Source organism: Streptomyces sp. NPDC055749, from assembly GCF_053617235.1.
Genome location: NZ_JBSHFH010000028.1, coordinates 1 through 56,181, shown reverse-complemented (window position 1 = coordinate 56,181; position 56,181 = coordinate 1). Strand labels below are relative to the sequence as shown.

Sequence of the window (56,181 nt, the reverse complement as noted above, 5' to 3'; positions counted from 1 at the left end):
GCGCTGGTCCACCCCGGCGGGACTCGTCGCCGACCTGCTGGCGGACATGGCCGAACAGTCCGTGCCGCGTACCGACTCGGGATCGCTGGACAAGGACCTCGCGGCCAACGCCCGCCTGGTCGTCCGGACGCTCACCGACCCCCGTCAGGGCGCCCTCTTCAAGTCGGTGATCGCGGCGGCGACCTGCGATCCCCGCACGGCCGACGCACTGCACCGCTTCTACGACGTACGCGTCAAGGAGTGGGCCGGCTGCGTCGAAGCCGCGGTCGAACGCGGCGAACTGCCCGCGGGTACGGACGCCTGCGAGGTCATCCGGGCCGTCTCGGCGCCGCTCTACTACCGGCTGCTTGCCGGCGGGGGCGCCCTCGACGAAAGCGCCGCCGACCGGGCGGCCGAAGCCGCCGCGGCGGCGGCGAGGGCGGGTGTGTACGTGAGCTGAAAGGGGGAGAGGTCAGCCGATCCGTGTGCCCGTGCCCGTCACCCGGACGCGCGTGTCGTCGGGGCGCAGTTCCACGGTGAGGGTGCCGGGGCGGCCCATGTCGTGGCCCTGGTGCAGGGTGAGGACCGCGGCCTCCGGGACGAGCCCCAGTGCGCGCGCGTACGCGCCGAAGGCCGCAGCGGCCGCACCCGTCGCCGGGTCCTCGACGACCCCGCCGACCGGGAACGGGTCGCGCACGTGGAAGACGGCCGGGCTCTCGCGCCACACGAGCTGGACCGTCGTCAGGTCGAGCCGGTGCATGAGCGCTTCGAGGCGCGCGAAGTCGTACGCCAGGTCCGCGAGCCGCTCACGGGTCGCGGCGGCCAGCACCAGGTGGCGGGCGCCCGCGAAGGAGACACGGGGCGGGAAGGCCGGGTCCAGCTCGGCGGCCGGCCAGTCGAGCGCAGCCAGGGCTTCCGTCAGATCGTCCGGCGAGATCTCCTCGACCCGCGGCTCGACGCTGGTGAGCGTGGCCCGCAGCTCGTCGCCCACGCGGGACACGGTCACCGGGACCGTACCCGCCCGGGTCGAGAACACCAGGTCGCCGGGGCCGTCGCGTTCGGCGAGCGCGATGGCCGTCGCGACGGTCGCGTGACCGCAGAACGGCACCTCGGCCTTCGGGCTGAAGTAGCGGATCGTGTACTCCCGGCCGGCCTGCCCGGTGAGGAACGCCGACTCGCTGTAGCCGAGTTCGGCGGCCACGGCGAGCATCGCCGTGTCGTCCAGTCCGGACGCGTCCAGGACGACACCAGCGGGGTTGCCGCCTTCCGGGTCGGCCGAGAAGGCGGTGTAACGAAGAATGCCGGGGATCGAGGAGCCGGGAGTGCCGGAGAGCTGGGTCATGTCGCAGGTCAACCGCCCTGCGGCCACGCGCATTCCCGGGCTCGGGGATCGGTTGCGGGGTGCGGCCAGCGGGGGCGGACCGCACCCTGACGCCCGGGCGCCGCTCAGCCCCTGCCCACGTACGGCATGTTCGTCGCCAGGACCGTCGCGAACTGCACGTTCGCCTCCAGCGGCAGCTCCGCCATGTGCAGCACCGTCCGCGCCACGTCCGCCGCGGCCATCACCGGCTCCACCGCCAGCTCCCCGTTGGCCTGGAGGATCCCGGTCTGCATCCGCTCCGTCATCTCCGTGGCCGCGTTGCCGATGTCGATCTGCCCGCAGGCGATCCGGTACGGACGCCCGTCCAGGGACAGCGACTTCGTCAGACCCGTCATGGCGTGCTTCGTCGCCGTGTACGCGATCGAGTTCGGGCGCGGCGCGTGCGCGGAGATCGAACCGTTGTTGATGATCCGGCCGCCCTGCGGGTCCTGCTCCTTCATCTGCCGGTACGCCGCCTGCGCGCACAGGAACGCGCCCGTCAGGTTCACGTCCACCACGGCGCGCCAGTCCTCGTACGCGAGGTCCTCGACCGGGACCGAGCCGGGGCCGAACGTACCCGCGTTGTTGAAGAGCAGGTCCAGCCGGCCGAACCGCTCGCGCACGGCGGCGAAGAGCGCGTCCACATCGCCGGGATCGGTCACATCGGCGCGTACGCACAAGGTGTCGCCGGACCCCGACTCGCGGGCGGTCGCCTCCAGCGCCTCCAGCCGCCGCCCGGCCTGCACCACGGCCCAGCCCGCACCCGCGAGGGTCAGTGCCACGGCCTTTCCGATTCCCGACCCGGCACCCGTTACGACAGCGATTCTCTGCTCAGCGTTCATGGCCCGGCAGCGTACGTGAGGTGTGACGGCGTCCGGCACGCGGTGGTGGCATGCCTGGCGTATCGGTTCTGCGCCACACATTCGGGTGACGGGCAGCGGCAACCCTGGGGTGCGTATATGTGGCTGGCATATCTTCGACATGGCCGGTCGAGCCGGACCTTGAGGAGGTGGGCTGGATGATCCGTGCGTACAAGTTCATCATGCGGCCCACCGTGGGTCAGCAGGTCGCGCTGGGCGAGATGCTGCGCGATCACTGCTCGCTCTACAACGGAGCGTTGCAGGAACGGCGCGACGCCTACCGGCACACCTCGAAGACGAGTATCAGGTACGGGCAGCAGTCCGCTCAGCTCAAGGGCATCCGGGCGTTCGACCCGGCGTGTCAGGGCCGCTGGTCTTTCTCCTCGCAGCAGGCGACCTTGCGCCGGCTCGACAAGGCGTTCGCTGCGTTCTTCCGGCGAATCAAGTCCGGAGGCACACCGGGCTACCCGCGCTTCCGGGGCGTCAACTGGTTCGACACGGTGGACTTCCCCAAGGATGGCGACGGCTGCCTCTGGGACTCCACCCCGCACGACCCGGTCACCCGCGTCCGCTTCCAGAGTGTTGGGCACGTCAAGGTCAACCAGCACCGGCCAGTGGTCGGCAAGGTCAAGACCGTGTCCGTCAAGCGCGAGGGCAAGCGCTGGTACGTGATCCTGACCGCCGAGCAGACTGCGCCGGAACCGTTGCCCCCTACCGGCAGCGTGGCCGGCATCGACATGGGTCTAGCCAACTTCCTCGCCGACTCCAACGGTGCGTTCGTCGAGAACCCCCGCCACGGGCGGAAGTCTGCCGCGAAGCTCGAAGCCGCACAGCAGACGTTGTCCCGGTTCCCGCGTGCGCGCCGTGACAAGCGCACTGCCAACCACCGGCGGGCCGTTCAGAAGGTCGCCGACCTTCACCGCAAGGTCCGCCGTCAGCGGCTCGACCACGCGCACAAGACCGCTCTTGACCTCGTGCGGGAGCACGACTTCATCGCGCACGAAGACCTCAAGATCCGCAACATGGTCAAGACCCCCACGCCGAAGGCCGACCCCGACCGGCCGGGCAGCTTCCTGCCCAACGGGGCCGCCGCGAAGGCTGGACTCAACCACTCGATCTCGGATGCCGGATGGGGGGTGTTCCTGACGATCCTGCACGCCAAGGCTGAAAGCGCCGGACGCAATGTGATCGCCGTGGACCCCCGCAACACCTCCCGGACCTGCCCCGCATGCGGGCACGTCGCAGCGGAGAACCGGCCCACCCAGGAGAAGTTCCACTGCATCTCGTGCGACCACCAGGCGCACGCGGACACGGTGGGCGCCCTGAACGTTCTACGGGCCGGGCTGGTCCGTCGCGACGCCCAACCGGCATAGCGAGAAGCCCCCTCGATTACGAGGGGGAGGAGTCACGGACTCGTGGGACGGCTCCCCGGCCTCCCGCCAGCGGCTCCTGAACGGCGCGGAGGCCGCGGGGGTCGACAACCTGATGGTGCTGACCGGCGATGTGCACGTCGGCTACGGCCTCGACCTGAAGAAGGACTTCGACGATCCGTCCTCCCGGACCATCGGCACGGAGATCGTCGCCACGTCCATCGCCAGCGGCAAGGACGGCGCGGACCGGCCGGCGAACTGGACCAACCTGACGACGGCCAACCCGCACATGAAGTTCTACAACGGCCGCCGCGGCTACGCCCTCGTCACGCTCGGTACGAAGGAGGCGCGCGCCGACTTCCGTACGGTGTCGGCCGTCACCACCCCCGGCGCACCGGTGACGACGGCCGCGACGTTCGTGACCGAGGCGGGCAACCCGGGACTCAACCCCGCGTGACAGCGTCGGCCTGGTAGCGGACGCCGATGCGCTCACGTACCGCGTCGAGCGTCCGCATCACGGCCAGCGAGCCGTCCAGCGGTACGAGCGGGGACTCCGTCTCGCCCGCCCGTACCGCGCGCATCACCTCGGCGGCCTCGTACTGCAGTCCCGAAAGGCCCTGGGGGCCAGGACCCGAGTCGAACACCTCGGGTTCCCGGCCCGGCCGGTGCAGCACGAAGCGCTCCGGGTAGAAGAAGCCGTGCGGGAAGTCGATACGCCCGGCCGTCCCGATGACCGAAGCCGTCGTCGGATGGTCCCCGACGACCGAGCAGGCGAGCAGCGCGGTGGCGCCCGCACCGGACCAGCCCAGCAGCATCCCGGTGTTCAGGTCGACGCCCTCGGGGGAGAGCAGCGCGTCGGCCTGCACCCGGTCCGGCTCACCCAGCAGCAGATGCGCGAACGAGACCGGGTAGACCCCGAGGTCCAGCAGCGCGCCGCCGCCCAGCGCGGGATCGCGCAGCCGGTGCTCGGCGCCGAAGCCGCCCGCGAAGCCGAAGTCGGCCTGCACGGTGCGGATCTCGCCGACGGCACCGTCCCGCACGAGCTCCGTCATGCGCCGGATGACGGGATTGCAGTACGTCCACATCGCTTCCATCAGGAAGAGCCCGCGCTCCCGGGCCAGGGCGACGAGCTCCTCGGCCTGCGGGGTGTTGAGCGTGAACGCCTTCTCGCACAGCACGTGCTTTCCGGCTTCGAGAGCGAGCCCGGCCGCCTCCCGGTGCGCGGAGTGCGGAGTGGCCACGTACACCACGTCGACCTCGTCGTCGGCGACGAGCTCCGCCCAGCTCCCGTACGCCCGCCCGATCCCGAACCGTTCGGCGAACGCCTTCGCGGAGGCGTCCGTACGGGATGCCACCGCCACCACCTCGGCGTCCGGCATCCCGAGGAGGTCCTCGGTGAACCGCGCGGCTATACCGCCCGTCGCCAGCACGCCCCATCGCACAGTTCTGCTCATGTCCGCCCCCATAAGTAAACGGTTCCGATCATCGCGGTTGAGCTGAGAGCATAGATGCGGATTCAACGATGCGGAGATGAGAATGCCGGACAGCGGCGGAAGCCGGGCCCAGAAAGAGCACATACCCACGACAGGGGCCGGCGCCGGACCCGGCACCGCCCCGAACAGGTCCACCCCCGCCGCCCGGCGGACCGGACTGCTGGTCACCCTGGTCCTCGGCGGACTGACCGCACTGCCGCCCCTCTCCATGGACATGTACCTCCCGGCGCTGCCGGAGGTCACCGACGTCCTGCACGCCCCCGCATCAACCGTCCAGCTCACGCTGACCGCCTGTCTGGCGGGCATGGCGCTCGGACAGCTCGTCGTCGGACCGATGAGCGACCGGTGGGGCCGGCGCAGACCGCTGCTCCTCGGCATGATCGTCTACGTGATCGCCACCGCGATCTGCGCCTTCGCGCCCACCGCCGAACTCCTCATCGGCTTCCGCCTCCTCCAGGGGCTGGCGGGCGCGGCCGGCATCGTGATCTCGCGTGCCGTGGTGCGTGACCTCTACGACGGCGTGGAGATGGCCAGGTTCTTCTCCACCCTGATGCTGATCTCCGGAGTCGCGCCGATCATCGCCCCGGTGATCGGCGGCCAGGTGCTCCGGTTCACCGACTGGCGCGGCATCTTCGTCGTGCTCACCGGCGTCGGCATCGCGCTGACGCTGGTCGTGTGGAAGTGGCTGCACGAGACGCTGCCGCCGGAGGCGCGCCACACCGGCGGTGTCGGCGAGGCCCTGCGCACCATGCGCGGCCTGCTCGCCGACCGGGTGTTCACCGGCTACATGATCGCCGGCAGCCTCGCCTTCGCCGCGCTCTTCGCCTATGTGAGCGCGTCCCCGTTCGTGGTCCAGGAGATCTACGGTGCCTCGCCGCAGACCTTCAGCCTGCTCTTCGGCATCAACTCGATCGGCCTGATCGCCGTCGGCCAGATCAACGGCAAGGTGCTGGTTGGCCGGGTCAGCCTGGACAAGGCACTCGGGTTCGGACTCGGCGTCATCTCGCTGGCGGCGATCGCGCTCCTGCTGATGACGTCCGGGGTCTTCGGCGAGGTCGGCCTGGTGCCGGTGGCCGCCGGACTCTTCGTCCTGATGTCGGCGATGGGTCTCGCGATGCCCAACACCAACGCCCAGGCCCTGATGCGTACGAAGCACGCCGCCGGTTCGGCCTCGGCACTGCTCGGCACGTCGTCGTTCCTGATCGGGGCGATCGCCTCGCCGCTCGTCGGTATCGCGGGGGAGCGGACGGCCGTGCCCATGGCCGTGGTGCAGGTGGTGTGCGCGCTGGGGGCGGTGGTGTGCTTCCTGACGCTGTGCAGGCCGTGGCAGCAGCGGGCCCGCACGGCGGGCGGACTCTGACGCAGGCGGCCCGGAGCGTACGGGGCGGGGCGGCGCGAACGCCCCGCCCCGCCCTCCCTCTCAACCGTTGCGCGGGTAGCCGATCAGGTGGAGCCGGTCCCTGCGGTCCGTCCAGCGGAACAGGCCGACCCCCGCCGTCTCCATCCCGGGCAGCCGCACATTCGGTGACAGCGGCGAGGTCGCCCCCGTCGTGAATTCCATCTCGACCGGTGCGCCGCCCCCTTCCAGGGCGTCCGACGCGTCGCGCACGTTCATCGCGCCGTAGGCCACGCCCCGGTCCGTCACCGAGGCGAGCGTCACCGAGGTCGAGCCGTCCTCGTCCTCCAGGCAGAACCCCTTGGCCGCGCCCAGGTCGAAGGCGAGGTTCCCGGCGACCAGATAGCCGTCCGACGGCGAGACGACCGCCTGCGGATACCGCCCCGGCTCGATCGCCGGCTTGTGGCACTCCACCGAGACGACCGGCTTCCCCGTCGCCGCCTCGTGGACCGCCCACAGCTCGTGGCTCGCCGCCCGCTTCGCGCCCTTGGCCAGCTGCCACTGCGCCAGAATCCACCCCGGCGCCACCGAGGTCGGCACCCCGCTCCGCCGGTCGGCGCCCTTGGGCGCCACGTTCCGGCTGAACCAGCCGCCCCGCACCCAGAACTCCCGCGCCCCGCTCACCAGCAGCCCCTGCGGGGTCTGGCCGCGCACCTCCGTGAGCTGCTTGCAGGACGGGCAGCCCTTCGGATACTTCAGCGCGGTGGCGGCGATCCGGGACACCTGGCCGGTGGCCGGGTCGATCACCGCGCTGTTCGCACGCCCGTCACTGATCAGGATGTCCGGCCCGGTGGCCGTGACCTTGGGTGCACCGCTCCACGGCACCTCCACGCGGCGGCGGGTGCCGTCGGCCGCGTCGTACACGTCGAGGGAGACGAAGGTGTCGGTGGCGGAGAGCCCGTCGCCGACCTTCCCGTACGCCCAGGTCACGAAGTACTGCCGGTCCTCCGTGGCCACGGAGAGCAGCTTCGGGAAGGGCAGCGGGTCCGGCGGGCGCCAGGCCGTGCCGCTCCACGCCAGCTTTCCCGTTTCGGCGTCGATGGTCCGCAGCCGGTAGCGGTTCCCGGAGGCCGTCACCAGGAACGCCAGCCGGCCGGTCGGGCGCGAGACCGCGTACTCGGGTGCGGCCCCGATGATCTCCCAGCCCCGCGCCGTCGTGTACTCCGGCGGGACGGTGAGCTGCGTCGTGGGGCCCGCGCTCTTCTTCACCGGCTTCTTCGGCTTCTTGCCGCTCCTGTCGCCGCTCCCGTCACCCCCGCAGGTCGCCAGCAGGAGCAGCAGGCCCAGGACCAGCACCCCCCCGGCCAGAGCCAGGCGCACGATCCTCTGTCTCATGGTCCCCCCGATGAGCAATCCCCGATCCTCGCGGCGGTCAGCGTAGCAACAGGCCGCAGGGGAAAAGCAGTTCGGTTCGGTCGTTGTTCCGTAGCCGTTGCGTCCCGGTTCCGTCCCGGCGAACGGACTGCGGCCCACAGGTTGCCTGCGCCTACAATTCGGCGGTGAACCCCTCCACCTCCACAGCGGAAGCGCTGCGCGCGGCCCTGGCCGCGCTGCTCGACGGACTGCCGCCCAAGCAGGCCACGCAGGCCGTCGACCGGCTGATCGCCAGCTACCGCGGGACCACTCCGACGGACGCCCCGATTCTGCGCGACCGCTCCGACGTCGTCGCGTACGCCGCGTACCGGATGCCCGCGACCTTCGAGGCGGTACGGTCCGCGATCGCCGCGCTGCGCGAGGCCGCCCCTGACTGGGTCCCCGCCACGCACACCGACGTCGGGGGCGGTACGGGCGCGGCGAGCTGGGCGGTCGCCGGAGCCTGGCAGGGGCCGGCGACGACGGTCCTGGACTGGGCCGAGCCCGCGCTCGCCCTGGGCCGCGAACTGGCCGCCTCCTCGGGCCTCCCCGGCCTGCGCGACGCCACGTGGCAGCAGGCCAGGATCGGCGCCGCGCTCGAACTCGCGCCGGTGGACCTGGTGACCGTCTCGTACGTACTCAAGGAACTCACCCCGAAGGCCAGGGCCGAGCTCGTGGACGCCGCGGCGGGCGCCGCGCAGGCAGTCGTGATCGTCGAGGCAGGCACCCCCGACGGGTACGAGCGCGTCATCGAGGCCCGTACCCGGCTGATCGCCGCCGGGCTGAGCGTCGCCGCGCCCTGCCCGCACGACGACGCGTGCCCCATCGAGCCGGGCACCGACTGGTGCCACTTCTCCGCCCGGGTCAGCCGCTCCTCGCTGCACCGGCAGGTGAAGGGCGGCTCGCTCAGCCACGAGGACGAGAAGTTCAGCTACGTCGTGGCGACCCGCTTCCCCGTGGACCCGGCCGCCGCCCGCGTCATCCGCAGGCCGCAGATCCGCAAGGGCCAGGTGCTGCTGGAACTCTGCACCCGCGACGAGGCCCTCCAGCGCTCCACGGTCACCAAGCGCCACGGCGAGCTGTACCGGGCGGCCAGGGACACCGCGTGGGGTGACGCCTGGCCGCCCGACGCCTCACAGGCGTAGCTCCTGGGTGCAGCACTTCACGCTGCCGCCGCCCTTGAGCAGCTCGCCCAGGTCCATCGGCACCGGATCGAAACCGCGGTCCCGCAGCGGCTCGAAGAGCCCCGTGGCGGCCTGCGGCAGCAGCACGTGGAGCCCGTCGCTGACCGCGTTGAGGCCGAGCGCCGCCGCGTCCGGCTCCCGGGCGGTCAGCGCGTCGGGGAAGAGCCGGGCCAGCACGGACCTGCTGCCCGGCGAGAAGGCGCCGGGGTAGTACATGATCTCGTCGGCCGCCTCGTCGAGCACGCACAGGGCCGTGTCCAGGTGGTAGTAGCGCGGATCCACCAGATCGAGACCGATGACCGGCCGCCCGAAGAACTCCTGCGCCTCGTCGTGCGAGAGCGGACTGGAGCGGAATCCGCGGCCCGCCAGGATGTACGAGGAGGTGACCGCGAAGTCCCCCTCGCCCTCGTTGACGTGATCCGGCTCGCGGATCTCGGTGAAGCCCGCTCCCCGGAACCAGTCCCGGTGGGCCTCCGCCTCCTCGTACCGCTCCCGGTAGGCGAACAGGGCGCCCAGTACGCGCCCGTCGATCACGGTCGCCCCGTTGGCGGCGAAGACCATGTCCGGCAGATCCGGCCGGGGGGTGAGCAGCTCGACGGTGTGCCCGAGCGCGCGGTACCGGTCGCGCAGGTCCTCCCACTGGGTCCTGGCCAGCGCCAGGTCGACGGGTTTCGACGGGTCCATCCACGGGTTGATGGAGTACGTGACCTTGAAGTGGGTGGGGGCGCACATCAGATAGCGACGAGGGGTGGCGTCACGAGTCAATGCGGGCTCCTCTCGAACGGCAGCCTCGGCTGCGGAACGGTGGGACGCACGATCAGTGCGTGAGCTCATGGTGCGCCGTGCCGGGCCGATCCGCAGTGGACCGATCGGGTGGTTCGTATCGGACCTACAAGCAGGGCCTACAAGACGATACGTATCGGCTCGCAGGGAGGTAGATTGGCGTACATGTCACCCGCCAAGGTCCCCGACTCCAGCCGCCGCAGCGACCGCTCGCGCCGCGCCATCTACGACGCCGCTCTCGCCCTGGTGGTGGAGGTCGGCTACGCGAAGACGACGATCGAGGGGATCGCCGCCCGCGCCGGGGTCGGCAAACAGACGATCTACCGCTGGTGGCCGTCGAAGGCGGCCGTACTGCTCGAGGCGTTCACCGAGCTCGGGGAGCGGGCGGCGGAGGTCGCAGGAGAGGTGCACGGGCTTCCGGACACCGGAGATCTGGCGGCCGACCTCAAGCTCGTCCTGCGGGCCACCGTCGACGAGCTCAACGACCCGGCGATCGAGGCGCCGACCCGCGCGCTCACCGCCGAAGGGATCGTCGATCCGAAGCTCGGCGCCGAATTCACCGGGAAACTGCTCGACCCGCAGCTCCAGTTCTATGTCACACGGCTGCGTGCGGCCCAGGAGACCGGAGAGCTGCGGGCCGACATCGACCCCCGGATCGCCCTGGAGCTGCTGATCGCCCCTCTGACCCACCGCTGGCTGCTCCGGACCCTCCCGCTGACGCACGAGTACGCCGACTCGGTGGTCGACTACGCCCTCCGGGGCCTCTCCGCGGAGCGCTGAGCGATACCCGGAATGTCATGACATGAGGTGTGATGGTGCTCACCTCGGTGCATCTGCCCCCGTACCCGCTTGAGAACTCTGGCCACCCGAGGCGCAGGATGGTGGGACCATGGACAGGCAACGCTGAGGTGAGGGGATAGATGGGCGCCGATTCCGGCCGTTATCGCGGCACAGAGAACAGGATTTCCCAGTGGCTGCGGCGACGACCCAAACCGCAGCGGGCCGAGGCCGATGACACGGCCCGCCTGGAGCTGCTGCTGGCTGTCGCCGATGCGGGCATGCCGATCTCGCCCGCCGCGCATCCCAACGGATACCGATGTTCGTGCGAACGCATCGGATGCCCCACCCCCGCGCGCCACCCCGTCTCGTTCGCCTGGCAGACGCAGTCGACCACCGACCGCGCGCAGATCGAGCGCTGGGCCGCAGGCCAGCCGCTGGCCAACTTCATCACCGCGACCGGCATGATCCACGACGTCCTGGACGTCCCGCTGACCGCCGGCGCCGGAGCCCTGGAACGGCTCCTTGCCGCAGACATCGACGTCGGCCCCGTCGCCCAGTCCGGCGAGGACCGGATGCTCTTCTTCACCGCCACCCGCGGCACCCCCGAGGACGAGGACGAGTGGTGGCCCTGTGAGCTGGACTGCCACCCCGAGACCATGGACGAGCACCCGGGGCTGCGCTGGCACTGCCGCGGCAGCTACGTCCTCCTGCCACCCGCACGGCTCCCCGGTGAGCTGGACGTGCGCTGGCTCCGCGGCCCCGAGCACCCGCTGCCCGATCCGCTGACCCTGCTCGAAACGCTCACCGACGCCTGCGCGCAGTACGCGGACTCCGCCGAGCAGAGCGATCTCGACCACGATTCGGTGGCCTGGCCGCTGAGCCGCTAGGACACGCCCCAGGGCGTGTCCGGCGGGCTACGAACCCTGCGCGGCCGTCAGGCCGGGCAGGCGGTTCAGCACGATCACCTTGCCGGCCTGGTCCGCGGCGCCCTGCTTGGGGACGTACACCAGCTGGCTGGAGACCCGCTCCTTGGTGAGGGTGCTCTTCACCTCGCCCGTCAGCAGCGCCTGCACGTCCGAGTTGACCGTCGGCTTCAGGCCCTGCGCCGCCGTCTGCCGCTCGAAGTGCTTGCTGCTGAAGAAGACCAGCGCCCCGCCGTCCTCCGTCGTGAGGCCGAGCGGCGCGAACGTTCCGGTGTCCAGGGGCTGGTCGACGTACTGGTACGAGAATCCGGCCACGCGGGTGTTCTTGCGCGTGGTCCGCCAGGCCGAGGTGGCCGCACCCGGAGCGAACACATCCGGCTCGCCGTCCTTCAGATACCCGGTGTACGTGGCACTCAAGTCTTCGGGCTCGACGGCCAGTTCACCGCTCGCGGGCGCCACGGGCTCCGCGAAGCCGTCACCGTCCACCCGGAACTCCGGGACCTGGCCGGGGGGAACGACCGCCAGATAAGCGGCCTTCCACAGCGCGTCGGGACCCGTCCGTACGAACACGAGCAGCCAGCGGGTGTCGAGCTTCCCCGCGTCCTGGTCACGGTTGGAATCGGTGTCCGCGACGAACCAGCGTGGCCAGCCGGCCTTCTTCGGGATGGTGTACGAGGCATCGGTCAGCTCCAGCGGCTGATGGGCCGCGTTGCCGTCCGGGCTGTTCTTCTGCCGCGCCTTCAGACCCGCCTGGTTGATCGCACCGAGCGAACCGGTCACCCGGTCCGCGTCGAGCGCCGGATCGTACGCCTTGTCCGCCTTGTTGTAAGCGGTCGTGAAGTCCTCCAGGGCCTGCGCGGCCTCAGACTTCTTCGCTCCCGGCACGACTTCCAGCTCGCCGTGCACCGTCACGCAGCCGCTCGCCGTCACGCTCAGCACTGTCGCCGTCGCGAGCCCCGCCGCCAGTCGCCCCAGCCTTGTCATCCGTTGCCTTCTGCGCCTTCTGATCCGTCGCCCGCACTGACCGTCCGAACCCTACCGGGGCGAGGAACAGCGCGAGCGTGGGGATCAGATACAGCGCCCACACCGTGACCTGGAGGACGGTCGGGTCGGGCTGGAAGTTGAACACGCCCTTCAGCAGGGTGCCGTACCAGCTGTCGGGCGGGATCGTGGCGCTGACGTCGAACGCCTTGTTCCGCAGACCGCCCAGGAACTCCGCCTCCTGGAGGTCGTGCACGCCGTACGCCAGCACGCCGGCCGCCACCACGACCAGCATCCCGCCGGTCCAGGTGAAGAACTTCGCCAGGTTGATCCTCAGCGCCCCGCGGTAGAACAGCCAGCCCAGCACGACGGCGGTGGCGATACCCAGCAGCACACCGATCAGCGGCTCCGATGAACCCTCGCCGCTCGCCCGCACCGACGCCCACACGAACAGCGCGGTCTCCAGGCCCTCACGCCCCACGGCCAGGAACGCCGTGGCCACGAGCGCGCCGGTGCCCATCGCGAGCGCCGCGTCGAGCTTGCCGTGCAGTTCCGCCTTGAGGTGCCGCGCGGTGCGCCGCATCCAGAAGACCATCCACGTCACCAGGCCGACCGCGATGATCGACAGCGAACCGCCCAGCGCCTCCTGGGCCTTGAACGTCATCTCCTGCGAGCCGAACTCCAGCGCGGCGCCGAAGGCCAGCGAGATCGCACAGGCGATCCCGATGCCCGTCCATACCGGGCGCAGCGCGTCACGGCGTTCCGTCCTGACCAGATACGCGACCAGGATGCAGACGACGAGACTGGCCTCCAGGCCCTCGCGCAGGCCGATCAGATAGTTGCCGAACATGCCGGTCCTTCCACGGTGTCGGTCATGAGAACAGTGCCCGGCCCCACCAGTCGTCCTTGTCACGGACGCCCGGCGGGACGGCGAAGACGGCCGAACCCACGTGCTGGATGTACTCGTTCAGCGCGTCGTGCGCCGCCAGGCTGCGCTGCACCGGAATGAAGCCCTTGCGGACATCGCGCTGGTACGCCAGGAAGAACAGGCCCGCGTCGAGCCGGCCGAGCCCGTCCGTACCGTCGGTGAAGGAGTAGCCGCGGCGCAGGATCGTCGCCCCGTCATTGGTGTCCGGGTGCGCGAGGCGCACATGGGCCGTCGGCAGCATCGCCTTCAGGAACGGCTCGTCGCGCTCCTTCGACTTGCCGACAGGGGCGCCCTCGCCCTTGTCCCGGCCGAAGATGTCCTCCTGCTCCTGGAGTCCGGTCCTGTCCCAGGTCTCGATGTGCATCCGGATGCGCCGGGCGACGAGGTACGAACCCCCGGTCATCCAGCCGGAGTCGTCCTTCCCGCCCACCCACACGTGCTTCTTCAGGGCCGCGCTGTCGGTGCCCGCGATGTTCCGGGTGCCGTCCTTGAAACCCATCATGTTGCGGGGGGTCTGCGCGTCGGGCGTCGTCGACGACGTCTTGCCGAAGCCGAGCTGCGACCAGCGGATCGCCGTACGCCCCATGCCGATCCTGGCGAGGTTACGGATGGCGTGCACCGCGACCTGCGGGTCGTCCGCGCACGCCTGGACGCACAGGTCGCCGCCGCTGCGGGAGGCGTCGAGGTTGTCGAAGGGGAACTTCGGCAGCTCGACGAGCGCCTCGGGGCGCCGGTCATCGAGCCCGAACCGGCCCTTCGCGAAGAGCGAGGGCCCGAAGCCGATCGTGAGGGTCAGCCGGGACGGCTTGAGGCCCAGCGCCTCGCCGGTGTCGTCCGGCGGAGCCTCCGCGAGCCCTCCGTACGCACCGTCGCCCACCGGGCGCCCGGCCGTCATCCGCTCCGCCGCCCGGGTCCACTCCTGGAGCAGGGCGGCCAGCTCGGCCCGGTCCTTCGTCGTCACGTCGAACGCGGCGAAGTGCAGCCGGTCCTGTACGGCGGTGGCGATCCCGGCCTGGTGCGCACCGTGGAACGGCACGGCCGCACCGCTCTCCGCGGCGGGCACCGTGCCCTCGTCGGAGCGCACCGCGGCGACCGCTCCGCCCGCCGCCACGGCACCGAGCGCGAGCCCGGCCCCGCCCCAGCCGAGCAGGGCCCGGCGCGAAGGGGGCGCGGCGCCGTCGGTCTCCGTGAGTGCGGCGGCGGTGTTCTGTGCGTCCTCGGACATGACCGGAGCCTCCTCGCCCTGAGTTACTTCGTCCTGGGTTACTTCGTCACCGCGGCGGCGAGCCTGGACAGCGGCTCGGCGAGCGCGTTGACCGCGTCCGAGAGCTCCTTGCGCTCCGCCTTGCCGACCTTGTCGTACGAGGTGAACTCGTAGGAGTTCTTGTCCTCGCGGTACTTGTCCAGCAGCGTGTCGAGCGCCGCGAACTCCTTGTCCAGGGAGGCGGTCAGCGCCGCGTCGTTCTTCGCCGCGATCGGCTTCAGCAGCTCGTACGACTTCTCCGCACCCTCGACGTTCGCCTTGAAGTCGACGAGGTCGGTGTGGCTGTAGCGCTCCTCCTCACCGGTGACCTTGCCGGTGGCGACCTCGTCGAGGAGTTCCTTGGCGCCGTTGGCCATCGAGGTCGGGGTGATCTCCGCCTTGCCGACGCGGTTCTGCCAGTCGATGAGGTCCTTGTAGAGGACGGGGGCGAGGGCCTTCTCCTCGGCGCCCAGCTTCTTGTCCTGCCAGAGGGCCTTCTCCAGGCGGTGCCAGCCGGTCCACTCCTGGCCCTCCTCCAGGCCGTCGGCGCGGACGTCGACCTTCGGGTCGATGTCGCCGAAGGACTCGGCGACCGGCTCGGTGCGCTCCCAGCCGATACGGGAGTCGGCGTACGCCTTCTTCGCGGCCTCGATGTCACCCGCGGCGACGGCGTCGGTGAAGACCTTGACCTTGGGCAGCGTCTCGTCGGCCTGCGCCTGCACGTAGGTGCGGTACTCGGCGACGGCCTTGTCCATCTCCGGGCTGCGCTTCACCGCCGAACCGCCGGTGACCTCGACCTTCTGGCGGATGCCGTCGCCCTTCATACCGGGCTTGCAGGCGATCTCGTACGAACCGGCCTTCACCTCGGCGGTGATCTTCGCCTTGGTGCCGGGGCCGATGTTCTCGCGCTCGGTGACGATGCGGTCGTCCGGGAAGAGGATGTAGACCTCGGTGACCTTCGATCCCTTGTTCTCGACGGCCAGTTCGACATGGCCGGCGGGGATCTTCGTCTTCGAGACCTCGCAGGAGTCGTCCTTCGCGACGACCTGGACCGCGCCGTCGCCCTTGCCGTCGCTCTTCTCGGCGCAGCCGGTGACGGCGGTCAGTGCGGCCACGGTCGCGGCAGCGGTGACGACGGAGAAACGAACGGCTCGCATGCGGGCTCCACGGAAGAGGTAAAGGGGACGGAGAACACTCGGGCAAAGCCGGGTGAGGCGGACCTAACTTAACCGAGCCTTACCTCACCCGTACCCCCTCGTACGGTGATTCACCTCTCACCCCCGGCGCAGGAAAACGGCCTGGTCACAGTCGACCCACCAGCGACCCAGAGGCCGGTCAAGACAGGGTCAAGACACCCTTGTCGGTACGACGAGAGGCACCCCCGTCCGCGGGTGCGGGAAGACATCCACCGGCTGCCGGTAGACCTCGCCGAGCAGCTCGCAAGGTCGAGACGAGCGCGGGCGCCACCGCCTCCGGCAACGGCTACCGCTTCCCGGACGCCACCGGCGACTTCGACGCCGCGAACCGGACGCTCGACGCCGAGTTCGCAGGCAAGGTCCGCTTCCTCGGCCACAAGGAGGGCGACGACTACACCCTCGACCTCTCGCTGACCGGCCTGGAGATCCAGGTGAGGGGACCAAGGGCACGCTGATCGCCGACGTGTCCAGCAAGGACCGGGAGACCAAGAAGGTCTCCACCTACACCGGTCTTGCCGTCGCCGACCTGAAGCTGCCCACAGGTGAACTGGCCGCCAAGGACGGCGTGGTGACCCTCTCCGGCGTCCCCGCGACCCTGTCCGCCGACGGCACCAAGGCGTTCGGCGGCATGTACGAGAAGGGCGAGAAGCTCGACAGCCTGACCGTCGCCGTGGCACTCGACAAGGACGCGCAGCTGCCCGGCGGCTCGTCCGCGGGCGGCTCCACGACCGGCGGTTCGGCCGACGCCGGCTCCACCACCGGCGGTTCGGTCACCGGCGGCACCGGCGCCACGGTCGGCGGCGCGGGCTCCCTCGCCTCCACCGGCTCCGACGTCCCGGCCGGTGCGCTGTTCGCCGGCGCGGGCGTCGTCGTGGCCGCCGGTGCGGGCGTGATGATCGCGGCGCGCCGCCGCCGTACCGTCTGATCCGTCTGATCCGTCAAGGACCCGTCAGAGCTCCGTCAGGGCCGCACCGGCAGTACACCGCCGGTGCGGCCCTGCGGCGTCCGGCGATTGCGTACGGTGCTTGAATGCGGCCGTGAACGAATTCGGCGTACCCGACGGCATCGACGTACTGCGTGTGTTCTGCGGCCCGGACGGCCGGCACGGCAACGCGCTCGGAGTCGTACGGGAAGGGGCGGCGTACCCCGATGAGGCGTCCCGGCAGGCACTGGCGCGCACGCTCGGCTTCAGCGAGACCGTGTTCGTCGACGACCCGGAGCGAGGGCGCGTCGACATCTACACCCCCGGGCTGCGGCTCCCGTTCGCCGGTCACCCGCTCGTCGGCACGGCCTGGCTGCTCGATCTGGAGATCCTGGAACTGCCGGTGGGAGACGTGTTCGCCCGCCAGGACGGCGAGTTCACCTGGATCACCGCCCGCCCCGAGTGGGCGCCGCCGAGGGCACTGGAGCGCTACGCGTCGGCCACCGAGGTCGAGGCGCTGACGGGGCCGCCGCCCGGCGAGGGCTGGCTCTACGTATGGGCCTGGGAGGACGAGGCCGCGGGGCGGGTCAGAGCCCGCGCCTTCCCGCGAAGGGACGACGGGATCGTGGAGGACGAGGCGACCGGGGCGGCGGCACTGCTGCTCAGCGCCGCGCTCGGCCGCGCCCTCAACATCAGACAAGGACGCGGCTCCCAGATCCTCACGGCACCCGCGCCGGACGGCACGGTGGAGGTAGGGGGCCGCGTCCTGCTGGCCAGGGCGTGAAAACCGCGCCCACGTGTCACGCGCTGAGCGGGAAGACCTCGCCCAGCTCGCGGAAGACGGCGGTGTTCAGCGCGAACGCGCGCTTGCACTCGTCGATGATGCGCTGCTTCTCCAGATCGTCCGCGTTCACCGCGTCCAGCAGCTCCCGGTAACCCCGCTTGAACGCGGCGGGGTTGGCGATCTCCTCGAACACGTAGAACCGCACCCCGTCGCCCTTGCGCGCGAAGCCCCAGGTCTTCTCCGCCTTGTCGCGGATGATCTGGCCGCCCGAGAGGTCCCCGAGGTAGCGCGTGTAGTGGTGCGCGATGTATCCGGCAGTCCAGGTGCGGGCGCACTCGGCGACCCGCTCCGCGTACGCGGCGGTGGCCGGCAGCGGCTCCAGGCCCTCGCGCCAGCCGGGGCCGCGCAGATGTGCCAGGTCGCGCTCCAGCTCGGTGCTGCGCATCAGCTCGGTCTGTATGAAGGGCCCGGCGACCGGGTCGTTCCGCAGGGTCTCCGCGCCGTCCTCCAGCGCCCGGTACACGAACCACAGCTGCTCGGTGTAGCGCGTGTACGCGTCCACCCCCAGGCGTCCGCCGAGCAGATCGCCCATGAACGTCGACGTCTCCGCCTCGGTGTGCTGCTCGTGCGAGGCCGTGCGGATGAGCGTGGAGAAGGGGGTGGCTGTGCCGGGTGCGTCCAAGGCGGGCCTCCGAAGACCAGGGGGGTGCGATACGCCGATCTTCCTACTTAGGCTTACCTAAGTCAACTGGTTCCCGACTGGCTGTCGGTAAAAACGATACGCCCGGACGCACCGGCGCGGAGGGTTACGGAAGAGTAAGGATCTCCGCCCCGGTCTCCGTGACCACCAGCGTGTGCTCGAACTGCGCGGTGCGCCTGCCGTCCTTCGTCACCACGGTCCAGCCGTCGTCCCACATGTCGTGCTCATGAGTGCCGAGCGTCAGCATCGGCTCGATCGTGAAGGTCATTCCGGGCTGCATCACCGTGGTGGCATGCGGGCTGTCGTAATGGGGAACGATCAGACCGGAGTGGAACGAGGAATTGATCCCGTGCCCGGTGAAGTCCCGCACCACCCCGTAACCGAAACGCTTCGCGTACGACTCGATGACCCGGCCGATCACATTGATCTGGCGCCCCGGACGGACCGCCTTGATGGCCCGGTTCAGCGATTCCCGGGTGCGCTCGACCAGCAGACGCGACTCCTCGTCGACGTCACCGCAGAGGTACGTGGCGTTGTTGTCGCCGTGCACGCCGTTGATGTACGCCGTGACGTCGAGGTTAACGATGTCGCCGTCCCGCAGCACGGTGGAGTCCGGGATGCCGTGACAGATGACCTCGTTGAGCGAGGAACAGAGCGACTTCGGGAAACCGCGGTAACCGAGCGTCGAGGGGTACGCGCCGTGGTCGACCATGAACTCGTGGGCGACCCGGTCGAGCTCGTCGGTGGTGACACCCGGAGCGATGTGCTTCGCGGCCTCCTCCATCGCCTGGGCGGCGATGCGGCCCGCGATCCGCATCCGTTCGACGGTCTCGGCGTCCTGGATCTCCGGGCCGGTGTACGGCGCGGGAGCCGGTTTCCCCACATACTCGGGGCGCCGGATGTTTCCGGGGACGGAACGAATGGGAGTGATCTCCCCTGGTACGAGCAGCGACTGGCCAGACATGCCAGCGAGTCTAACCAGCGGGCTCGGGGCAGCATGATCGTAAGGAAAGGAAGCGACGATGGCCCTGTTCAAGAAGCGCACCGTCGGCAAGCCGGGCGAGTGGTACTACTGCCTGGAGCACAAGAAGGTCGAGGAAGGCCCCGAGTGCCCGGCGAAGGACCGCTTCGGCCCCTACGCGACGCCGGAGGAGGCCCACCACGCCATGGAAACCGCCCAGGAGCGGAACCTGGAGTGGGAGACCGACCCGAAGTGGCACGACAAGTCGGCACCTGAAGGCCCTTCCGGACCCGAAAGCCCCTCCGGCAACTGACGGGCCACGCTCCACGCCGCCCTCCGGCACACCGCTCCTCAGACGCCGGAGGGGGTCGCGCGCTGCGCCCGCCTCCGTACCGCGTCCTCGTCCGTTTCGGAGTCGTACGACAGCAGCTTCGGCAACGTCGCCGCCAGCAGTGCGACCGATGCCACACACGCCACCCCGCCGCTCCAGATCGCCGGCCGCGTCCCCGTCCAGCCCGCCATCGCACCGGCCCGGACCTGGCCCAGCTGCGGACCGACGCTGTACGACAGCACCTCGATGCCCGCGAGCCTGCCCCGCAGCTCCTCCGGGATGGTCTGGTTCCAGATCGTCGCCCGGCCCAGACCGCTCAGCATGTCGCCCGCGCCCGCCACCGCCAGGCACACCAGCACCAGCCACACCTCGCCGAACCAGCCCGCCGCGGCGATCGCCAGACCCCAGACGGCCGCGCCGAACACCACGAAGAGCCCGTGCCGCCGCACCCGTGAGGTCCAGCCGCTGGTCAGCCCCAGTACCAGGGAACCGACCGACCCCGCCGCGTACATCAGGCCGAGCGACCACTCCGCGTCCAGCTCGTCCGCCAGGAACGGGAAGATCGTGTTCGGGAAGGCGAAGAACATCGCCGCCAGGTCGATGGCGTACGTCCCCAGCAGCACCGGCCTGCTCCACGCGTACCGCGCACCCTCCGCGATCCCGCGCAGCGACGGCTTCTGCGCGTCATGGGCGGGAGGAGCGGGGGCGAGCCGCAGGCAGAGCAGGACGGAGACGGCGAAGGTGACGACCGTGACCGCGTACGCCGTGGCGTGCCCGGCATAGGCCACCACCAGGCCCGCGAGCGCCGGACCCGCGATCGCGCCGATCTGCCAGCGCAACGAGTTCAGCGCCGCGGCGGCGGTCTGCTGGTCGTGGGGCACGATCCGGGCGATCAGTGAATCCAGCGCGGGCCGCTGGAGCCCCGCCAGGGCGGCGACCCCCGCGGCCACCACATACAGCGGCCAGAGCGCCGGATCGGGCATCAGCGCGTTCACCAGCAGGATCACGGCGAGCAGCCCGAGCCCCGCCTCCGTACCCAGGATGACCTTGCGGCGGTCAGCCGAGTCGGCCAGCGCCCCGCCGTACAGCCCGAACACGATCAGCGGCACCAGCTCGACGGCGCCCATCGCGCCGACGGCCAGCGGGGATCCGGTGAGGTGCTTGATCTGCAACGGCAGCGCGATCAGGGCCATGAAGCTGCCGAAGTACGTGATCAGCCCCTGGCTCCACAACAGCCTGAAGTCGGCCGAGGAACGCCAGGGCGAAAGATCGGGAAGCAGCGCGGCGAGCCTGGCGGGCCAGGAGGGCGGGGAGGGCTGAGAGGGCTGGGAAGGCGGGGAGGGCTGAGAGGGCTGGGAGGGCGGCGACGTCACGAGGGGTCATGGTCCGTCCGCCCTTGTGCCCCATGCAACCGGATTTACCAGCGGGCCGGTGGCGGTGCGGTCAGCTGGTCGGCCAGCCGGGAGAGCCGGTCGCGGAACGAGCGGCGGCCGCGCGGCGCGGGCCGGCTGTTCTCCCCGGCCGCCGCGCTCACCAGGTGCTGCACGGTATCGAGGTCCACGTCGTCCGCACCGGTGACCGAGAGCGCCTCATGGGCCAGCCCCAGCACCTCCGGATCGCCGCCGTCCAGCGCCAGTACGGTCGCCCCGGCCCGCCGCGCGTCGTGCACACGCTCCAGCAGCCCGCCGTCCGGCCGCTCCGGGGCCACCACGAGCAGCGTCTCGCCCCGCCGTGCGGCCTCGATCCGGCCCAGACCGACGGCCAGATGCACCGGATCGCCCGCCTCCACCCGGTGCCGTACCAGCGTCGGACGCAGCTCGGGCAGCCCGGACCACGTGGACTCGTCGACCAGATGGGCGGCCAGATGCCACGGCTCGTACACCTCGGTCCCCACGAGCAGCAGCCCGCCGCCGTGCGGAACCACGGACGACCTGAGTGTCCCGGCGAAGCGCCGCGTCGCCGCGGGCCACTCGGTCCCGGCGAGCACTTCGCGGAGCAGCGCGACACGTACGGCATCCATGGTCCGGCATGATGCCCGAAGGCCCGCCGTGCCGCCCGGCGTTGACGGTGAACCCACCCGAAAGGGAGCCCACGTGGGCCTCGTCACCACGGCCGGAACCGCCGTGGTCCCCGCTCTGCCTGGCAGTAGTGTCGGGGCCATGACTACCCACGACAGCGGCAGCGCGCCCAAGCCCCCCGCCAAGGACCCCTGGGACCTTCCCGACGTCTCCGGACTGACCGTAGGCGTGCTCGGCGGAACAGGCCCGCAGGGCCGCGGCCTCGCCTACCGTCTGGCCCGCGCCGGCCAGAAGGTGATCATCGGTTCCCGGGACGCCGGACGCGCCGGTACGGCCGCCGCCGAACTCGGCCTCGGCGTCGAGGGCGCCGACAACGCGGACTGCGCACGGCGCAGCGACATCGTGATCGTCGCCGTGCCGTGGGACGGTCACGCCAAGACCCTGGAGTCCCTGCGCGAGGAGCTCGCCGGGAAGCTCGTCGTCGACTGCGTCAACCCGCTCGGCTTCGACAAGAAGGGTGCCTACGCCCTCAAGCCCGAGGAGGGCAGCGCCGCCGAGCAGGCAGCCGCCCTGCTGCCGGACTCCCGGGTCACCGCGGCCTTCCACCACCTCTCGGCGGTGCTGCTCCAGGACACGGCGATCGACGAGATCGACACCGATGTGATGGTGCTGGGCGAGGCCCGCTCCGACACCGACATCGTGCAGGCACTCGCGGGCCGCATCCCCGGCATGCGGGGCGTGTTCGCGGGCCGGCTGCGCAACGCGCACCAGGTCGAATCGCTGGTCGCCAACCTGATCTCGGTCAACCGCCGCTACAAGGCCCACGCCGGACTGCGTACCACCGACGTGTGACCAGGGCCTGTCCGTGCGGCGCGGCACGGCCCGGACCGGACGCCGAGCGGAATGGGGCATGAGGGACACTGGACGGGATCGCGCACCATCCCCGGACAGGAGCCCCCATGCCCCGCCTCGCCCTCTACGCCCTCGTCGTCTGCGTGCTCGCCGTCGGCGCAGCCGTGGTCTCCTTCGTCCAGGGCACCTGGCTCGGGATCATCTGGGTGCTGCTGGCCGGCCTCTCCTCCAACATGGCGTGGTTCTACCTGCGCAAGGACCGAGCGGCGACCGCGGACGCCCGCTAGCCGTTCACTGCGCACACCGGATTCTGCTCGCCCCAGAACTCCTGCCAGAAGCGGTACTGGTCCTGCCCGCAGTACGACTCGAGCTCACTCACGCCGAGCCCCTCCAGGAGCGCGTCGATCGCTTCGAAGAAGGCGATGTTCACCTCGGGGATCCACAGGATGCCGAAGACCGCGATCAGCCCGAACGGGGCGAACGGCTCCACCTGCCGGCGGATCCTGTGCGACAGCCAGGGCTCGATCACCCCGTAGCCGTCGAGACCCGGGATCGGCAGGAAGTTCAGGATCGCGGCCGTGACCTGGAGCAGCGCCAGGAACGCCAGTGCGTAGCGGAAGGCGAGCGGCACCCCGTCCAGGGCGTGCAGCCAGAACGGCGCCGTGCAGACGACCGCGAACAGTACGTTGGTCAGCGGCCCGGCCGCGGAGATCAGGCTGTGCCGCCAGCGGCCCTTGATCCGGCCCCGCTCGATGAAGACCGCACCGCCGGGCAGCCCGATCCCACCCATGATCACGAAGAGCACGGGCAGCACGATGCTCAGCAGAGCATGGGTGTACTTCAGCGGGTTGAGGGTGAGATAGCCCTTCGCCCCGATGGAGATGTCCCCGCTGTGCAGCGCTGTACGGGCATGGGCGTACTCGTGCAGACAGAGCGAGACGATCCAGGCCGCGGTGACGAACAGGAAGATCGCGAAGCCGGTCTGCCCCGCGAAGTCCGTCCACACCGCCCAGCCCGAGACCGCCGTGACGGCGACGATCGCCAGGAAGATCGGGCTGATCCTCCGGTCGCTGCGAGTGGCTGCGGTGGTCATCGGCGGAACTCCTGGTGGCTGGAAGGCAGGTGGCGAGCCCCGACAGTACGGGCGATATGGCGAGAACGTCCCGCTCCGGGACGTTGGTTCCTCAGCGGCTCGCGGCGCGCGGACGCGCCCGTCACGGGTGCTGTGGGGTGAACGGTCACCGTCACGGACAATGGGCGGGTGCGCTACACCATTCTCGGCACCACCCGGGCCTTCCGCGACGACGGTACGGCCGTCGCCATCGGCGGGGCGCGGCTGCGTGCCCTGCTGACCGTTCTGGCCATGCGTCCGGGCCGTACGGTCGGGGCCGCGGCGCTCGTCGACGAGGTGTGGGACGGCGATCCGCCCGCCGAAGCGGTGGGCGCCCTCCAGGCACTCGTGGGCCGGCTCAGGCGCGTGCTCGGACGGGCGGCGATCGAGTCCGTCGAGGGCGGCTACCGGCTTGCCGCCCAGGTGGACGACGTGGACCTGCACCGCTTCGAGCGGCTGACGGGGGAGGGGACACGGGCGCTGGGAGAGGGGAACGCCGGACAGGCGGTCGAGGCGCTCGACGCCGCCCTTGCCCTGTGGCGCGAGCCCGTACTCGCCGACCTGCCGGACCGTGCGGTCGCCGTGGCCGGACTGGAGGCGCGGCGGCTGGACGCCCGCCGCACCCGGCTCGCCGCGGTTCTTGCCCTCGGCCGCCCCGAAGAGGCCCTGCCGGAACTGGCCGTGCTCGCCGCGGCCCACCCGATCGACGAACCCCTCCAGGCCCTGCGTATCCGGGCCCTGCGCGACGCGGGCCGTACGGCTCAGGCGCTGGCGGCGTACGAGGAGGTCCGCACGGTTCTTGTGGACCGGTTGGGCACGGGCCCCGGCCCCGAACTGCGCGCCCTGCACACCGAACTGCTCCACGAGGACGTCCCGGCGGCGGTGCAGGCCCAGGCCGCAGACCGGGCCGCGCCCGCGACCGTGACGCAGGCTCAGGCCCCGGCCCCGGCCCCGGCCCCGTACGGAAATCTGCGCGCCAGGCTCACCAGTTTCGTCGGGCGCGAAGGGGATATCGCCGCCCTGCGCGAGGACCTCTCGCAGGCGCGGCTCGTCACCCTCCTCGGGCCCGGTGGTGCGGGCAAGACGCGGCTTTCCCAGGAGGTTGCCGAGACGTTCGCGGCTGCGTGGCCGGACGGTGTCTGGCTGGCGGAACTCGCCCCCGTCGACGATCCGGACGCGGTGGCCGAGGCCGTCCTGAGCGCGCTCGGGGCCCGCGAGACCGTGCTGCGGGGCGCGGGCGCCGAGGAGCTCCGGGCCGCCGAACGGAGCGCGGGCGACCCGCTCGTACGCCTCACCGAGCACTGCTCGCGGCGCCGGATGCTCCTGCTCCTCGACAACTGCGAGCATGTGATCGACGCGGCGGCCTCGCTCGCCGACCACCTGCTCGCCCGCTGCCCGGGCCTCACCGTCCTGGCGACCAGCCGTGAACCCCTCGGCGTACCCGGCGAGTTCGTCCGCCCCGTCGACCCGCTGCCCGACCCCATGGCGCTGCGGCTGCTCGCCGACCGGGGCGGCGCCGCCAGGCCCGGATTCCGGATCGACGCGGACCCGGAGACCGCGGTGGCGTGCGCCGAGATCTGCCAGCGGCTCGACGGACTGCCGCTCGCCATCGAACTCGCCGCTGCCCGGCTGCGGATGCTCGGCCCGCGTCAGATCGCCGACCGGCTCGACGACCGGTTCCGGCTGCTCACCAACGGCAGCCGTACCGTCCTGCCGCGTCAGCAGACCCTGCGTGCCGTCGTCGACTGGTCGTGGGAGCTGCTGGACACGGCCGAGCGCGCGGTGCTGCGCCGGCTGTCGGTGTTCGCGGGCGGCTGCGCGCTCGACGCGGCGGAAGAGGTGTGTTCCACAGACGCCGGAGCGGCGGTGGGAGTGGGAGCCGACCCGGTCGACGCCCGCGACGTCGCCGCCCTGCTGGGTCTCCTTGTCGACAAGTCCCTCGTCGTCGCGGCTCCCGGCGGCGACGGCGAGATGCGCTACCGGCTCCTGGAGACCGTCGGCGAGTACGCCTCGGAGCGGCTGGACGAGGCGGGGGAGCGGACCGCCGTCGAGCGGCGGCACCTCGGGTACTTCCGGGAGCTGGCCCGTACCACCGGACCGGAACTCCGCGGTGCCGGTCAGCGGGCCGCGATCGACCGGTTCCAGCGCGAGTACGAGAATCTGCGCACCGCACTGCGTCACGCCGTCGCCGCCCGCGACGAGCAGGAAGCGCTCTGCCTCGTCCTCTCCCTGTCCTGGTACTGGACGATGCGCGATCTGCGCACCGACGCCCGACACTGGGCCGAGGCGGCCGGCGCCCTGGGCCCCGACCCCTTCGCCCCGCCCGGCACCCCCGCGCCCTCGCTCATGGAGCGGTGCACCGACCGGCCGCCGCCCTGGGTGCCCGAGCAGCTGGAGGAGGCGCGGCGCGGGGTGCGGCTGGTCCAGCTGGTCAACATGGACCACCACACGGACTCATGGATGACCGAGGACAGCCAGGAGCGGCTGCGGGTGATCGCGAGCACGTACCGGATGGGCCAGCCGCAGACCTGCCGCACACCGGGCGCCTTCTGGATGTACGCGATCCTGCTCACCGGCGAGGTCGACCAGCTGCGTGAGCTGATGGACGAAACAGTCCGGGCCTGCCGGGAGTTCGGCTACGAGTGGGAGCTGGGAGGCGCCCTCCAGATGCGGGCCAACATCCTGGCCAACCGCCCCGACTGGGCGGGCGAGGCCCGGGTGGACGCCGACGAGAGCCTGGCGATCTTCGTCCGGCTCGGCGACGCCTGGGGCGCCGCGGAATCGCTCGCCTCCCGCGGCGAGGCCAATGAACGGGTCGGAGCGTACGCCCTCGCCGCCGATGACTACCTCGCAGCCATCGGCTACGCCGAACAGCTCGGCGCCCAGTCACAGGTCGCGCTGCTGCGGTCCCGGTACGCGGGGGTCCTCACCGAGACCGGCCGTGAGGCGGAGGCGGAAGCCATCCTGCGCGACATCCTCGACGGCGGACCGCAGCCCGGGCACGAGGCGATGCCGGCGGCCCGGCTGCATCTGGGCCTGTTGCTGGGGCGCGGCGGCCGTATCGCCGAGGCCCGGGACGAATTCACCGCGCTGCGCGAGGAGTTCACATCGGAGACGGTCGCGATCTTCGACGGGTTCGTACTCGGGTCGCTCGCCTGGCTGGACAACCTCGAGGGCGAGCACACCACGGCGCTGGAGCGGGCCCTGCGGGCACTGGAGAGCGCTCAGGACCGGCTGTCGCTGATGGTGGCGCCACAGATGATCTCCGTCCACCTGGTCACGCTCGCCTGGGCGCTCGGCGGTCTCGGCGGCGAACAGCACGGCAGGGACGCGGCGCGGCTGCTGGGTGTCCAGGCGACGCTCCTGCCGAAGGGCTACTTCCTGACGGCGATGGAACGGCAGAGCCTGGCCCGGGCGGAGGCGGTCGTCCGCGCGGCGGCCGGCGAAACGGCCTACGCGGCCGCGTACGCCGAAGGCGGCGGCCTCACCCTGGAGGAGGCCACCGCCCTGGCACAGGCGCACCGGTAGGCGCGGCGGTGCTCAGGTCTTCTTGCGGAACTTGCTGACCGCGAGCGGCGCCGTCACGAGGGTGATGCCCACGGACCAGGCGAGCGTCATCCACACCGAGTGGGCGACCGGCCCGCCCGACATCAGCCCGCGAGCCGCGTCCGCGAGGTTGGACAGCGGGTTGTAGTCGGTGAACGCCTGGAGCCAGCCGGGCATCGTCGCCGTCGGCGCGAAGATCGAGGAACCGAACTGGAGGGGTATCAGCACGAGCATTCCCATCCCCTGAACCGCCTGGGCCGTCTTCATGCTCAGCCCCAGCAGGATGAAGATCCACATGATGGCGGCGCCGAACGCCGCCGACAGCGCGACCGCTTCGATCAGGCCGAGCACCGAGGTCTGCAGCTCCATGCCGAGCGCGAAACCCATCGCCAGCAGGATGGACGTGGCCACCATCATCCGGCCGAGCTCGACCACTATCTTCGCGATGAGCACCGAGGAGCGGGCGATCGGCATCGTCCGGAACCGGTCCATGACGCCCTTGCGGAAGTCGTCGTTGACACCGGTGCCGACCGCCATGGCGATGTTCATGCCCATCATCGCCATGAGCCCGGGTACCACGTAGTTCAGGTACGTCTGCCGGTCGCCGCCCAGGCTCGCGCCGACGGAGCCGCCGAAGACGTACACGAACAGCAGCGTGAAGATGATCGGCATCAGGAGGACGTCGAACATCGACTCGGGGTCCTTCTTGATCTGGAGCAGATTGCGCCGGACCAGTGCCCCGATGTGGCGGAGGTTGCCCCGCAGACCGATCCGGCCCTCGCCGGCTTGCGCCCGCACCGGTACGGAATCGGTCGGGGTGGGCGTCAGAGTCGCCGTGCTCATACCGCGACCTCCTCGGGGATCGTGTCGGTCACGTGCGAGCTCTTCTCGCCGGTGATGGCCAGGAACACCTCGTCCAGGCTGGGCAGCGCGGTGGCGACGTGCGCGAGGGAGAAGCCCCGGGAGCCGAGGAGGCCGATGACGGCGGTCAGCTGCTCGTCGCTGAGGATCGGTACGTACAGCAGTCCTTCGTCCGGGACGGCCTGCGCGCCCGCGATCCCGTCGAGGCCCGCCTCCCTGAGCGCCCGTGCCATGGCGGGCAGCTCCGCGGGGTCGGACGGCCGGATGTGCAGGGTGCGACCGCCGACCTTCGCCTTGAGCTCGTCGACACCGCCGCTGGCGATGATCTTTCCCTTGTCGATGACCGTGAGCTCGTTCGCGAGCTGCTCGGCCTCTTCCATGTACTGGGTGGTGAGCAGCACGGTCGCCCCCTCCGCGACCATCCGCTGCACCTCGTCCCAGACCTCGTTGCGCGTACGGGGGTCGAGTCCCGTCGTCGGCTCGTCCAGGTAGAGGACGGACGGGCTGCCTATCATCGAAGCGGCGAGGTCGAGCCTGCGCCGCATTCCGCCGGAGTAGTCCATCGACGGGCGCTTGGCCGCTTCGGTGAGCGAGAACCGCTCGAGGAGCTCGTCGGCGCGTGCGCGCGCCGCCTTGCGGGGCAGGTCGAGGAGCCTGCCGATCATGTAGAGGTTCTCCCAGCCGGAGAGCTTCTCGTCGACCGATGCGTACTGCCCGGTGAGGCCGATGCGGCGGCGCAGCTGCCGGGGCTGGGAGACCACGTCGTAGCCCGCGACCGTGGCCTGCCCGGCGTCCGGGAGGATCAGGGTGGAAAGGATGCGTACGAGGGTGGTCTTGCCCGCGCCGTTGGGGCCGAGCACACCGAGGACGGTGCCCTCGCGCACGTCGAGGTCGACTCCGTCGAGTGCTTTGGTCTCCCCGTAGTGCTTGACCAGGCCCCGCACTTCGACGGCGTTCCCGCCGCGCCTGGGGTTCTTGTCGTTTCGCGTCATGGGCACCATGGGACCACCCGCCACTGACAACGCACCGATATTTCTCCGACAGCGGGCCGACAGCGGGCCCACGACGGCCGACAGCCCGCCGGAGGGGGAAGCCGGCGGGCTGTCGGTGGTGCGGGATGTGGTCCGTGATGCGGGCCGGGCGGATCAGTGGAAGGTGTGCTCCGGCTGCGGGAACGTCCCGCCGACGACCTCGTCCGCGAACTCCTTCGCGGCGTCGCCGAGCACCTTGCGCATGTTGGCGTACTGCTTGGTGAAGCGGGGCACCTTGCCGCCGGTCAGACCGACCATGTCGGTGTAGACGAGCACCTGGGCGTCCGTGTCGGGTCCGGCGCCGATGCCGACGGTCGGGATGTGCAGGGTGCGGGTGACCTCGGCGGCCAGTTCGGCCGGTACGAGTTCCAGGACGACGGCGAACGCTCCGGCGTCCTGCACGGCCTTGGCGTCGCGCAGCAGCTGCTGCGCGGACTCCTCGCCGCGGCCCTGCACCCGGTAGCCCATCGCGTTGACGGACTGCGGGGTCAGGCCGATGTGGCCCATGACCGGGATGCCGGACTCGACCAGGAGGCGGATCTGCTCGTGGGAGCGTTCGCCGCCTTCCAGCTTGACCGCGCCGACGCCGGCCTCCTTGATCAGCCGGGTGGCGTTGCGCAGGGCCTGGACGGGCCCTTCCTGGTACGAGCCGAAGGGCAGGTCGCCGACGACGAGGGCGCGCTTGGTGCCCCGTACGACGGCGGCGGAGAGGATGGCGATCTCGTCCATCGTGACGGGCACGGTGGTCTCGTAGCCGAGGTGACAGTTGCCCATGGAGTCGCCGACGAGCATGACCGGGATGCCGGCCTCGTCGAAGACGGACGCGGTCATCGCGTCGTAAGCGGTGAGCATGGGCCACTTCTCGCCGCGCTCGGTGGCGGCGGCGATGTCGTGGACGGTGATGCGGCGGGTGGACTTGCCTCCGTACAGCGCCTTGCTGCTGTCGGCGGGTCCCGCGGGGGGAGTGGCGGACTGGTCGTGCGCAGCCTGAAGCGACATTGCCAACGGCTCCTTCGTCATCTCGAGGCGCCCTGACGGCGTCCCCGGATCGCTTCCATGGTGGCATCCCGGCGCGGTCCGCGTGAAGTGGCCCCGCGCGGGACCTTCCAGGACGGCACGGCGAACAAGGCAAAGCTTTTCCAATACGAGACGGTCTCGTATCGAAATGGGGTTAGGCTCCTGGGCATGTCCATACCCTCCGGCGTTCCCGCCGTCGTGCCCCGCGTCCCGGAGGCGATCCACCGCCGCCGCTGGGCGATCCTCGCCGTCCTCATGTTCAGCCTGCTCATCGTCGTGCTGGACAACTCGATCCTGAACGTCGCGGTCAAGACGATCGCCGGCCCGGCGCCCACCGGTATCGGCGCCACCCAGAGCGAGCTCGAATGGGCCATCAACTCCTACACGCTCGTCTTCGCCGGACTCCTCTTCACAGCGGGCCTCCTCGGTGACCGGGCCGGACGCAAGAAGGTGCTCCTCTTCGGCATCGTCGTCTTCGGCATCGGCTCGGCCCTCGCCGCGTTCTCCTCCTCGCCCGGCGAACTCATCACCTGGCGCGCGCTGATGGGCTTCGGCGCGGCCTTCGTGATGCCCGCCACGCTCGCCGTCCTGATGAACGTCTTCGAGCGCGACGAACAGCCCAAGGCCATCGGTATCTGGGCGGGCAGCGTCGGCCTGGGCATCGCCATCGGCCCGATCACCGGCGGCCTGCTCCTCGAACACTTCTGGTGGGGCTCGATCTTCCTGGTCAACGTCCCCGTGGTGGTCGTCGCACTGGTCGCGATGGCGCTCCTCGTCCCGGAGTCGCGGGACCCGAAGCCCGGCAAGGTCGACCCGGTCGGCGTCCTGCTCTCGATCGTCGGCCTCGTCCTGCTCGTGTTCGGGATCATCCGCGGCGGCGAACTGGCCGACTTCACCGATGTGACGGTGCTCGCGCCCCTGCTCGGCGGTCTGCTCGTCCTCGCCGGTTTCGTCCGGCACGAGAAGCGCAGCAGCCACCCGGCCATCGACATCTCGTACTTCAGGAAGCCGGCCTTCTCCGCCGCCGTCGCCGCGATCGCCCTGGTCTTCTTCGCGCTGATGGGGGTGACCTTCTTCTCGGCCTTCTACCTGCAGAGCGTCCGGGGCTACAGCGCCCTCCAGTCGGGGCTGCTGATCCTGCCGCTCGCCGTCGCCCAGATGGTCTTCGCGCCGCGGGCGCGGCTGGTCGTCGACCGCTTCGGCGCCAAGGCCGTCTGCACGGTCGGCATGCTCCTGGTGGCGGCCGGACTCGCGGCGTTCGGGCTGTTCGGCGCGGGTACGCCGGTCTGGGTGCTGTGCCTGGTCTTCTTCGTCCAGGGCGCCGGGATGGCGCACATCATGCCGCCGGTCACGGTCGCCGTGATGCAGGCGCTGCCCGTCGAACGGGCCGGTTCCGGTTCGGCGATCAACAACACCTTCCGCCAGGTGGGCGGGGCGCTCGGCATCGCCGTACTCGGATCGGTGCTCTCCACGGTCTACCGGGGGGACATCGAAGGCCACCTCGGCAGCGTCCCCGCCGGGGCCAGGGACGTCGCGGGGGAGTCCATCGAGGCGACCCTCGGCGTCGCCGAGAAGCTCGGCCCGGCCGGAAAGCCGCTGGTGGCGGCGGCGAACGACGCCTTCATCGGGGCGATGCACGTGACCGCCCTCGGTTCGGCGGCCGTCGCCCTGATCGGCGCCGTGGTGGTGGCCCTGTTCCTGCCGGGCAGGCAGCCGGTACGGGTGGAGTCCGGCAAGGACGCCCCGGTCTCCGCCGGGGCGGGCAGCTAGCCGCTTCCCCGACCGGCTACGTTCACCAGGGTGCGCGGCCTCCGTCGCGCGGAACGGCAGCTGAACGACGGCCGTACGGTGCGGTGAAAGGCGGATTCACGTGCAGGCAGAGGACCAGGGCCGGGACCACGGCAACGATCCGGAACCCCGCCGAGGCCGCCCCCGTTCCGCCGCGGCGGAGCGGGCGATCCTGGACGCCGTGGTGGAGCTCCTGGAGGCCGGCGAACCTCTCGCCGGCCTCTCCATCGAGCGCATCGCCCGCACCGCCGGAGTGGGCAAGGCCACCATCTACCGGCGCTGGAGCGGCAAGGAAGAGCTCTTCGTCGACGTCCTGCGCGATATCGAACCCCCCGAACCCGCCGTCTCCGGCACCGCCGGACTCGACGACCTCCGGCTGCTGCTGGAATCGATGCGTACGCGCGGCCTCGCCCAGCGGTCCTCCGTCCTCCTCCACAACGTCTTCGCGCAGATGAAGAGCCACCCGAAGCTGTGGGCCGAGTACCAGGCCACGGTGATCGCGCCGCGCCGCGTCGCGATGCTCGCGGCCGTGCGCCGCGCCGTCGATGCCGGTGAACTGCGCGCGGACCTCGACGTGGAGCTGATGGACGACCTGTTCGTCGGCCCCATGCTCGTACGCACCGTCCACCGGCAGGACGCACCGCTGCCCGAGGACCTCGCCGACCGCATCATCAGGACCCTCCTCCAGGGGCTCGCCCCCGTAACCGCAGGTCACAGCTGACGCGCCGAAGCTCCGCGCGAGTGTGAGCGTTCTGTCACAAGGCCCCTCAGCCGTGTCCTGAACGGAACCCGCCGTGCCGCGACGGTCGTCCTGTGGTGCGTACGGCCGTCGTCGACGGCAGGAAAGCGCCGCCCATCGCCTAGGGTCGTGGGGCGCGGCGATGTGTAGGGCAAGGCAGTGAGGACAGCGCGATGGTGCAGGCGTACGGAGCGGACACCGGCAACGGCAGCGTGGAGCCGCCACGCACCGGAACCCGCCTCCAGGGCCTGCGCGAGAGATGGACGTCGGACCGCGGAATCTGGCGGCGCGGAATCCTTCTCGCCGTCTGCTCGGTCCTCATCACCCTCGTGATGATCTTCCACGCGCAGATTCCCAACACCATCGGCAACCTGGGCAGCCTCACCGAGACGTTCCTGCCTTGGATCGCGGTCTTCATTCCGCTGCTGCTGGTCCTGGGCCTCGTACGGCGCTCCGCGACCGCGCTGGTGGCCCTGCTGCTTCCTGTCGTGGTCTGGCTCAACGTCTTCGGCGGCCTGCTCACCGACAAGTCGGGCGCGGGCGGCGATCTCACCGTAGCCACCCACAACGTCAACGCCGACAACCCCGACCCCGAGGGCACCGCCCAGCAGGTGGCGGGCTCCGGCGCGGACGTGGTGGCCCTCCAGGAACTGCCGGGCAGCCAGGTGGCGACGTACGAGAAGTCGCTCGCCGCCCGCTATCCGCACCACTCGGTGCAGGGCACCGTCGGGCTGTGGAGCAAGTACCCGATCAGCGACACCCGGCCCGTGGACATCAAGATGGGCTGGACCCGGGCGATGCGCACCACGGTCGCGGCCCCGGAGGGCCGGATCGCGGTGTACGTGGCCCACCTGCCGTCCGTGCGGGTGAAGGTGAACGCCGGGTTCACGGCCAACCAGCGGGACAACAGCGCCGACGCCCTCGGCGAGGCCATCGCGGACGAACCGCTCGACCGGGTCGTCCTGCTCGGCGACCTCAACGGCACGATGAACGACCGCTCGCTGAACGCGGTCACCTCTCAGCTGCGCTCCACACAGGGCGCCGCGGGCGACGGCTTCGGCTTCAGCTGGCCCGCCTCGTTCCCGATGGCGCGCATCGACCAGATCATGGTGAAGGGCGTCGAACCCCTGTCGTCGTGGTCGCTCCCGGCCACGGACAGCGACCATCTCCCGATCGCCGCCCGCGTCGAACTCTGACGCAACGGCCCGTTCACCTTGCGGCATCGTCGATCTGCGACAATTTGTTTCGGTTGATTACTTAAAGATCGCTCAACCGATCCCGGCAACGAGGCCGGCACCCCCGCCCTTGCTGTCGCCGAAAGGTTCCTTCCCCATGCCTCTGGCCCTGCTGGCCTTGGCCGTCTCCGCGTTCGGCATAGGAACGACCGAGTTCGTGATGATGGGCCTCCTGCCCAATGTCGCGGACGACCTGGGAACGTCCGTGCCCACCGCCGGCTACCTCGTATCGGCGTACGCGATCGGCGTCGTCCTCGGCGCCCCGCTGCTCACCGGCCTCGGCTCCCGCGTCCCGCGCAAGCGGATGCTCCTGCTGCTGATGGCCCTCTTCACCGTCGGCAACCTCGCCTCGGCGCTCGCCCCCGACTTCGGCTGGCTGCTCGCGGGCCGGCTGCTGGCCGGGCTCCCGCACGGCGCGTTCTTCGGCGTCGGCGCGGTCGTCGCCGCCACGCTGGTGCCGGAGGGCCGCCGGGCGCGGGCCGTCGCGACGATGTTCCTGGGCCTCACCGTGGCCAACATCATCGGCGTACCCGCGGCCACGCTGCTCGGCCAGCACCTGGGGTGGCGCGCGACCTTCCTGGTCGTCGCGGTGATCGGACTCTGCGCGATGGCCGCGCTCACCCGCCTCGTCCCGCAGATCCCGCTCGACGCGCAGCAGAACGTCCGCCGCGAACTGAAGGCGCTGGGCAACCGTCAGGTGCTCCTCGGACTGCTCACCGCCGTCTTCGGCTTCGCCGGGGTCTTCGCCGTCTACTCCTACCTCTCGGCCATGACGACCGAGGCGATGGGCTTCGGCGAATCCTCGGTGACGCTGGTGCTGGCACTGTTCGGCATCGGGATGACCCTGGGCGCGCTCGCCGCGGGACCGCTCACGGACCGTGCCCTGCGTCCGACGCTGTACGGGTCGCTGGCGGCGCTCGCCGTCGTCCTGGTCGTCTTCCCGTTCACCGTCCATGTGCAGTGGGCGGCGCTGGTGATGGTGGTGCTGCTGGGAGGGGTCGGGTTCATGACGACCACACCGCTGCAGATGCTGGTCATGAACAAGGCGAAGGACGCGCCCACGCTCGCGTCCGCCTCCAACCACTCGGCCTTCAACCTCGCCAACGCGGGCGGCGCGTGGCTGGGCGGCGTGGCGATCGCGGCCGGCTGGGGCTGGACGTCACCGGCCCTCGTGGGCGCGGTGCTGGCGGTGCTGGGCCTGGGGATCGCGGTGACGGCGGGCGTCCTGGACCGTACGCCGGGTGCGGCGTCCCGGGTCGTGGCGGGTGGGACCGGCGTCACGCACGAGGCGGAGCCGGGCGCCCGCTCCAAAGCCCACTGACCGCCCGCCCGGCCCCACTCCGTCGCCTCGTCAACCCGTCAACCCGTCAGCCCTTCACTCCGTCACCCCGACTCGCGCCACCGGTTCGTGATCGGCAGCCGCCGGTCCTTCCCGAACCCCTTCGGCGAGATCTTCGTACCCGGCGGGTACTGCCGCCGCTTGTACTCCGCGGTGTCCACCATCCGCAGCGTCTTCGCCACCAGCGCCTCGTCGAACCCGGCCGCGACGATCGCGTCACGCCCCTGGTCCCGGTCCACGTACAGCTCCAGGAGCCGGTCCAGTACGTCGTAGTCGGGCAGCGAATCCGTGTCCACCTGGCCCGGCCGCAGCTCCGCGCTCGGCGGCTTGGTGATCGACGCCTCCGGGATCGGCGGGGTCTGCCCCCGCTCCTCCGCCGCCCGGTTGCGCCACTTCGCGAGCCGGAAGACCGATGACTTGTAGACGTCCTTGATCGGGCCGTACGCACCGACGGAGTCCCCGTACAGCGTCGAGTACCCCACCGCCAGCTCGGACTTGTTGCCCGGCGCGAGGACGATCTGCCCCTCCTGGTTGGAGACGGCCATCAGCATCGTGCCGCGCAGCCGCGACTGGAGGTTCTCCTCGGCGAGCCCGGTCAGCTCAAGTGACCCCATGTACGCGTCGAACATCGGCTCGATCGGCACCGTACGGAAGTTCAGCCCGGTACGGCGGGCCAGTTCGGCTGCGTCGCCCTTGGAGTGGTCCGACGAGTACTTCGACGGCATCGAGATCCCGTACACGTATCGAGCGCCGAGCGCGTCGCACGCGATGGCCGCGACGAGCGCCGAGTCGATGCCGCCCGAGAGCCCGACCAGCACACTGCTGAAACCGTTCTTCGCGGCGTACGCACGCAGACCGACGACCAGCGCCGAGTACAGCTCCTCGTCGTCGTCGAGCCGCTCCGCGTAACCGCCCAACAGCTCTGGCTCGTACGCCGGGAGGGGCTTCTCGGAGAGCACCACATGATCGATGCGCAGCCCGTCGTCCACCGTCCCCGACGGCGCCTCGGCCGCGGCGGCCGGCAGCTCCAGGTCGAGGATCACGCTGCCCTCCGCGAACTGCGGGGCGCGGGCGATCACCTCGCCCCTCTTGTCCACGACGATCGAGTCACCGTCGAAGACCAGCTCGTCCTGTCCGCCGATCATCGCGAGGTACGCCGTGGTGCAGCCGGCCTCCTGGGCCCGCTTGCGGACCAGTTCGAGCCGGGTGTCGTCCTTGTCCCGCTCGTACGGCGAGGCGTTGATGGACAGGAGCAGCCCGGCCCCCGCGGACCGCGCGGCCGGCACTCGGCCGCCGTCCTGCCAGAGGTCCTCGCAGATCGCGAGCGCCACATCGATGCCGTGGATCCGCACGACGGGCATCGAGTCGCCCGGTACGAAGTACCGGAACTCGTCGAAGACGCCGTAGTTGGGCAGATGGTGCTTGGCGAAGCTCAGCGCGATCCGCCCGCGGTGCAGCACCGCGGCGGCGTTCTGCGGGGACCCGGCGGGCTGGCCGTACCGGGCCTGGGCCTTCCCGGAGCGGTCCAGATAGCCGACGACGACCGGCAGCTCGCCGAAACCCTCCGCGTCGAGGCGGGCGGCGAGCGCGCCCAGCGCGTCGCGCGAGGCCTCGACGAAGGACGACCGCAGGGCCAGGTCCTCGACGGGGTAGCCGGTCAACGCCATCTCGGGGAACGCCACGAGATGGGCGCCCTGCTCGGCGGCGTGCCGGGTCCAGTGGACGATCGACTCGGCGTTGCCGGCGAGATCGCCGACCGTCGAGTCGATCTGATTCAGTGCGAGGCGTAGTTGAGGCACGCCGCCCAGTCTAATCGTCTTTCTGACGCGATGTCCTGGCGAGCCGGATGGAACCCGTGCGAGATCAGGGCCGGCCCGCCAGGACGGGGGTTGGGACGGCGGATCAGCGCCGGTAGCCGAGGACCGTCATCATGCCCGCCTCCGCGTGGTAGACGTTGTGGCAGTGCAGCATCCACAGCCCCGGGTTGTCGGCGTCGAAGTCCACCGTCAGCGGACGCTTGGGCAGGATCACCGCGGTGTCCTTCCGCGCCCCGGCCGCACCGCCGGCCAGCGCGAAGGTGTGGCCGTGCAGATGCAGCGGATGCCACATCGACGTGGTGTTGTGGAACTCCAGCCTGACCCGCTCCCCGGCCTCCACCGGATGCCGCTGACCGGAGCTGTACGGCTTCCCGTCGAAGGCCCAGTCGTACGCCGCCATGGAACCCGTGAGCCGGATCCGGACCGTACGGTCCGGCATGCGCGTGGGCAGGGCGACGGACGGGTCCGGCACCAGCCGGTCGGCCGTCACCAGCTTCCCGTCCAGCTCCTTGGGCCGTACGGAGGCGGCGGGCGCCGCGCCACCACCCGTACGCAGCAGGGCGAGCGCCGACGCCTTCTTGCCCTCGGCGAGCGCGGTCAGCGGGAACACGCCGTCCCCGGCGGTGACCAGCACGTCGTACCGCTCGCCCATGCCGAGCAGCAGGGCGTCCGTCGTCGTGTGCCGGACCGGGAAGCCGTCCGTGTGCGTGACGGTCATGCGGTGGCCGCCGAGCGCGACCCGGAAAGCGGTGTCCCCGCCCGCGTTGACGATGCGCAGCCGGATGCGGTCGCCCGGCCGGGCGGTGAAGGACGAAGGGGACTGCGGCGTACGGCCGTTGACCAGGTAGTACGGATAGGCGACGTCGCCCGCGTCGCCACCGAGCAGTTCGCTGGTGGCGCCCATCATCACGCGCGAGGGCCCCTCGCCTTCACCCTCGCCCTCGGTCTGCATGGACATTTGCGACATGTCGTGCCCGCCGTGATCCATCCCGCCTTCACCTTCCCCGCCCATGCCCTTGCTGAGCTCGGCGAGGACCGCGTCCGGTGTCGAGCCGTCCACCCCGTCGACCCAGTCGTCGAGGACGACGACCCACTCGCTGTCGTACGAGAGCGGCTCCTTCGGGTCCTCGACGATCAGCGGCGCGTACAGCCCGCGATCCTGCTGGACCCCCGAGTGCGGATGGAACCAGTACGTCCCCGGGTGCGGAACCGCGAACCTGTACGTGAAGTCCGCCCCCGGCGCGATGTCCCGCTGCGTCAGTCCCGGCACGCCGTCCATGTCGTTGCGCAGGGCGAGGCCGTGCCAGTGCAGCGAGGTCGGCCGCGGCAGATGGTTGGCGAGCGTGAGCGCCAGCGTGTCGCCGGCGGTGACCCGGACCTCGGTGCCCGGCAGCCGGTCTCCGTAGGCCCAGGAGCGGACCGTGCGTCCGCCGCCCAGATCCAGTCGGGCCGGGGTCGCGGTGAGCGAGACCTTCCGTACGGGGCCGGAGCCCCGCTCGGCCTCGGCCGCCGCGACCTCCTTGCCGTCGGGCGATACGAACCGGTCGCCGGTCTTCGCGCCGGAGGCCGTACCGGCTGACGTACCGCCGGAACAGGCGGCGAGAACTCCCGTACCTGCCAGGGCGATTCCGGTGCCGAGCACGGCTCGGCGGGTGTGCTGTGCGGACATGACTGAGTGCACCTCAATGAAGTCGGTGTGCTGGAGGAGGGCGGAGGTGAACGCCCGCTCCTAGATGCGCAGCACCGACAGACTGGCGAGAACGGTCTTGCGGGGAGGTGGATCGGGCCGGGGGAGCAGGGGGAGCCGTACTCCGGCCGCGCGGCTGGACAACGGGCCGGCCCGCTTCGGCCTGAGCAGGCGGAGAGCGAGCAGGGCCACGGCCCAGGTGCTCAGCACGGCGAGGCATACGGCCATCGGGTCCATGCCGCTCATCGGCGCGGCGTCGGCATCAGCGCCGAGATCAGCGCCGACGCCCGCGCCGACGCCCGCGCCTGCATCAGCGCCGACATGCGCGTCGGCGTCCGAAGCGGCCGGGTGACCCGCGTGCGCCACCGTCGCCGAGGTCCCGGGTGGTGGGTGCTCGGAGGGATGCCCCACGGTGTGCATGGTGGCGATCCCGAACAGCAGCGCGACGAGCAGCAGCCACTGCCCGAACGTCGCGCTCCTCTTCCGCTCCACACAGCCACCCTACCCCCACCGGGTATACGGGCCGTGGGGGGGCCCCCCCCCCCCCCCGCGGGGGGGGGGGGCGCCCTTCGCCAGGGGTGCCGGGCCACGGCTGTCAGGGTGGCGCGTCAGTTGCGCGAGTAGACCTTCTCCGCCCAGCCGGCGATCTGCTCCTCGGTGAGGTGCTGCGCCAGATCGGCTTCGCTGATCATGCCGATCAGCATCTTGTTCTCGATCACGGGGAGGCGGCGGATCTGATGCTGCTGCATCTCCTCCAGCACCGCTTCGACGCCCGCGTCGGCGTCGATCCAGCGGGGCGTGCCCTGGGCGAGGTCGCCCGCGGTCACCTTCGACGGGTCGCGGCCCATCGCCACACAGCCGACCACGATGTCGCGGTCGGTGAGGATGCCGACCATACGGTCCTGTTCACCGTTGGCGGAGATGGGCAGCGCGCCCACCTTGTGGTCGCGCATCATCTGCGCGGCACGGTCGAGAGTCTCGTGAGCCGGAATCCACTGGGCCCCGGTGTGCATGATGTCTTTGGCGGTCGTCATGAAGGGTTTCCTCCTGCGTGCCGGTGGGAACCGGCGTACGGCCCCGAGCGCACCCCATCGTCGTGGGGCGGCCCGGGGTCCCGCGACCGCTGTCGCCCGTTCGGGTGGGTGCGGCCGGTGACCGTGCGCCGTCAGGGGCGGGGCTTCGCGCCCCGGTCCTTCAGCATGCCGTCCATCAGGTCCAGCTCGGACCGCTGGGCGTCGACCATGCCCTGGGCGAGCCGCTTCTCGACCTTGACGGTGCACAGCTCGGCGCAGCCGCGGGCCATGTCGACACCGCCCTTGTGGTGGTCGGTCATCAGCTGGAGGTACAGGATCTCGGCCTGCTTGCCGTCGGCCGCCCGGAGCCGGTCGAGCTCGGTCCGGGTGGCCATGCCGGGCATGAACGCCCCGTCGCGGGCGGTGAACCCCGAGCCGTCCGCCCCCGCCGTACCGCCCATGTCGTGCCCGCCGTGCCCGCTGTGACCTTCGGCCATCCAGTGCATGGGCGGCTGCCCGTCGGGGGAGGTCTTCGGCAGCTCCCACAGCTCCAGCCAGCCGAGCAGCATGCCCCGCTGATTGGCCTGCGTGTTGGCGATGTCGTACGCGAGACGCCGTACGTCCTCGTCCCGCGTCCGGTCACGGACGATGAAGGACATCTCCACGGCCTGCTGGTGGTGGACGGCCATATCGCGCGCGAAGCCCGCGTCGGCCGACCGCGCGGAGGGGGCGGAGTGCGCCGGGGCCGCGTCCGCCGAGCCACCCGCCGCGTCGTCCCGTGCGGAGGCGACCGTCGCGACCCCCGCGAACAGCAGGGCGAGAGCGACGGCGGAGCCCGCGACCCACTGCGTGCGCCGCACGCTCGCGTCCGCCGACTCCGCGGACTCCGCCGGCTCCGTGCCGGTGTCAGGACCCTGCGTCACCCGGCGGCCCCGATCCCGCCCGTGCAGGGCGCGCCCGGCTCGGGCGTCTGCGGGCCCTGGACGTACTTCGCGAAGAACTGGGCCACCCGCCGGTCGTCGGCGCTGTCCACCGTGACCTGCTTGCCCCAGGCGCTCAGCATGATCGCCCCGGCCTGGTCCTCGTACGGGCTCATCAGCGAGAACGGGGTCTTCTCGACGCGACTCGCGAGCTTGCGCACATCGGCGGCGTCGGCCTTGCCGCTGTACGTCACCCATACCGAACCGTGTTCGAGGGAGTGCACCGCGTTGACGTCCTGGACGGCCTTCTCGTATACGACACCGTCGCAGTTCAGCCATGCCTGGTTGTGGTCACCGCCGACCGGCGGCTTCATGGCGTACTTCACTTCGCCCGCGACGTGGTTGCGAGTCAGCTTCGCCGCGTCCCAGGACTTCTCGTCCTTGATGGGCTCGGCGGCCAGGGCCCCCTTGTCCTCCGAGGGCTGCTTGGCGTCCTCCGCCACCGCATCCGAGGTCTGCTCCTTCGCCTCGGACTTGTCCAGCACGAGGTACGAGCCGAAACCGACCAGACCGGCGACCACCAGGGCGCTCAGCGCTATGGCGGTGACCCGGTTGCGGCGGTCGCGCGCGCTGTCGGCACTGTGCGTCTGCTCCGGGCGGGTCCTGCGGTCGAAACTCATGTCGGCCAGTCCTTCTGCGAAGGGGTGAGGGGAGGAAATCCGGTCCTGGGACCGGCGTGCGGAGGGCAGTTGCGAAGCCGCGGGCCCCCTTGCACGCCTTGGGCGCCGATCGTAGTGGGTGGCCGAGTGCTCTCTCTCACACCGAGTGCGTAATCTGGGTGAAATCCCGGGTCGTGATACTGGAGTTCCTCCCCTACCCCGGGCGGTGGTGCACAGACCGTCTGAACTGCAAGGATGTGGCTATGGACAAGCAGCAGGAATTCGTCCTCAGGACCCTTGAGGAGCGCGACATCCGCTTCGTGCGGCTGTGGTTCACCGACGTCCTCGGGTTCCTCAAGTCCGTCGCCGTGGCACCCGCGGAGCTGGAGCAGGCGTTCGACGAGGGCATCGGCTTCGACGGCTCAGCCATCGAGGGATTCGCCCGGGTGTACGAATCGGACATGATCGCCAAGCCCGACCCCGGCACGTTCCAGATCCTCCCCTGGCGCGCGGAGGCGCCCGGCACGGCCCGGATGTTCTGCGACATCCTCATGCCCGACGGTTCGCCGTCCTTCGCCGATCCGCGCTATGTGCTCAAGCGCATCCTCGCCAAGACCTCCGACCTGGGCTTCACCTTCTACACCCACCCGGAGATCGAGTTCTTCCTCCTGAAGAACAAGCCGCTCGACGGCACCAGGCCGACGCCCGCCGACAACTCCGGCTACTTCGACCACACCCCGCAGAACGTCGGCATGGACTTCCGCCGCCAGGCGATCACCATGCTCGAATCGATGGGTATCTCGGTGGAGTTCAGCCACCACGAGGGCGCACCGGGCCAGCAGGAGATCGACCTGCGTTACGCGGACGCGCTCTCCACCGCCGACAACATCATGACCTTCCGCCTGGTCATGAAGCAGGTCGCGCTGGAGCAGGGCGTGCAGGCGACCTTCATGCCGAAGCCGTTCTCGGACTACCCGGGATCGGGCATGCACACCCACCTCTCCCTCTTCGAGGGCGACCGCAACGCGTTCTACGAGTCGGGCTCCGAGTACCAGCTCTCCAAGGTCGGCCGCTCCTTCATCGCGGGCCTGCTGAAGCACGCCGCCGAGATCTCCGCGGTCACCAACCAGTGGGTCAACTCGTACAAGCGCATCTGGGGCGGCTCCTCGCGCGCCGCGGGCGCGGGCGGCGAGGCCCCCTCGTACATCTGCTGGGGCCACAACAACCGCTCCGCCCTGATCCGCGTCCCCATGTACAAGCCCGGCAAGACCGGCTCGGCCCGCGTGGAGGTCCGCTCCATCGACTCCGGCGCCAACCCCTACCTGACGTACGCGGTGCTGCTCGCCGCGGGCCTCAAGGGCATCGAGGAGGGCTACGAACTCCCGGCCGGCGCCGACGACGACGTCTGGGCCCTCTCCGACGCCGAACGCCGCGCGATGGGCATCGAGCCGCTCCCGCAGAACCTCGGCGAGGCGATCGCCCTCATGGAGAAGAGCGAACTGGTCGCCGAGACACTCGGCGAGCACGTCTTCGACTTCTTCCTGCGCAACAAGAAGCAGGAGTGGGAGGAGTACCGCAGCGAGGTCACGGCCTTCGAGCTGAAGAACCTCCTGCCGGTGCTGTAACCGCACGTCAGCAGGTCAGCAGGTAAGGGCCGGGGTCGCTTCGGTGGTGTCCGGCCCCCACGGCAGATGGCGCAGGACGCCGGGCTTCGCGGCCTTTTCCGGGCCGCCCGCCTTGTCGTCCTTCGCCTTCTTGCCGGTTGTGGTGGCGGGGGCCACCCGGAGCGTGACGCCCCTGGCGTCCGCCGCGACGAGTTCCCCGCAGACCGGGCCCGCCGGGGTCCGTACGGTCACCAGCTGGGTGTCCGGTTTCTTCTCCTCGGCCGCGGGCGCGTTCCAGGTGAGCAGAACCGCCGCCGCCACCGCGACGACGCCGCCGGTGGTCGCCCGGCGCACGAAGTGGATGCGGTCCGCGATCCGCTCCCGCTCGGTCTCCTCCCAGTCGAGCAGGCGCACCGCATCGGCGTACGGCAGATGATCCCCCGGCTTGCCGTGCGCCGCCGACACCGCCGCGAGGGCGGCGCACAGCAGGCCCGCGAAGGCGCACACGATGAGGGTGGTCACCGCCAGCCGGTAGCCCGTGGTGAGTTCGGTGACGTTGTCGCGGCCCTTCAGGATCAGGACCGCGGTCAGCAGACCTGTGGCGAGGGTGAGGAAGTTGAGCCATCCCGCGGCCTGCCGGCGTGCGATGTCCAGTTGCGCGTCCAGCATCTCCAGGAGCCGTGCGTCGGCGCGGTCCAACTGGTCCGTCGTGTACCTCTCCGCCCCGCTCATGAGGTGCCGGCCGGCGGACGCACCGCGGTCCAGGAAAGGCCGCAGCCGCCCTTCCCCTGGGTGTCATCGGGGTGCGAGTGCGGGCACTGGCACACCATGTACATCTCCTCCGGGACCATGCGGTCGATCTTCGCCGGGCCTCCTGGGCCCTTCGTGCCGCCGACCTGGACCTTGATCGGGGGCTGATAGCTCGTCTCGCCCACGCACCGTGGACAGTCACCACGGATGGTCAGGCTCTCGCCGGTGAACTCCCAGGCGAAGCCCGTGACCTTGGTGGGGTCATGGCGTCGCAGATAGTGCGCTGACGCGTCGTGATTCGGCATGGGTCGCTGCTCCTGATCCGGTGGTGGGCGAGGGCTCCGGCGGTCGAGATTACGGCAGGACGGCAAGCAGGGATGGGCAGTTGAGGCCCTGTGCCGTCATTGCTGGACGAGCAGGGTGGCGGCGCGGACAATGGAGCTTTCTGGACGGGGGAACATATGACGGCGGTACTCGTACTTCTCGGCACCTTGCTGGCACTGATCGTGCTCCTGGTTGTCAGGGTGAATCTGCGGGCCCGGCGCCGTACGCAGAATTTCGACGGCCTGGAGATCGAGCGCCACCACAGCGCGCAGATCCGGGAGACCCGGGCGAACAACACCTCGATCGCGGTCCATAACCGCTTCATCGACGGCGGTCGCGACCACGGTCCTCGGCGACGCTGACTCTGTTTCCACCCATCCCAGGGCACGCACTGCTCGTCAGGCTCTGGGGTATGGTGAGCCCTCCCCGCACGGGGACGTATTTCAGGAGGTGAGACCCATTACCGCTGTATCAGGCTGGGTGCTCCCTTCCGACGATCGCGTGGTCGACCCGACATAGACGATCGCGGAGCGCCCATCGGCATTTCCCGAAAGGCTCCGCTTCATGTCGGTTTCCGCGTCACCGCTTTCCTTCTCGTCGATCGTCACCACCCTCCGCGCCGCAGGCTGTGTATTCGCCGAGGACGAGGCCGCACTTCTGCTCTCCACCGCCGGCACCCCGGCCGTCCTGGCCGACATGGTCGAACGCCGCGTCGCGGGTCTGCCCCTCGAACACGTCCTCGGCTGGGCCGAGTTCTGCGGACTGCGCGTCCATGTCGGCCCCGGTGTTTTCGTGCCCAGGCGTCGCACCGAGTTCCTGGTCCAGCAGGCCGTGGGCCTCACCCCCACCCCGTCCGTCGTCGTCGACCTCTGCTGCGGCTCGGGAGCGCTCGGAGCCGCGCTGGCGGCGGCGCTGGAAGGGGTCGAGCTCCACGCCACCGACGTCGAACCGGCGGCCGTGCGGTGCGCCCGGCGCAATGTCGGTGACCTCGGCCAGGTCTACGAGGGCGACCTCTTCGCACCCCTGCCGGACTCCTTGCGCGGACGCGTCGACGTACTGCTCGCCAACGTGCCGTACGTACCGACCGACGATGTCGAACTGCTGCCCGCCGAAGCACGCATCCACGAACCGCGCGTGGCTCTCGACGGTGGCGGTGACGGGCTCGACATCATGCGCCGGGTGGCCGCCGAGGCACCGCGGTGGCTGGCGCCTGGCGGCAGCCTGCTCGTCGAGACGAGCGAGCGGCAGGCGGCGCGGGCGGAGGAGGCGGTGGGCAGCGGCGGGCTGATCCCGCGCGTGGTCACCTCCGACGAGCTGTACTCGACCGTCGTCATCGGGACCAGACCGGCTGCCTGATCGGCGGTGGGGGCAGGAACCCGCCCCACCTCCTTTCGCCGGGCGGACCGTGGGCGGCCGGTACGGATTTCTCGGTGCCCGGCTAGGCTCGAACCGCTGGTATGTGACGGTCGGCAGGCAGGGAGAGCGTGGGATGACGACGGTGCCGGGGCGCAGAAGCAGTACGTTCACCCGACTGCTGCGGCACGGTTTCACCGACCCGTCCGCCGCCGAACGGCTGCTGGAGCTCGACGCCCTCTCCTCCGTACGCTCCGATCCCGTCCTGCTCGAAGCGCTCGGCGCGACCGCAGACCCCGATCTGGCGCTGCGGGGCCTGGTCCGTCTCGTCGAGGCCGAGGACGCCGACGAGCGGCAGATCCTGCTGGACACCCTGGTCACCGCCAAGCCCCTGCGGGACCGGCTCCTCGGCGTCCTCGGCGCTTCGGAGGCGCTCGGGGACCATCTGGCACGCCATCCGCGCGACTGGCAGGCGCTCGTCACGTACGAGGCCGCCGACCTGCATCCCGGGGTGGCCGAATTCGAGCGGGGGCTCTCCGACGCCGTCGACCCGGACTCGCTGCGGGTCTCCTACCGCCGCTGCCTGCTGGCCATAGCGGCGCGCGACGTGTGCGGCACCATCGACCTGGCCGAGAGCGCCGCCGAGCTGGCCGACCTGGCGACGGCCACCCTGCGTGCGGCGCTCGCCATCGCCCGTACGGCCGCGCCCGCCGATGCCGCACTCTGCCGGGTCGCCGTCATCGCGATGGGCAAGTGCGGCGGCCACGAACTGAACTACGTCTCCGACGTCGACGTGATCTTCGTGGCGGAGCCGGTCGACGGTGTCGAGGAGAGCGGGGCCGTGCCCGCCGCCACCCGACTGGTCGCGCACATGATGCGGATCTGCTCCGACACGACCGTCGAGGGCACCATCTGGCCGGTCGACGCCAACCTCCGTCCCGAGGGGCGCAACGGCCCCCTCGTGCGGACGCTGTCCTCCCACCTCGCCTACTACCAGCGCTGGGCCAAGACCTGGGAGTTCCAGGCACTGCTGAAGGCCCGGCCGGTGGCCGGCGACCCCGAGCTGGGCGCCGAGTACGTCGAGGCGGTCTCGCCGCTCGTGTGGCAGGCCGCCGACCGGGAGAACTTCGTCGCCGACGTACAGAAGATGCGCCGCCGCGTCGTCGCCACCATCCCGGCCGACCGCGTCGACCGCGAGCTCAAGCTCGGCCCCGGCGGGCTGCGGGACGTCGAATTCGCCGTCCAGCTGCTCCAGCTCGTGCACGGCCGCAGCGACGCGAGCCTGCGCAGCGGATCGACGCTGGGCGCGCTGCGGGGCCTCGCCGAGGGCGGCTACGTGGGGCGCGTCGACGCGGCGCAGCTCGACGAGGCGTACCGCTTCCTGCGCACCATGGAGCACCGCATCCAGCTCTACCGGCTGCGCCGCACCCATCTGGTGCCCGAGGACGAAGCGGATCTGCGCAGGCTCGGCCGCTCACTCGGGCTGCGTACGGACCCGGTCGCCGAGCTCAACAAGGCGTGGAAACGCCACGCGTCCGTCGTGCGCCGGCTGCACGAGAAGCTCTTCTACCGGCCGCTGCTGGATGCCGTCGCCCAGCTGGCGCCCGGTGAGTCCCGGCTCAGCGCGAAGGCCGCCGGAACGCGGCTCGAAGCCCTCGGTTACGCGGACCCGATCGCGGCCCTGCGGCACCTGGAGGCGCTGTCGTCGGGGGTGTCCCGCAAGGCCGCCATCCAGCGCACGCTGCTGCCGGTGCTGCTCGGCTGGTTCGCGGACTCCGCCGACCCGGACGCCGGACTGCTGGGCTTCCGCAAGGTCTCGGACGCGCTGGGCAAGACCCCCTGGTATCTGCGGCTCCTGCGCGACGAGGGGGCGGCGGCGGAGAACCTCGCCCGCGTCCTGTCGGCCGGCCGCCTCGCCCCCGACCTGCTGCTGCGCGCCCCGGAGGCCGTCGCGATCCTCGGCGACCCGGAGGGCCTGAAGCCGCGCAACCGTGAGCACCTGGAGCAGGAGGTGCTGGCCGCGGTGGGGCGGGCCGAAGGCGCCGAGTCCGCCGTCGCCGTGGTGCGTGGCGTACGGCGCCGGGAGCTGTTCCGGACGACGGCCGCCGACATCATCCGCTCCTACGGTACGGAGGAGAACCCCGCCGAACAGGACCTGGGCGCACTCGTCGACCGGGTCGGCTCCGCGGTCTCCGACCTGAACGCCGCCACCCTTTCGGGCGCCCTGCGAGCCGTCGTACGGGAGCACTGGGGGGACACCCTGCCGACCCGCTTCGCGGTGATCGGCATGGGCCGCTTCGGGGGACACGAGCTGGCGTACGGGTCCGACGCTGACGTCCTGTTCGTGCACGAGCCACGCGAGGGCGTGAGCGACCAGGAGGCGGGCCGGGCGGCCAACACGGTCGTGACCGAGATGCGAAGGCTGCTCCAACTGCCCACGGCCGACCCGCCGTTGCTGATCGACGCCGATCTGCGGCCGGAGGGCAAGAGCGGCCCGATGGTACGTACGCTGAAGTCGTACGAGGCCTACTACCGGCGTTGGGCGCTGATCTGGGAGAGTCAGGCGCTGCTCCGGGCCGAACCGGTCGCGGGCGACGAGGAGTTGGGGCGCGGTTTCATCGAGCTGATCGATCAGCTGCGCTATCCGATGGAGGGCCTGGGCGACGACGCCGTCCGCGAGATCCGCCGGCTCAAGGCCCGGATGGAGTCCGAGCGGATGCCGCGCGGCGCCGACCCGACGCTCCACGCGAAGCTGGGGCGCGGCGGGCTGAGCGATGTCGAGTGGACCGTGCAGCTGATGCAGTTGCAGCACGGCTGGGCCGAGCCCGGACTGCGGACGACGCGTACGAGGGAGGCGCTGGCCGCGGCGTGCGCGGCCGAGCTGATCCCGACCGAGGACGCCCGGACGCTGGACGAGGCGTGGGTGCTCGCGACGCGGGTGCGCAACGCGGTGATGCTGGTACGGGGGAGGCCGGGCGACACGTTCCCGTCGAGCCCGCGCGAACTCACGGCCGTGGGGCGCTATCTGGGGTACGAGCCGGGGCACGTGGGCGACATGCTGGACGACTACCGACGGATTACGCGGCGGGCGCGGGCGGTGGTGGAGGAGCGGTTCTACGGCGCGTGACGGGTCGCGCCTGCGGCGGGCTTGTCCCCTCCCCGCCCCTTCCCGAAACCGGGGCACCGCCCCGGACCCCGCGCCTCAAACGCCGGCGAGGCTGAAAGTGCGGACCCCGCTCCTCAAGCGGATGCCGCCCGTTCCCGGCAATGCGCCATGAACGCCCCCAGAGCCAGTTCGAACGCCGCGTCCGCCCGCGCGGGCCCCACCGCCGCCAGTGCCTCCGCCAGTCGCGGGGTCGTCCCGTCGTCCGGGAGCTCCCACATCGTCTCCGGCGCCGCCAGGTCCAGCGCCGACCCCAGCACCAGGTTCTCCAGCGCGGTGATCACCGCCATCACCTCCGTGATCGGGAAGCCCACCCCGAGCAGGAGCCGTACCGCCTGCTCGTACTGGGACAGCACCTTCGGTGTGCGCACCGGATTCATCGTGAGCAGGGGGATCGTGCGCGGGTGCGCCGCGAACGCCGCACGGTAGGAGCGGGCCCACGCGGTCATCGCCGCGTCCCAGGGCTCCAGGCCGAGCGTCGACGTGTCGATCGCCTCGGACACCCGCTCACGGATGAGCTCGACGACGCCGGACCTTCCGTCCACATGGTGGTAGATCGAACCGGTCTGCACCCCGAGCCGCCGCGCTATCTCCGGGACGCTGAAATCTCCCTTCTCGTCGAGGAGTTCGAGCGCCACGGTGGTGATGCGCTCGGGGTCGAGCAGCCGGGTGCGCGGCCTTCCCATGTGCGGTTCTCCTGACGTACGTCTGCCGAAGGGGTCTTCCCAACGCCTGGACGTGAGGCTACATTGCCGAAACCGAAAGCCTTTAGGTTTCCGGCCCCTGCCCCGCCAGCCGCAGAAGGGCCCTCTTTCGTATGTCTGCGCCCACTCCCCGGAAAGGCACGCTCGGCACCGCCGACATCGCCTTCTTCGTCATATCCGCCGCGGCCCCGCTCACCGTGATGGCCGGGGTCGCCCCGATCGCCATCATGCTCGGCGGCATCGGCGCCCCGGTCGGATATCTGCTCGCCGGCATCACGCTCGCGATCTTCGCCGTCGGGTTCACCACCATGAGCCGCCACGTCCGCAGCGGCGGCGCGTTCTACGCCTACATCACCCGAGGACTCGGCCGCCCGCTCGGTATCTCCGCGTCCCTGCTCGCCATGCTCGGCTACAACGGCATGGAGATCGGCGTCTACGGACTCCTCGGCTCCGCCACCGCCGACACCCTCCAGTCCATGTGGGGCATCGACGTGCCCTGGCTGCCGATCGCACTCGCCGGTCTGCTGATCGTCTGGTACGGCGGCTTCCGCTCCATCGACTTCGGCGCCAAACTGCTCGGCGTCCTGCTCGTCGCCGAGACCGGCATCCTCGTCCTGCTCGCGGGCGGAGTGCTGCTGGACGGCGGCGCCACGGGAATCTCGCTCGACTCCTTCGCCCCGGGCAATGTCTTCGTACCCGGCATGGCGGCCGTGCTGGCCTGCGCCTTCGCCGCGTTCACCGGCTTCGAGTCGACGGTCATCTACCGCCGTGAGGCCAAGAACCCGGACCGGAGCGTCCCGCGCGCCACCTACATCGCCGTGGCGTTCCTCGGGCTCTTCTACTCCTTCATCGTCTGGGCCGTCATCCAGGCGTTCGGGGACGAGAAGGTCGTCGAGGCCGCCGCCACCGACCCGGGCGGGATGTTCTTCGCGGCCATCACCACCTACGTCGGGCCCTGGGCCGCCGACCTGATGCACATCCTGATCATCACCAGCATCCTGGCCTCGCTCCTCGCCTTCCACAACGCGATCAACCGGTACGGACTCGCGCTCGCCGAGGAAGGCGTCCTGCCCCCGGCCTTCGGCCGGCTCCACCCGCGCCACCGGTCGCCCCACGTGGCGGGCGCCGCGCAGATCGCACTCGGCGCGGTCGTCGTCATCGCCTTCGCCGCGGCAGGCGCCGACCCGTACGCGCAGCTCCTGCTCTGGGTCAACACCCCCGGCATGATCGCCTTGATGGTGCTCCAGCTCCTCGCGGCCCTGGCCGTCCTGCGGTACTTCCGGCGCATCACCCACACCGAGGGCGCGCTGCGCACCGTCGTGGCGCCAGCCGTCGCCGCCGTGCTGCTCGCCGCCGCGATCGGTCTCGTCGTCTACAACGTCGATCTCTTCTCCGGTGCCTCGACCGGCGTGAACATCGTGCTCGTCGCCGTGGTCCCCGCCGTCTTCCTGGCCGGCCTCGGCCTCGCCCGCCGGCTGCGCCGTACCAGGCCCGAGGTGTACGCCGGTTTCGCCGCCGAGCCGGCCGAGCAGGCCGAGCCCGGCGCCGCACCGCGCCCCGCCGACCCGGCCCCCTCCTCCACCACCGTCTAAGGAGTCCCACCGTGCCCGCAGCCGACCTCCTCCTCACCGGAGCACGCGTCCGCACCCTCGACCCGGCCCGGCCGGAAGCCACCGCGGTGGCCGTCACGGACGGGGTGATCACCGCGGTCGGGGACGCCGAAGGACTGCGGGAGCTGCGCGGTCCAGGAACGGAGACCGTCGACCTGACCGGGGCCACCCTGACCCCCGGCCTGGTCGACGCCCACAGCCACCCGGTCATGGGCCTGGACATGGCCACCGGAGCCGACCTCACCGCTGTCCGCGACCTCGACCAGCTCCGCGCCGCCCTCGCCGCGGCCGAGCGCACCGAGGGCTGGGTCGTCGCCTGGGGCCTGGACCACAACGCCTTCGGCGGCCACCCCGTCGACCGCGCCCTCGTCGAGGACGCGCTCGGCGGCGCACCCGCGTTCATCCGGCTCTACGACGGCCACTCCGCGCTCGTCAGCGGCGCCGCCCTGGAACGGGCGGGCATCACCGGGCCGCGCACCTTCACCCAGCGCTCCACCGTGGTCTGCGACCACGACGGGCGACCCACCGGTCATCTCATCGAGCACGCCGCGATGGACCTGGTGTCCACGCTGCTGCCCCGGCCCTCGTACGCCGAGCGCCGCACCCGCCTCGTCGCGCTCCTCTCGGAGATGGCGGCCACCGGCCTCACCGGCACCCATGTGATGGACCTCGGCGACGGTTCCGTACCCGCACTGCTCGCCGCCGTGGAGGAGGTGACGGACCTGCCGGTACGGCTCCGGCTCGCCCCCTGGTGCATGCCGGGCGCCGACCGGGAGGCCCTGGACGAGCTGGTACGGCTCCAGAGCGAGGCCGGGCGGCTCTGGCGGGTCGGCGGGGTGAAGTTCTTCATGGACGGCACCGTCGAGGGCGGCACCGCCTGGCTGGAGCACGCCGACTGCCACGGCCAGGGCACCGAAGCGTTCTGGCCCGACCCGGCGGCGTACACCGAGGCCGTGCACCATCTGCACCGCAACGGGGTCGGCACCGCCACCCACGCCATCGGTGACGCGGCTGTCCGGCACGTACTGGACACCGTGGAGGCGCTGGGGGAGAGCGGCAGGCTCCGCCACCGTGTCGAGCACATCGAGACGGTGCCGCACGCGCTGGCGGCCCGGTTCGCGGAGCTCGGGGTGATCGCCTCGATGCAGCCCACCCACACCGCGTACACCCGGGCCGATCACACCGACGAGTGGTCCAAGCGGCTCGGTGACGAGCGGGCGTCGAGGGCCTGGCGCTGCCGGGACCTGCGGGACGCGGGCGCCTATCTGGCGCTGGGCTCCGACTGGCCGATCGCGCACTACGACGTACGCCAGGTGCTGGCCACGGCGCGGCTGCGGCGGCTCCCCGGCGCGTACGACACCGAGCCGGTCGCCGCGGAGCAGGCGCTCACGGGGCTGATGGCGCTGGAGGGCTGCACCTCGCACGCGGCGGTGGCCGCCGGGGAACAGGCGTACGCGGGCCGCATCGCCGTCGGCCACCGGGCCGACCTGACGGCCTTCGGTCTGGACCCGGTGGAAGCGCCCGCCGATGAGCTGGGGGAGGCCCCGATACGGCTGACCGTCACCGGTGGCCGCGTCGTGCACCGCGCCTGACCGTCCCATCATGGTCCGGCGCCGGTTCTCCCGGCGCCGGACACAGGGGGCCTACACGCGCGAAGAGCCGGACCGCGCCGTCGCCGCCTCCGGGGACAACGCCCCCAGCCGTCGCCGGCCGGCGGATGGCACCAGCTTCGGGAGGCGGTGCGGCAGCGATCCGTACCAGGCGTACGACACCGCGTAACCGAAACTCAGGCAGGCGATGCCGCCCACCGCGTCCAGCCAGAAGTGGTTGGCCGTCGCCACGATCACGACCAGCGTGACCGTCGGATAGAGCAGCCCCAGGATCCGCGCCCAGGGCGCCGAGGCCAGCGCGAAGATGGTCAGACCGCACCACAGCGACCAGCCGATGTGCATCGACGGCATCGCCGCGTACTGGTTCGACATGTTCTTGAAGTTGCCCGAGGCCATCGAGCCCCAGGTCTGGTGCAGCAGCACGGTGTCGATGAAGCTCCCGCCGTTCATCAGGCGGGGCGGTGCCAGGGGATACAGGTAGTAGCCGAGCAGGGCTACGCCCGTGGTCGCGAAGAGGACCAGTCTGGTCGCGGCGTAGCGCCCGGGATGCCGGCGGAACAGCCAGACGAGCACACCGATGGTGACGACGAAGTGCAGCGTCGCGTAGTAGTAGTTCATCGACACGATGAGCCATGTCACCGAGTTGACCGCCCGGTTGACCGTCTCCTCGAAGGCGAGCCCCATGGCCTTCTCGGCCGACCAGATCCAGTCGGCGTTGCGCAGGGCCGCGGCCTTCTGCTCGGGTACGGCGTTGCGCACCAGCGAGTACAGCCAGTAACTCACCGCGATCAGCAGGATCTCGAACCAGAGCCGTGGTCTACGGGGCGACCGCATCGACCGCAGCCGCGTCGGAGCGCTGTGCTGATTCGCCTCCGGGGCTGCCTCGTCGGCAGTGGGTGACGGGGTGGCCGCCGTCCGGCCTTCCTGTGTCTTCAATGCGATTCACCCATAGGCGCAGAGTCTGCCAGATACGTCCCACACTCCCCGATCATCCTCCGGTCGGGATCCGGTCGCACATCCTGCATGTCACGAACGGGCGGGAGAGCCCGGGCCGGAACCGGGTCCGGAGGCCGTCGACCCGCGAACCACCAGTTCAGGCATGAACACGAACTCGCTGTGCGGAGCGGGCGTCCCGCCGATCTCCTCCAGCAACGTCCGTACCGCGGCCTGGCCCATCGCCGTCACCGGCTGCCGGATCGTGGTCAGCGGCGGATCGGTGAACGCTATGAGAGGCGAATCGTCGTAGCCGACCACCGACAGATCGCGCGGCACCTCCCGCGACAGCCGGCGGGCCGCGCGGATCGCGCCGAGCGCCATCATGTCGCTCGCGCACACCACCGCGGTACAGCCGCGCTCCATCAGCGCCGATGCGGCCGCCTGGCCGCCCTCCAGCGTGTACAGGGAGTGCTGGATCAACTCCTCCACCGCGTCGGCGGTGAGGCCCAGCTGCTCCTGCATCGTGGCGTGGAAACCCTCGATCTTGCGGAGCACCGGGACGAAGCGCTTGGGGCCCACCGCCAGACCGATCCGCTGGTGTCCCAGCGAGACGAGGTGCGTCACCGCGAGCCGCATCGCGGCCCGGTCGTCGGGGGAGATGAACGGCGCCTGGACCTTCGGCGAGAAGCCGTTGACGAGAACGAAGGGCACACCCTGTGCGCGCAGTTGTTCGTAGCGCTGCATATCGGCTGAGGTGTCCGCGTGCAGTCCCGAGACGAAGATGATGCCCGAGACGCCCCGGTCGACGAGCATCTCCGTGAGTTCGTCCTCGGTGGAGCCGCCGGGAGTCTGCGTCGCCAGCACTGGGGTGTAGCCCTGCCGAGTCAGCGCCTGGCCGATGACCTGGGCCAGCGCCGGGAAGATCGGGTTCTCCAGCTCGGGCGTGATGAGGCCGACCAGACCGGCACTGCGCCTGCGCAGGCGCACGGGGCGTTCGTAGCCCAGGACGTCGAGCGCCGCGAGGACGGATTCACGGGTGGCAGCGGCAACACCGGGCTTGCCGTTCAGTACACGGCTGACCGTAGCTTCGCTGACCCCCGCCTGAGTTGCGATATCGGCAAGCCGTGCGGTCATGAAAGGGGACTGTACCGGGCCTGTGTCGGATTGCCCACCGTGCACGGGAATCGGCCGTGCGGGCTGTTCCCGGCGGCTGGAATCATGAGGTCACAGCCGCCCCGCAGCAACAGCTTGCAAGGTCTTGCGGTCCTGGTTTGCTGGCTGCAGTCGGATCGTCGCACTGCGGATATACCGGGTGTGGCCTGGGGTGGGCAGGGGTACGACGCTCTCGTCAAGAGTCCCGACGGCAACCTTGAGGACACGCGGATGTAACGATCGCCGGAGCTTGCAGAAATCTTCCGCAAGGTCTTTCGGTCGTCTTTCATCCTTGTTACGTTCACGTCGACCCGGCGCCGCGACGGAGCGGTACGGCAGTTGAAGGAGTTCAGATGCGACGTGGCATAACGGCCACCGCCCTGGTTGCGGCCCTGGCGCTCGCGGCGACCGCCTGCGGCAGCGACGACAAGACCGAGGGCAGCAAGAGCTCGGGAGAGCTCTCCGGCACGGTGACCTGGTGGGACACCTCCACCGTCGGCAGTGAGGACAAGGTCTTCAAGAAGCTGGCAGAGGGCTTCGAGAAGAAGCACCCGAAGGTCGACGTCAAGTACGTCAACGTGCCGTTCGGCGAGGCGCAGAACAAGTTCAAGAACGCCGCCCAGGCCGGCGCGGGCGCCCCCGACGTGATCCGCTCCGAGGTCGCCTGGACGCCCGAGTTCGCCGACCTCGGCTACCTGGCCCCGCTCGACGGCACCGCCGCGCTGAAGGACCAGGACGACTTCCTCAAGCAGGCCGCCGCGTCCACCAAGTACAAGGACAAGACGTACGCGGTCCCGCAGGTCATCGACTCCATGGGCGTCTTCTACAACAAGAAGATCTTCAAGGAGGCCGGTGTCGAGGTCCCGTCGAGCATCGCCGACCTGAAGACCGTCTCGAAGAAGATCAAGGACAAGACCGGCAAGACCGGCCTCTACCTGCGCGGCGACGACGCGTACTGGTTCCTGTCCTTCCTGTACGGCGAGGGCGGCGACTTGGTCGACGCCTCCTCCAAGTCCGTCACCGTCGACAAGCCCGAGGGCGTCAAGGCCTTCGAGGTCGTCAAGGACCTCGTGGACTCCGGTGCCGCGAAGACCGACGCCACCGACGGCTGGGAGAACATGCAGTCGTCGTTCAAGGACGGCAAGGTCGCGATGATGATCAACGGCCCGTGGGCCGTGGCCGACACGCTCACCGGTGCCGAGTTCTCGGACAAGGCGAACCTGGGCATCGCCCCGGTCCCGGCCGGCTCCGCCGACCAGGGCGCCCCGCAGGGCGGCCACAACCTCGCCGTCTACGCGGGCTCCAAGAACCTCGACGCCTCCTACGCCTTCGTCGAGTACATGACGTCCGAGGACACCCAGGCGCAGACCGCAGGTGAACTGAACCTGCTGCCGACCCGTACCTCCGCGTACGCCAGGCAGGAGGCCGTGGACAGCGAGATCGTCGGCTTCTTCAAGCCGGTCGTCGAGACCGCGGTCGAGCGCCCCTGGATCCCGGAGACCGGCAGCCTCTTCGCGCCGCTCGTCACCGAGTACACCAAGGTCCTCACCGGCCAGACCACGCCGGAGAAGGCCGCGTCGGCCACCGGTGACTCCTACCGCAAGCTCCTCAAGGGCTGGAAGTAACCCAGGAAGGCAGGCCGGCTGATGGCTGTCCACACCAGCCAGTCGGTGGCGAAGGCCGCGGGCGACGACGTCGCCCGCCGCCGGAGCCCCGGGAATGGTAAACCCCCCCCGCCCAGCAAAGTACCGCGGGCGCAGTAGACGCACAGGTTAGCCGGGGCCAGTGTCTTATAAAAAAATACCAGCCCACCAG

The 56,181-nt window shown here is 70.7% G+C and carries 50 protein-coding genes and 3 pseudogenes (1 of these 53 only partly in view); 24 read left to right on the top strand and 29 right to left on the bottom strand.

Translation table 11 applies throughout. From position 1 onward, the window contains the following. On the top strand, positions 1–439 hold the 3' portion of the coding sequence (locus tag ACWGO0_RS21560; protein ID WP_453537189.1) for a TetR/AcrR family transcriptional regulator. 173 nt of this gene lie to the left of the window's left edge; the window shows 439 of its 612 coding nt (coding positions 174–612); its start codon lies off the left edge, out of view; its stop codon occupies positions 437–439. A 12-nt stretch (positions 440–451) separates the two neighbouring features. Here ACWGO0_RS21560 and ACWGO0_RS21555 read toward each other — a convergent pair whose 3' ends face one another. Further along, the gene (locus ACWGO0_RS21555; RefSeq protein WP_453537186.1) at positions 452–1,321 is read right to left on the bottom strand and encodes a PhzF family phenazine biosynthesis protein; all 870 of its coding nucleotides are present in this window, start codon (positions 1,319–1,321) and stop codon (positions 452–454) included. A 104-nt stretch (positions 1,322–1,425) separates the two neighbouring features. Beyond that, the gene (locus tag ACWGO0_RS21550; protein ID WP_453537183.1) at positions 1,426–2,181 is read right to left on the bottom strand and encodes an SDR family oxidoreductase; all 756 of its coding nucleotides are present in this window, start codon (positions 2,179–2,181) and stop codon (positions 1,426–1,428) included. A 176-nt stretch (positions 2,182–2,357) separates the two neighbouring features. Between ACWGO0_RS21550 and ACWGO0_RS21545 the strand changes: the two genes are divergently transcribed. Next, complete coding sequence (locus ACWGO0_RS21545) at positions 2,358–3,572, top strand: RNA-guided endonuclease InsQ/TnpB family protein (RefSeq protein ID WP_453537180.1); 1,215 nt, start codon at positions 2,358–2,360, stop codon at positions 3,570–3,572. A 37-nt stretch (positions 3,573–3,609) separates the two neighbouring features. Continuing rightward, positions 3,610–4,026 (top strand): annotated as a pseudogene (locus tag ACWGO0_RS21540) (alkaline phosphatase D family protein); the annotation flags it as partial. Here the strand turns inward: ACWGO0_RS21540 and ACWGO0_RS21535 are convergent. Further along, positions 4,013–5,023 carry a Gfo/Idh/MocA family protein gene (locus tag ACWGO0_RS21535; RefSeq protein ID WP_453537177.1) on the bottom strand — a complete coding sequence of 337 codons (1,011 nt, stop codon included), beginning with the start codon at positions 5,021–5,023 and terminating at the stop codon, positions 4,013–4,015. The pseudogene ACWGO0_RS21540 and the gene ACWGO0_RS21535 overlap by 14 nt on opposite strands. A gap of 82 nt (positions 5,024–5,105) precedes the next feature. Here ACWGO0_RS21535 and ACWGO0_RS21530 point away from each other — a divergent pair, with 82 nt between their 5' ends. Next, positions 5,106–6,422, top strand: a complete 1,317-nt coding sequence (locus ACWGO0_RS21530) for a multidrug effflux MFS transporter (protein WP_453537291.1) — start codon at positions 5,106–5,108, stop codon at positions 6,420–6,422. Positions 6,423–6,482: 60 nt separating this feature from the next. Here ACWGO0_RS21530 and ACWGO0_RS21525 read toward each other — a convergent pair whose 3' ends face one another. Continuing rightward, positions 6,483–7,793: a hypothetical protein gene (locus ACWGO0_RS21525; protein WP_453537174.1), complete on the bottom strand. Its 1,311-nt coding sequence runs from the start codon at positions 7,791–7,793 to the stop codon at positions 6,483–6,485. A 164-nt stretch (positions 7,794–7,957) separates the two neighbouring features. Between ACWGO0_RS21525 and ACWGO0_RS21520 the strand changes: the two genes are divergently transcribed. Next, entirely contained in the window at positions 7,958–8,956 is a 999-nt protein-coding gene (locus ACWGO0_RS21520; protein WP_453537171.1) for a small ribosomal subunit Rsm22 family protein, read from the top strand. Here ACWGO0_RS21520 and ddaH read toward each other — a convergent pair. Then, entirely contained in the window at positions 8,945–9,829 is an 885-nt protein-coding gene (ddaH, locus tag ACWGO0_RS21515; RefSeq protein WP_453537168.1) for a dimethylargininase, read from the bottom strand. The two genes, ACWGO0_RS21520 and ddaH, sit on opposite strands and share 12 nt — an antisense overlap. A gap of 114 nt (positions 9,830–9,943) precedes the next feature. Between ddaH and ACWGO0_RS21510 the strand changes: the two genes are divergently transcribed. Together ACWGO0_RS21510 and ACWGO0_RS21505 are read left to right on the top strand one after the other, a co-directional pair. Further along, positions 9,944–10,558 carry a TetR/AcrR family transcriptional regulator gene (locus ACWGO0_RS21510; RefSeq protein WP_453537165.1) on the top strand — a complete coding sequence of 205 codons (615 nt, stop codon included), beginning with the start codon at positions 9,944–9,946 and terminating at the stop codon, positions 10,556–10,558. Between the two features lie 140 nt (positions 10,559–10,698). Further along, positions 10,699–11,445 (top strand): bifunctional DNA primase/polymerase, encoded by a 747-nt coding sequence (locus tag ACWGO0_RS21505; protein WP_453537162.1) that lies wholly within the window; start codon positions 10,699–10,701, stop codon positions 11,443–11,445. Between the two features lie 27 nt (positions 11,446–11,472). On the opposite strand, the gene ACWGO0_RS21500 is transcribed toward ACWGO0_RS21505, so the two are convergent. The 5 genes and pseudogenes from ACWGO0_RS21500 to ACWGO0_RS21480 all read right to left on the bottom strand — a co-directional run. Beyond that, on the bottom strand, positions 11,473–12,456 hold the full coding sequence (locus ACWGO0_RS21500; protein ID WP_453537288.1) for a hypothetical protein: 984 nt from the start codon (positions 12,454–12,456) through the stop codon (positions 11,473–11,475). Continuing rightward, positions 12,344–13,312, bottom strand: coding sequence for an iron uptake transporter permease EfeU (gene efeU, locus ACWGO0_RS21495; RefSeq protein ID WP_453537159.1), 969 nt, complete (start codon positions 13,310–13,312; stop codon positions 12,344–12,346). The genes ACWGO0_RS21500 and efeU overlap by 113 nt, the downstream gene beginning before the upstream one ends. Before the next feature lie 22 nt (positions 13,313–13,334). Beyond that, complete coding sequence (gene efeB / locus ACWGO0_RS21490) at positions 13,335–14,615, bottom strand: iron uptake transporter deferrochelatase/peroxidase subunit (RefSeq protein ID WP_453537156.1); 1,281 nt, start codon at positions 14,613–14,615, stop codon at positions 13,335–13,337. A 38-nt stretch (positions 14,616–14,653) separates the two neighbouring features. Continuing rightward, complete coding sequence (gene efeO, locus ACWGO0_RS21485; protein WP_453537153.1) at positions 14,654–15,790, bottom strand: iron uptake system protein EfeO; 1,137 nt, start codon at positions 15,788–15,790, stop codon at positions 14,654–14,656. A gap of 189 nt (positions 15,791–15,979) precedes the next feature. Then, positions 15,980–16,072, bottom strand: a pseudogene (locus ACWGO0_RS21480) (hemin ABC transporter ATP-binding protein); the annotation flags it as partial. A 2-nt stretch (positions 16,073–16,074) separates the two neighbouring features. On the opposite strand from ACWGO0_RS21480, the pseudogene ACWGO0_RS21475 reads away from it, so the two are divergent. Both ACWGO0_RS21475 and ACWGO0_RS21470 read left to right on the top strand, forming a co-directional pair. Beyond that, a pseudogene (locus ACWGO0_RS21475) lies at positions 16,075–16,754 on the top strand (HtaA domain-containing protein); the annotation flags it as partial. Between the two features lie 112 nt (positions 16,755–16,866). Next, positions 16,867–17,535: a PhzF family phenazine biosynthesis protein gene (locus ACWGO0_RS21470; RefSeq protein ID WP_453537150.1), complete on the top strand. Its 669-nt coding sequence runs from the start codon at positions 16,867–16,869 to the stop codon at positions 17,533–17,535. Positions 17,536–17,551: 16 nt separating this feature from the next. On the opposite strand, the gene ACWGO0_RS21465 is transcribed toward ACWGO0_RS21470, so the two are convergent. Both ACWGO0_RS21465 and map read right to left on the bottom strand, forming a co-directional pair. After that, positions 17,552–18,217, bottom strand: coding sequence for a biliverdin-producing heme oxygenase (locus ACWGO0_RS21465; RefSeq protein ID WP_453537147.1), 666 nt, complete (start codon positions 18,215–18,217; stop codon positions 17,552–17,554). Between the two features lie 124 nt (positions 18,218–18,341). Then, positions 18,342–19,199, bottom strand: coding sequence for a type I methionyl aminopeptidase (gene map, locus ACWGO0_RS21460; RefSeq protein ID WP_453537144.1), 858 nt, complete (start codon positions 19,197–19,199; stop codon positions 18,342–18,344). A gap of 58 nt (positions 19,200–19,257) precedes the next feature. On the opposite strand from map, the gene ACWGO0_RS21455 reads away from it, so the two are divergent. Beyond that, positions 19,258–19,509, top strand: a complete 252-nt coding sequence (locus ACWGO0_RS21455) for a hypothetical protein (protein ID WP_453537141.1) — start codon at positions 19,258–19,260, stop codon at positions 19,507–19,509. A gap of 38 nt (positions 19,510–19,547) precedes the next feature. Here ACWGO0_RS21455 and ACWGO0_RS21450 read toward each other — a convergent pair whose 3' ends face one another. Together ACWGO0_RS21450 and ACWGO0_RS21445 are read right to left on the bottom strand one after the other, a co-directional pair. After that, positions 19,548–20,900, bottom strand: a complete 1,353-nt coding sequence (locus tag ACWGO0_RS21450) for an MFS transporter (protein WP_453537138.1) — start codon at positions 20,898–20,900, stop codon at positions 19,548–19,550. Positions 20,901–20,944: 44 nt separating this feature from the next. Then, positions 20,945–21,547, bottom strand: a complete 603-nt coding sequence (locus tag ACWGO0_RS21445) for a hypothetical protein (RefSeq protein WP_453537135.1) — start codon at positions 21,545–21,547, stop codon at positions 20,945–20,947. Between the two features lie 139 nt (positions 21,548–21,686). Between ACWGO0_RS21445 and npdG the strand changes: the two genes are divergently transcribed. Together npdG and ACWGO0_RS21435 are read left to right on the top strand one after the other, a co-directional pair. Further along, the gene (gene npdG / locus ACWGO0_RS21440) at positions 21,687–22,397 is read left to right on the top strand and encodes an NADPH-dependent F420 reductase (protein WP_453537132.1); all 711 of its coding nucleotides are present in this window, start codon (positions 21,687–21,689) and stop codon (positions 22,395–22,397) included. A 107-nt stretch (positions 22,398–22,504) separates the two neighbouring features. Continuing rightward, on the top strand, positions 22,505–22,684 hold the full coding sequence (locus ACWGO0_RS21435; RefSeq protein WP_453537129.1) for a hypothetical protein: 180 nt from the start codon (positions 22,505–22,507) through the stop codon (positions 22,682–22,684). Here ACWGO0_RS21435 and ACWGO0_RS21430 read toward each other — a convergent pair. Beyond that, on the bottom strand, positions 22,681–23,490 hold the full coding sequence (locus ACWGO0_RS21430) for a site-2 protease family protein (protein ID WP_453537126.1): 810 nt from the start codon (positions 23,488–23,490) through the stop codon (positions 22,681–22,683). The genes ACWGO0_RS21435 and ACWGO0_RS21430 overlap by 4 nt on opposite strands. Positions 23,491–23,658: 168 nt before the next feature. Here ACWGO0_RS21430 and ACWGO0_RS21425 point away from each other — a divergent pair, with 168 nt between their 5' ends. Beyond that, the gene (locus ACWGO0_RS21425; protein WP_453537123.1) at positions 23,659–27,036 is read left to right on the top strand and encodes an AfsR/SARP family transcriptional regulator; all 3,378 of its coding nucleotides are present in this window, start codon (positions 23,659–23,661) and stop codon (positions 27,034–27,036) included. Positions 27,037–27,048: 12 nt separating this feature from the next. Here ACWGO0_RS21425 and ACWGO0_RS21420 read toward each other — a convergent pair whose 3' ends face one another. From ACWGO0_RS21420 to panB, 3 genes are all read right to left on the bottom strand, one after another. After that, positions 27,049–27,897, bottom strand: a complete 849-nt coding sequence (locus ACWGO0_RS21420) for an ABC transporter permease (RefSeq protein ID WP_453537120.1) — start codon at positions 27,895–27,897, stop codon at positions 27,049–27,051. Continuing rightward, positions 27,894–28,916, bottom strand: coding sequence for an ATP-binding cassette domain-containing protein (locus ACWGO0_RS21415; protein WP_453537117.1), 1,023 nt, complete (start codon positions 28,914–28,916; stop codon positions 27,894–27,896). Before ACWGO0_RS21415 ends, ACWGO0_RS21420 begins: the two co-directional genes overlap by 4 nt. A 144-nt stretch (positions 28,917–29,060) precedes the next feature. Beyond that, complete coding sequence (panB, locus tag ACWGO0_RS21410; RefSeq protein ID WP_453537114.1) at positions 29,061–29,945, bottom strand: 3-methyl-2-oxobutanoate hydroxymethyltransferase; 885 nt, start codon at positions 29,943–29,945, stop codon at positions 29,061–29,063. A 186-nt stretch (positions 29,946–30,131) separates the two neighbouring features. Between panB and ACWGO0_RS21405 the strand changes: the two genes are divergently transcribed. From ACWGO0_RS21405 to ACWGO0_RS21390, 4 genes are all read left to right on the top strand, one after another. Then, positions 30,132–31,733: an MFS transporter gene (locus tag ACWGO0_RS21405; protein WP_453537111.1), complete on the top strand. Its 1,602-nt coding sequence runs from the start codon at positions 30,132–30,134 to the stop codon at positions 31,731–31,733. A 100-nt stretch (positions 31,734–31,833) separates the two neighbouring features. Then, positions 31,834–32,472, top strand: coding sequence for a TetR/AcrR family transcriptional regulator (locus ACWGO0_RS21400; RefSeq protein ID WP_453537108.1), 639 nt, complete (start codon positions 31,834–31,836; stop codon positions 32,470–32,472). 191 nt (positions 32,473–32,663) lie between these two features. After that, complete coding sequence (locus ACWGO0_RS21395; RefSeq protein WP_453537105.1) at positions 32,664–33,686, top strand: endonuclease/exonuclease/phosphatase family protein; 1,023 nt, start codon at positions 32,664–32,666, stop codon at positions 33,684–33,686. A gap of 136 nt (positions 33,687–33,822) precedes the next feature. After that, entirely contained in the window at positions 33,823–35,046 is a 1,224-nt protein-coding gene (locus ACWGO0_RS21390) for an MFS transporter (protein WP_453537102.1), read from the top strand. A 62-nt stretch (positions 35,047–35,108) separates the two neighbouring features. Here ACWGO0_RS21390 and ACWGO0_RS21385 read toward each other — a convergent pair whose 3' ends face one another. From ACWGO0_RS21385 to ACWGO0_RS21360, 6 genes are all read right to left on the bottom strand, one after another. Beyond that, positions 35,109–36,863, bottom strand: a complete 1,755-nt coding sequence (locus tag ACWGO0_RS21385) for an NAD+ synthase (protein ID WP_453537099.1) — start codon at positions 36,861–36,863, stop codon at positions 35,109–35,111. A 103-nt stretch (positions 36,864–36,966) separates the two neighbouring features. Then, positions 36,967–38,550, bottom strand: a complete 1,584-nt coding sequence (locus ACWGO0_RS21380) for a multicopper oxidase family protein (protein ID WP_453537096.1) — start codon at positions 38,548–38,550, stop codon at positions 36,967–36,969. A 60-nt stretch (positions 38,551–38,610) separates the two neighbouring features. After that, a complete protein-coding gene (locus tag ACWGO0_RS21375; protein WP_453537093.1) occupies positions 38,611–39,060 on the bottom strand; it encodes a hypothetical protein in 450 nt (149 codons plus the stop codon). 116 nt (positions 39,061–39,176) lie between these two features. Further along, the gene (locus ACWGO0_RS21370; protein ID WP_453537090.1) at positions 39,177–39,602 is read right to left on the bottom strand and encodes a CBS domain-containing protein; all 426 of its coding nucleotides are present in this window, start codon (positions 39,600–39,602) and stop codon (positions 39,177–39,179) included. A 131-nt stretch (positions 39,603–39,733) separates the two neighbouring features. After that, positions 39,734–40,441 (bottom strand): DUF305 domain-containing protein, encoded by a 708-nt coding sequence (locus ACWGO0_RS21365; RefSeq protein ID WP_453537285.1) that lies wholly within the window; start codon positions 40,439–40,441, stop codon positions 39,734–39,736. A 59-nt stretch (positions 40,442–40,500) separates the two neighbouring features. Further along, complete coding sequence (locus ACWGO0_RS21360) at positions 40,501–41,181, bottom strand: DUF3105 domain-containing protein (RefSeq protein WP_453537087.1); 681 nt, start codon at positions 41,179–41,181, stop codon at positions 40,501–40,503. Between the two features lie 242 nt (positions 41,182–41,423). Here ACWGO0_RS21360 and glnA point away from each other — a divergent pair, with 242 nt between their 5' ends. Then, the gene (gene glnA, locus ACWGO0_RS21355) at positions 41,424–42,785 is read left to right on the top strand and encodes a type I glutamate--ammonia ligase (protein WP_382734398.1); all 1,362 of its coding nucleotides are present in this window, start codon (positions 41,424–41,426) and stop codon (positions 42,783–42,785) included. A 15-nt stretch (positions 42,786–42,800) separates the two neighbouring features. On the opposite strand, the gene ACWGO0_RS21350 is transcribed toward glnA, so the two are convergent. Continuing rightward, complete coding sequence (locus tag ACWGO0_RS21350) at positions 42,801–43,496, bottom strand: hypothetical protein (RefSeq protein ID WP_453537084.1); 696 nt, start codon at positions 43,494–43,496, stop codon at positions 42,801–42,803. Further along, positions 43,493–43,819 carry a hypothetical protein gene (locus ACWGO0_RS21345; protein WP_453537081.1) on the bottom strand — a complete coding sequence of 109 codons (327 nt, stop codon included), beginning with the start codon at positions 43,817–43,819 and terminating at the stop codon, positions 43,493–43,495. Before ACWGO0_RS21345 ends, ACWGO0_RS21350 begins: the two co-directional genes overlap by 4 nt. Before the next feature lie 156 nt (positions 43,820–43,975). On the opposite strand from ACWGO0_RS21345, the gene ACWGO0_RS21340 reads away from it, so the two are divergent. The 3 genes from ACWGO0_RS21340 to ACWGO0_RS21330 all read left to right on the top strand — a co-directional run bounded on the left by ACWGO0_RS21340 (position 43,976) and on the right by ACWGO0_RS21330 (position 48,318). Then, a complete protein-coding gene (locus ACWGO0_RS21340) occupies positions 43,976–44,200 on the top strand; it encodes a hypothetical protein (RefSeq protein ID WP_453537078.1) in 225 nt (74 codons plus the stop codon). 202 nt (positions 44,201–44,402) lie between these two features. Continuing rightward, positions 44,403–45,194, top strand: a complete 792-nt coding sequence (locus ACWGO0_RS21335) for a putative protein N(5)-glutamine methyltransferase (protein WP_453537076.1) — start codon at positions 44,403–44,405, stop codon at positions 45,192–45,194. Between the two features lie 133 nt (positions 45,195–45,327). Continuing rightward, positions 45,328–48,318: a bifunctional [glutamine synthetase] adenylyltransferase/[glutamine synthetase]-adenylyl-L-tyrosine phosphorylase gene (locus ACWGO0_RS21330; protein WP_453537074.1), complete on the top strand. Its 2,991-nt coding sequence runs from the start codon at positions 45,328–45,330 to the stop codon at positions 48,316–48,318. Between the two features lie 113 nt (positions 48,319–48,431). Here ACWGO0_RS21330 and ACWGO0_RS21325 read toward each other — a convergent pair whose 3' ends face one another. After that, positions 48,432–49,040 carry a TetR/AcrR family transcriptional regulator C-terminal domain-containing protein gene (locus ACWGO0_RS21325; protein ID WP_453537071.1) on the bottom strand — a complete coding sequence of 203 codons (609 nt, stop codon included), beginning with the start codon at positions 49,038–49,040 and terminating at the stop codon, positions 48,432–48,434. 131 nt (positions 49,041–49,171) lie between these two features. Between ACWGO0_RS21325 and ACWGO0_RS21320 the strand changes: the two genes are divergently transcribed. Together ACWGO0_RS21320 and ACWGO0_RS21315 are read left to right on the top strand one after the other, a co-directional pair. After that, positions 49,172–50,650 carry an APC family permease gene (locus tag ACWGO0_RS21320; protein WP_453537068.1) on the top strand — a complete coding sequence of 493 codons (1,479 nt, stop codon included), beginning with the start codon at positions 49,172–49,174 and terminating at the stop codon, positions 50,648–50,650. Positions 50,651–50,661: 11 nt separating this feature from the next. Next, positions 50,662–52,260, top strand: coding sequence for an amidohydrolase (locus tag ACWGO0_RS21315; RefSeq protein ID WP_453537065.1), 1,599 nt, complete (start codon positions 50,662–50,664; stop codon positions 52,258–52,260). 51 nt (positions 52,261–52,311) lie between these two features. Here the strand turns inward: ACWGO0_RS21315 and ACWGO0_RS21310 are convergent, their stop codons facing one another. Next, a complete protein-coding gene (locus ACWGO0_RS21310; protein ID WP_453537062.1) occupies positions 52,312–53,214 on the bottom strand; it encodes a phosphatase PAP2 family protein in 903 nt (300 codons plus the stop codon). Positions 53,215–53,304: 90 nt separating this feature from the next. Next, complete coding sequence (locus ACWGO0_RS21305) at positions 53,305–54,348, bottom strand: LacI family DNA-binding transcriptional regulator (RefSeq protein ID WP_453537059.1); 1,044 nt, start codon at positions 54,346–54,348, stop codon at positions 53,305–53,307. Positions 54,349–54,719: 371 nt separating this feature from the next. Between ACWGO0_RS21305 and ACWGO0_RS21300 the strand changes: the two genes are divergently transcribed. Continuing rightward, entirely contained in the window at positions 54,720–55,991 is a 1,272-nt protein-coding gene (locus tag ACWGO0_RS21300; protein ID WP_453537056.1) for an extracellular solute-binding protein, read from the top strand. Positions 55,992–56,181: the final 190 nt, after the last annotated feature.

Excerpts from the sequence above, each read along its gene's own strand:
- ACWGO0_RS21555 (WP_453537186.1), bottom strand. The coding sequence starts at position 1,321 with ATGACCCAGCTCTCCGGCACTCCCGGCTCCTCGATCCCCGGCATTCTT.
- ACWGO0_RS21550 (WP_453537183.1), bottom strand. The coding sequence starts at position 2,181 with ATGAACGCTGAGCAGAGAATCGCTGTCGTAACGGGTGCCGGGTCGGGA.
- ACWGO0_RS21545 (WP_453537180.1), top strand. The coding sequence starts at position 2,358 with ATGATCCGTGCGTACAAGTTCATCATGCGGCCCACCGTGGGTCAGCAG.
- ACWGO0_RS21535 (WP_453537177.1), bottom strand. The coding sequence starts at position 5,023 with ATGAGCAGAACTGTGCGATGGGGCGTGCTGGCGACGGGCGGTATAGCC.
- ACWGO0_RS21530 (WP_453537291.1), top strand. The coding sequence starts at position 5,106 with ATGCCGGACAGCGGCGGAAGCCGGGCCCAGAAAGAGCACATACCCACG.
- ACWGO0_RS21525 (WP_453537174.1), bottom strand. The coding sequence starts at position 7,793 with ATGAGACAGAGGATCGTGCGCCTGGCTCTGGCCGGGGGGGTGCTGGTC.
- ddaH (WP_453537168.1), bottom strand. The coding sequence starts at position 9,829 with ATGAGCTCACGCACTGATCGTGCGTCCCACCGTTCCGCAGCCGAGGCT.
- ACWGO0_RS21510 (WP_453537165.1), top strand. The coding sequence starts at position 9,944 with ATGTCACCCGCCAAGGTCCCCGACTCCAGCCGCCGCAGCGACCGCTCG.
- ACWGO0_RS21505 (WP_453537162.1), top strand. The coding sequence starts at position 10,699 with ATGGGCGCCGATTCCGGCCGTTATCGCGGCACAGAGAACAGGATTTCC.
- efeU (WP_453537159.1), bottom strand. The coding sequence starts at position 13,312 with ATGTTCGGCAACTATCTGATCGGCCTGCGCGAGGGCCTGGAGGCCAGT.
- efeB (WP_453537156.1), bottom strand. The coding sequence starts at position 14,615 with ATGTCCGAGGACGCACAGAACACCGCCGCCGCACTCACGGAGACCGAC.
- efeO (WP_453537153.1), bottom strand. The coding sequence starts at position 15,790 with ATGCGAGCCGTTCGTTTCTCCGTCGTCACCGCTGCCGCGACCGTGGCC.
- map (WP_453537144.1), bottom strand. The coding sequence starts at position 19,199 with ATGTCTGGCCAGTCGCTGCTCGTACCAGGGGAGATCACTCCCATTCGT.
- ACWGO0_RS21455 (WP_453537141.1), top strand. The coding sequence starts at position 19,258 with ATGGCCCTGTTCAAGAAGCGCACCGTCGGCAAGCCGGGCGAGTGGTAC.
- ACWGO0_RS21445 (WP_453537135.1), bottom strand. The coding sequence starts at position 21,547 with ATGGATGCCGTACGTGTCGCGCTGCTCCGCGAAGTGCTCGCCGGGACC.
- npdG (WP_453537132.1), top strand. The coding sequence starts at position 21,687 with ATGACTACCCACGACAGCGGCAGCGCGCCCAAGCCCCCCGCCAAGGAC.
- ACWGO0_RS21435 (WP_453537129.1), top strand. The coding sequence starts at position 22,505 with ATGCCCCGCCTCGCCCTCTACGCCCTCGTCGTCTGCGTGCTCGCCGTC.
- ACWGO0_RS21430 (WP_453537126.1), bottom strand. The coding sequence starts at position 23,490 with ATGACCACCGCAGCCACTCGCAGCGACCGGAGGATCAGCCCGATCTTC.
- ACWGO0_RS21420 (WP_453537120.1), bottom strand. The coding sequence starts at position 27,897 with ATGAGCACGGCGACTCTGACGCCCACCCCGACCGATTCCGTACCGGTG.
- ACWGO0_RS21415 (WP_453537117.1), bottom strand. The coding sequence starts at position 28,916 with ATGGTGCCCATGACGCGAAACGACAAGAACCCCAGGCGCGGCGGGAAC.
- panB (WP_453537114.1), bottom strand. The coding sequence starts at position 29,945 with ATGTCGCTTCAGGCTGCGCACGACCAGTCCGCCACTCCCCCCGCGGGA.
- ACWGO0_RS21405 (WP_453537111.1), top strand. The coding sequence starts at position 30,132 with ATGTCCATACCCTCCGGCGTTCCCGCCGTCGTGCCCCGCGTCCCGGAG.
- ACWGO0_RS21395 (WP_453537105.1), top strand. The coding sequence starts at position 32,664 with ATGGTGCAGGCGTACGGAGCGGACACCGGCAACGGCAGCGTGGAGCCG.
- ACWGO0_RS21390 (WP_453537102.1), top strand. The coding sequence starts at position 33,823 with ATGCCTCTGGCCCTGCTGGCCTTGGCCGTCTCCGCGTTCGGCATAGGA.
- ACWGO0_RS21380 (WP_453537096.1), bottom strand. The coding sequence starts at position 38,550 with ATGTCCGCACAGCACACCCGCCGAGCCGTGCTCGGCACCGGAATCGCC.
- ACWGO0_RS21370 (WP_453537090.1), bottom strand. The coding sequence starts at position 39,602 with ATGACGACCGCCAAAGACATCATGCACACCGGGGCCCAGTGGATTCCG.
- ACWGO0_RS21360 (WP_453537087.1), bottom strand. The coding sequence starts at position 41,181 with ATGAGTTTCGACCGCAGGACCCGCCCGGAGCAGACGCACAGTGCCGAC.
- glnA (WP_382734398.1), top strand. The coding sequence starts at position 41,424 with ATGGACAAGCAGCAGGAATTCGTCCTCAGGACCCTTGAGGAGCGCGAC.
- ACWGO0_RS21350 (WP_453537084.1), bottom strand. The coding sequence starts at position 43,496 with ATGAGCGGGGCGGAGAGGTACACGACGGACCAGTTGGACCGCGCCGAC.
- ACWGO0_RS21345 (WP_453537081.1), bottom strand. The coding sequence starts at position 43,819 with ATGCCGAATCACGACGCGTCAGCGCACTATCTGCGACGCCATGACCCC.
- ACWGO0_RS21340 (WP_453537078.1), top strand. The coding sequence starts at position 43,976 with ATGACGGCGGTACTCGTACTTCTCGGCACCTTGCTGGCACTGATCGTG.
- ACWGO0_RS21335 (WP_453537076.1), top strand. The coding sequence starts at position 44,403 with ATGTCGGTTTCCGCGTCACCGCTTTCCTTCTCGTCGATCGTCACCACC.
- ACWGO0_RS21330 (WP_453537074.1), top strand. The coding sequence starts at position 45,328 with ATGACGACGGTGCCGGGGCGCAGAAGCAGTACGTTCACCCGACTGCTG.
- ACWGO0_RS21325 (WP_453537071.1), bottom strand. The coding sequence starts at position 49,040 with ATGGGAAGGCCGCGCACCCGGCTGCTCGACCCCGAGCGCATCACCACC.
- ACWGO0_RS21320 (WP_453537068.1), top strand. The coding sequence starts at position 49,172 with ATGTCTGCGCCCACTCCCCGGAAAGGCACGCTCGGCACCGCCGACATC.
- ACWGO0_RS21305 (WP_453537059.1), bottom strand. The coding sequence starts at position 54,348 with ATGACCGCACGGCTTGCCGATATCGCAACTCAGGCGGGGGTCAGCGAA.
- ACWGO0_RS21300 (WP_453537056.1), top strand. The coding sequence starts at position 54,720 with ATGCGACGTGGCATAACGGCCACCGCCCTGGTTGCGGCCCTGGCGCTC.